Source organism: Candidatus Krumholzibacteriia bacterium (assembly GCA_035649275.1).
GTDB lineage: Bacteria > Krumholzibacteriota > Krumholzibacteriia.
In genome coordinates this window covers 1-57,671 of sequence record DASRJW010000101.1, presented here as the reverse complement: position 1 = coordinate 57,671, position 57,671 = coordinate 1, and the positions used below count along the sequence as shown (strand labels likewise).

The window sequence follows — 57,671 nt, the reverse complement described above, 5'->3', positions numbered from 1 at the left end:
CAGCCCACTGCGCGACGGCTACACCAAGCGCGGCGTGTACGCCGGCGGCTCCGCCCAGTACGAGCTGCGGCCTTTCCCGCGCCCCGACCTGGCCAAGGACGATCCCGCCCTGGTGCCCTTCATCGCCGACAAAGGCGACCCGGAGTGGCCCGCGGTGTCGTCCGCCAGGGACATCAAGAACTTCGGCAACTGGATCACGCAGGAGTCGTTCGTCAAGTCGGTGAACTTCGCCTTCCGCATGGATGGCCGCGCCGGGTTCAGTACCACCTTCCCGCTCTTCATCTTCTGGCACTTCTCCGATCCCTTGACCGGCGGCTGGATCGTGAATCGCCTCTATTTCATGGACGACGGCCTGCGCGACTTCGGCTGGACGCTCTTGTACACCCCGTCCGCCTCACGCTGGCTGGATGGCTATTTTTCCCTGGGCTACGAAAGTGACGAGAACGACCTCAACGAGAAGCGGCGATATGGGGCGCTGGAGACGGGCATCAAGTTCCGCGCCAACATCCGACACTCCAAGCTGTCCTTCCTCTCCAAGCTCACGGACTTCTGGGGAGTGCGAGCCGGTTTGCAGGCCTCGGGGCTGCTGCCGGTGGAGCGGTTCACCTACGTGATCGAGGTGGGTGGCGGAAGCTTCTGATCTTCAGGTCCGAGCGGAGAGCGCCCCCAGCACGAGAACGGCCTCCACTGAGGGAGGCCGTTGCATCGAAGGCGAGGATCGAACTTGGTTTCAGCGGCCCCGGGCGGCCCCGAAGCGGGCGCTGATCGCCGCCGGCGGCGCGGACATCCGCGGCATACTGCCGCCGCGAGGCATGGATTGGAAACGCGGCGCTGCGCCCGGGCTGGAGAAGGAGCCGCGTGACCTGGCCGAAAACCCTTGGAAGCTCCGGTTGGCGCTGCCGCCCGACGACCGCCACCGGGTTGGCGCCGCGACGCGTGCTTGCCCGGCCGGCGTCATGGTCCGGAACCCGTTCCCTTGTCGCCGCGCGATCTCCTGCCGCGCCGCGTTGCTGCGCCCGCGGTCGTAGCCGCCGCGCCGCGCACCCACAGGGGTGGCGGTTGGCGCGCCACGTTGCCGTTCCACGCTGCGCAACTCCCCCCGGCGCAGGGCAGTGCTCGCCTGCGTGCCGTTCCGGATGATGCGGGGAGTCGCCTCCCGGCTCCGCATGCCGCCTGAGGTGGGCACCGTCATCGTCCCGGCGCGCCGCGCGGTCAGGCCGCCGGCGACGCTGTAGGGCGCCCCTGGAACTCTCCGCCCAGCATGCCAGGCTTCCCGGCCCCAGGTGTTCGGATAGTAGTGAGCGTAGTACGTGCCACCGCACCAGCCGTAGTAACCGAAATGCGCGCTGTAGTGGAAGGGGTAGTAGTAGCTGCAATACAGACTCGGGAACGGATCGTAGTAGCCGCCCCAGGCCACGGGGTACCAGTACCAGGGAGCGTAGTAGCCGGCGCTGAAGACCACCTGGCTCCGCGTGTGCACTTCCATGTTTTCGTCGTTCGCCGTGCCGATGAGCGCGTCGAGAACGTCGTCGCTCACCCCGAGCGAGCGCAGCTCCACGATGTCGTCCGCGTTCAGCTCGAAGACGAAGCCCCAGGCCTTGATCTGCTCGAGAACGACCTCATTCGGTACTTGGGCCTGCGTGAGTCGCAGGACTTCGTCCAGCAATTCCGCCTGGAGCTTCTCGTCGTGACCCCAAGCAGCAGTGCTCGCGAGCAGGATGAGAGCGGCGAGAACAACCGTGAGGCGACGCATGAGAGAACCTCCCAACAGGGGCAGTGGGCTCTGGCGCCTCGAACCAGCCAACTCAAGGATACAGCGGCGCCGCCGGAAAGTCCCTACCCCCTTTGGGGTTTGCATCGCCGCTGGCCCACGCTCCGGCGGCTCAGGCCCGTCCTGTCCACTCCACCCTGGTGGCGGCGGCAGGCTACCGGGCCATGGGCGGAGGCCCCACGTTCTGCCAGCGATTGGCTGCGAGGTCGTAGTGCCAGCACTCGCCGCTCCGGGTGACCAGGAAACCCCAGCTCTCCATGAACTGGATGTCCTTCGCTGCCACCGGAAGGGGCAGGATGTGGGTTTCCTGGTCCTCCCCCCGGAAGGCCTCGTCGATGCTGAGCCATTTCTTGCGGTCCGGCATGTATTGCCAGAGCGTCCCGTCCTCGCCGATCACGCCCCCCACGCCGTAGACTCCGAGGATTCGGGGCGGAGCAGGCCCTTGGTCGCCGCGGCCGCTCTGGAAAGCGACCGAGAGCGCAGCGGCAGCGGCCGCCGCGCAACAGATCGTGGTCGGGAATCGCATCGTTTTCCTCCTGGGCGGGCGCTCGCTGCGGTTTGAACCCAATCGTCGCTGGCGGGACTGCGGTTCTCCAGTCTAGCATCGGCTCCGGGAGGGGGCGCTGCGCCGGCGGCAGCGGTTGGATGACGAAGGGCAAAGCATGGCGTCGTGGCTCCTGGCAGCCGTCTTCGTTTCGCTCGTTTCCATCGCCCTCGCCTTCGTCCCCCTGTTCAACCTGCTCGCCTTCGAGTTCTCCGTCGGCATGGGTGCCCTCCTCGCCTATGTCTCCGGCTGGCGCGCCTGCGCCGCCGCAGCCTCGGCGCGCCAGGTGTTCGTGCCGCGGCAGGCAAGGAGGCGCGGCTTCCCGGGTGCGGCCCTGCTCCAGGTCGGGGTGCAGAATCTCCTCCTCCTCTTCTTCCCCCTCGTCATCATCGGCGCCAACGCGGTCCGCGTTCCCAACTGCAACTGGAGCGAAGGCCTGCAGTTCTATGCCCTCTTCACCGTGCCCGGAGTTCTCTATGGGACGACCCTCGGTTTCGCGCTCGGGCTCGCCCACCGAACCGGATGGGCGCGCTTCCACCTCCTGCTCTGGAGCCTGGCCACCTACGTCTACGTGCTTTGGAACATCGTGCGCCAACCGCCCATCTTCGCCTACAACGCCTTCGTCGGCTTCTTTCCCGGTCCGTTGTACGACCAGGCGGTGCCACTCACGCCGCTCCTGCTCCTGGCGCGAACGATCGTGGTCGTCGAAGCGATCCTGTTCGCCCTCCTCGCCGTCATGCTCTGGGACGGTGTGCGCTTGCGCTGGCGTGCCCTCTCCGACCCCTGGACGGGAGCCCGCGCCGTCGCTGGTCCCCTGGCGCTCTGCGCCCTCCTCGTTTTCGCCGCCTTGCAGGTGAATGCGGGCCGGCTGGGGCTGCGCCCGGACGCCGGAGACATCCGTCGCGCCCTCGGCGGTCACCTCGCCACCGAACACTGCGATGTCTACTACGACGTCCAGGCCTATACGCGAGAGCGCGCCCAGGAGTTGGCCAGGGAGCACGAGTTCCACTACGCCGAGCTGCGCGAGTTCTTCGGTTTCGATGTTCCGGGACGGATCGGCAGCTATGTCTATGCCTCGGCGGAGAAGAAGAAACGTCTCATGGGCGCTGGGGGCACGAGCTTCGAGGACGCGCTCACCGATGAGATCCACCTCAACGCGGCGAGCTGGCCCCATCCGGTTCTGCGCCACGAGCTGGCTCACATCTTCGCCGCCCACCTGCAGCGCTGGTGGCCCATCTGCCCGCAGATCGGCATCCACGAGGGCATCGCCGTGGCAGCGGAATGGCGCGAGGAAAGCGGGCGCCTCGGCCTGACGCCAGACGAGGCCTGCGCCGCCATGGACAGCTTGGGTCTCTTGCCGGACCTGGGCTCTTTGCTCGGCGCCTTCGGGTTCTGGACCCAGCCGGGGGCGCGGGCGTACACGGCGGCGGGCTCCTTCGTGCACCACCTGGTGACGGCGTACGGGATGGAACCCTTCCGCGTGCTGTGGTCCACGCGCAAGTTCGAGCGCGCCTATGGCCGCAGCCTCGACGATCTGGTACGCGAGTGGAAACGAGTGAAGCTGGCGCCGGTGCGGCTCACACCGCTGCAGCTGCTCCGCGCCGAGCGGCAGTATCGCCCGCCGGCGATCTTCGCCCTCCCCTGTGCGCGCGAGCAGGCGCGTTTGCAAACGGAACTCGCCGGGGCCCGACAAAGCGAGCAGTTCGCCCGCGCCGAGAGCCTCTATGCCGGGATCCTTCGCCTCGAGCCCGACAGCCCGAGCCACCAGCTCGGACTGGCGCGTCTCTACCTCGAGGCTGGTAAAGCCGCCGAGTCGCGCCGTGCGCTCCTCGCACTGCTGGACACGCCGGCCCTGCCGCAGTCCTGGCGCGGGCGCGCCCTCGACGAGCTGGGTGACGCCCAGTGGACACTGGGGGAGTTCGAGGGGGCGGCGGCGAGCTACGCGGGGGCGGAATCGTTGGCGGTGTCACGCCCCGAGAGGCGCGCCTTCCAGGTCGCACGAGCGGCGCTGCGAGCTCCGGAGCTCCGCCAAGCCCTCTGCCCCTATCTCACCGAAGTGCTTCCCGAGGCGGCAGGCCTGGCTTCCCTCGCCTGGGTGCGGGCGCAGGTGCCGTCGGCGCCGCTGCCGCGGTATCTCCTCGGCCGCCGCCTCTACTACGCCGAGCGGTTCGCCGAGGCGCGAGAGGAGCTCGGCCCTCTGGCTGCCGCTACCGACACCGTGCTTTCCTCGGACGTCAAACTCGCCGTTCTCGAGTTGCGGGCCCTGGCGGAACTGCGGGGCGGGGCACCGCAAAGGGTCGATTCGACCTTGGCGGACCTGGGAGGCTACGGTCTGGAAGCGGCCGAGGCCCTGCACTTCGAGGACCTGCGCCGGCGGGCCGCCTGGGCCCTGCGCCTGGAAGCGCCTGGAACTCAAGCTCGTGGGCCCCATTGACCGGAAATTGACCGCTTCCCGGCCCGGACCAGGGGCCGTCCGCCGCTTTCCCGCACTGGGACGGCACTTTCTCGCCCCGACAAGCGTAGTATGAGGTGGAAGTTTGGACCCCGGGTTGCGGGCGTGGCGACTCGTTCGGCCACGATGCTGCGGCCCGGGCCAAACCCCCTCTCGTAAACGGACCAGGCGACACCTCCCCCCTAGCAGACCTGATCCGTGCGAACCCCCGTCTCGAACGGGGGTTCGCGGCTTTCGGGAGAACTTGAAGCAGGGTGCTGCGTACCGAGCGCGGCGCCCGGCTCGGACAGCGAGGGGAGGAAGCGTGACGGGATTCACTCCGTGGCGGAGAAAGTCTCCAAGGCGTTGCGTACGGCACCGGAGCTCACGATGCGAGCCCCAGCGCGCAGCATCTCTTCGACGGAGCGGGCCCCGTCACCGACGTGCTTGTTGAAGGGACGGCAGGCGTCGGCCACGATGTAGGCGCCGAAACCCGATTCGAGAGCGTCGAGCACCGTGTGCTTGACCCCGGTTTCCGTGGCCAAGCCGCAGATGAGCAGCGTTTCGATCCCGGCCTTGCGCAAGCGCTCGCCGAAATCGGTGCCGTCGAAGGCGGAGAGGGCGCTCTGCGTTCGGTTCGTGCCCTTGGAAAGGATCCACGTATCCGGCGGAATGACGAGATCGTCGGCGAACTCGGCGCCGTGGGTATCCTGGACACAATGCACCGGCAGTTGTCCTCCATGACCGCGGAAGCTCTTGTGATCCGCAGGCAGCCAGGCGCGGGTGCAAGCGACGAGCAAGCCAGCCGCATGAAAGCCTTCGGCCAAACGGCTGGCCGTTGCCACGACCTCGTTGCTACGAGGAACGGGAAGCGTGCCCTCGAGGAGGAAGTCGCGCTGCACGTCCACCACCACGAGCCCTGTTTGCTGCGTGAGTTCCATCCGACCTCCCAAAGTTCGCCGGCCCCTCTTTTCCTACATTAGTCCATGGGGCCCTCCGGAAGCCGCAAGAAAGGTTCCCTTTGTACCGTTCTTTCCGTCTTCCCCCGGTGGTCCCGGCCGGGTCTTCGGCCCGGCCGCCTCGAGCACCGCCATCTCGCGGCTAGTGTGCTATCCTGACGTGAGATACGCCCCTCGAACGGCCCCCGGCGGGCGGCCGGCCTCCAGCCCGCCTCGTCCCCCGCGGAGGCTTCGTGCCGAGCGCTTTGATCACCGGTGTCACCGGCCAGGACGGTTCCTACCTCGCCGAGTTCCTCCTGGAACGGGGGTACGAGGTGTATGGACTGGTGCGCCGGAGCAGCACCCTCAACTTCGAACGCATCCAGCACGTCCAGGACCGGTTGCACCTGCTCCCCGGCGACCTCCTGGACCCGAACTCGCTGCTCGAAGCCATCCGCGCCGCCCGGCCGCAGGAGATCTACAACCTGGCCGCCCAGTCTTTCGTGCAGACGTCGTGGAACCAGCCGGTGCTCACTGGGGAGTTCACTGCCCTCGGCGTCACCCGCATGCTCGAGGCCATGCGCCTGCTCGCCCCGGAGGCGCGCTTCTACCAGGCCTCCTCGAGCGAGATGTTCGGCAATGCCACGGAATCGCCGCAGAACGAGGCGACACCCTTCCGGCCGCGCAGCCCCTACGGCGTCGCCAAGGTCTACGGCCACGACATCGCGGTGAACTACCGCGACAGCTACGGGCTCTTCGTCGCCTCGGGCATCCTCTTCAATCACGAGTCGCCGCGGCGCGGTCTGGAGTTCGTCACCCGTAAGATCACCGACGGCGCTGCCCGCATCAAGGCGGGCCTGCAGGACAAGCTCGCCCTCGGCAACCTGGAGGCGCGGCGCGACTGGGGTTTCGCCGGGGATTACGTCCGTGCCATGTGGCAGATGTTGCAGCTCGAGCAGCCCGATGATTTCGTCATCGCCTCGGGGAAGACGCATTCGGTGCGCGAGTTTGCCCGGCTCGCCTTCGAGGCGGTGGGCCTCGATTGGGAGGAGCACGTGGTGGCGGACCCGCGCTTCGTGCGGCCCGCCGAGATCCACGAGCTGGTGGGCGACTGCCGCAAAGCGGAGCAAGCCTTCGACTGGCGTGCCCGGGTACAGCTCCCCGAGCTCGTCGAGATGATGGTGCAAGCCGACCTCGAACGCGTGGGGCGCTGACGTGGCGCGCATCCTGGTCACCGGAGCCCGCGGCTTCGTCGGCCCGCACCTGCTCCGGCACCTCGAGGCCCTGGGCCACGAAGTCTGGGGCACCGATCGCCCGGAGACGCCCGCCCCCGAGACACACCGGGCCTGCGACCTCACCCAGGCCGAGGCGGTGCGCGAGCTCGTCCACGACCTGCGCCCCGACGCCGTCGTGCACCTGGCCAGCGTTTCCTCCGTGGCGCGGTCGTTCGCAGCGCCGCAGCAAACCTTGGCGAACAATCTGCTGTCGGCCTGCAATCTCTTCGAGGCGCTGCGCCCGCGCCCGGCGACGCGGGTCTTGGTCATCGGCTCGGCGGAGCAGTACGGGCGGGTGCGGGCGGACGAGCTGCCCTTGCGCGAGGAGCAGCCCTTCCGCCCGTCGAGCCCTTACGCGGTGAGCAAGGTGGCGCAGGAATTCCTGGCGCTGCAGTACCACACGGCTCACGGGCTGGATGTCGTGGTCGTGCGCAGCTTCAACCATAGCGGCCCGGGACAAAGCGACGACTTCGTCCTCCCGGCGGTGGCGAAGCAGATCGCCGCCGCCGAGGCCGGCGCCCGTCCGCCGGTGGTGCGCGTCGGCAACCTCGAGGTCAGCCGGGACTTCCTCGACGTGCGCGACGTGGTGCGCGCCTATGCTCTGCTGCTCGAGCACGGCGAGGCCGGGCGTGCTTACAATGTTTGCCGCGGCCGGGCGGAGTCGCTGCAGAGCCTGGTCGCCGCGCTCTTGCAGCGCAGCCGTCTGCCCCTCCGTCTCGAAGCGGATCCCGCCCGCCTGCGGCCTTCCGATCTCCCCATCCTGGTGGGCGACAGCAGCCGGCTGCGCGAGCGCACGGGCTGGGAAGCAGAGATCCCCATGGAGAGGACACTGGCCGATGTGCTCGACGACTGGCGCCGGCGTCTGGCAGGAAGCGCAGCCCGATCGTGAGCGTCATCACCATGATCCCCGACCGCAACTCGGGGAACGTGTACAACCATCTCCTCTATCAGGCGCTCGAGCGCATCGACCTGCGCTACGTGCAAGTCCCCTTCTCGCTCCGCTACCTGCTGCGGCGCGGTCCGCTGGCGCGCTTCCACTACCTGCACTTCCACTGGCCGGAGATCTTCTTCGTCATTCGCCCGCGGCAACCGCACCGTCTCTTCGGTCTCAAGGGCTACCTGCACCTGCACGCCTTCTGGCTCCTGGCGAAATGGCGCGGCTACAAGCTCGTGTGGACGGTGCACGAGGTGGACGTGCACGACCTGCAGCGTGCCCGGCGCTGGCATGCCGCTTCCCGGCGACTGTTATGGCGTCTCGCCGATGTCGTCTACGTCCACACACCGGACGTGCGGACCGAAGCCGAGCGCCGCTGGGGCGCGCGCGGCCACGTGCACACCATCCCCATCGGCAGCTACGAGGGGGCTTACCCGGCGACACTGTCGCGCTCCGAGGCGCGCCAGCGCCTCGGCATCCCGCCCGCAGCCAAGGCCTTCGTCTTCTTCGGCAACATCCGGCCGTACAAAGGCGTCGACGTGCTCCTCGACGCCTTCCGGGCTCTGCATGCCGACCATCCGGAGGCGCACCTCATCGTCGCCGGCCAGCCGTCCTCGCCTGCTTTCGCGGCGGAGATCGTGGCCGCTTGCCGTGACCTGCCGCGCTTGCACCTGCGTCTCGAGCACGTGCCCGACGCGGAGATCCAGCTCTATCTGCGCGCCGCCGATTGCTTCGTGGCGCCGTACAAGTACATCGAGACCTGTTCCGCCATCTATCTGGCCCTCGCCTACGAGCTGCCGGTCATCATCAAAGCCGAAGGCAACGTCCATGATTTCGCCGCCCACGCCGTCGGCATCTTCACCCGTGAGGCCGCCGAAACCGAGGCCGCCATGCGGCGTTTCTTGGGCCTGGCGCCGGCCGAGCTCGCCCAGCTGCAGGCCAACACCCTGGAAGTCTCGCGGCAGTTCTCCTGGGACATCCTGAAGGAACGCTACCGCGAGGCCTTCGCCGCCTACGAAGCGGACCCGCACTGACCTTGCCCGGCGACGATGGCTTCGTTAGTGTCCCGGCTCTGGTGCCCGCGTCTCCGGCGCGTGCACGGTCATGCACGCTGGACTTGGAGGACGAGCGGTGCCTCGCGGCCGTTCCCCACTCGGGAGCGAAACTCTCGCCCAATTGCGCTTGCCGCGCGACCTTTGTATTTCTCCCGACGGCAGCCGCGTCGTCTTCGCTGCAGCGCGGGCGGATTTGCAGCGTGACCGCATCGGCCACGCCCTCCTCCTCGTGGAGGTGAAGAGCGGCCAGATGCGCCCGCTCACTGCGGGAGCAGAGGATGATCGCGAACCGTGCTTCGCCCCCGATGGGCAGAGCCTCGTCTTCGTCTCCGACCGCGACGGCACGCCCAACCTGTGGCGCCTGCGTTTCGACGCCAGCGCCCCCGAGCCGCTCACCCGTCTCGACGGGCGGGTGCACTCGCCGCGCTTCTCTCCCGGCGGACGCGCCATCGCCTTCCTCCACGCTCCGGGTACCCCGAGGCGCCGCGGCGCCAACGGCTCGAGGGCTCGGATCCGACTTTGGAAGAGCAGCGAGGCCGGACCGGAGGTCGACGGCCTCGTCGACGAAACCCGGTCGAAACTGTGCGTGTTGGAACTCGGTGCGCGGCGCTTGCGACGACTCGGGCGAACCGTCGGGCACGACGCCGAACCGGCTTGGTCGCCCGACGGCCGCTCCTTGGCCTTCGTTTCGTACCGGACCGCGAGCGGCGCGCCACGCGGGGACTCCGACCTTTGGGTCGTACCGTCGCGCGGCGGGTCCCCGCGCCTCCTCGGGCGCCAGGACGGTCCAAAACATTCTCCCGCCTGGTCCCCCGACGGCACCATGCTCGCCTACGTGGGCGAGAGCGCAAGCGAGACCGCGGCGGACCTGCATGTGTGGGTAGTGCCCGCTCGCGGCGGGCGAGCCAAGGATCTGCTCGCCACGAGCGAGCTCATGTGCGCCGACGTCTGCACTGCCGACCTCGGGGCCGACAGCGCCGTCCACGCGCCGGCGTGGTCCGCCGACGGCGAGAGCCTCTACTTCCTCGGCAGCCAGGACGGCGCCGTGAACGTCTTCGCGGTGCCCGCAGGAGGCGGCAGTCCGGTGCCGCATACGTCGGGGCGCCATGAGATCGGCGCCTTCGCCTGCAGCACGGACCGGCGCGTGTGGGCGCTGCTGCGCGCCACGCCCACCGAGCCCGGCGATGTTTATGCTGCCACCTTTTCGCGCTCACGCCGGGGTTCGACGCGCGGCCCCTTCCACGTCCACGGGGCGCGCGTGCGCCGGCTGACGCACCTCCACGCCACGGCTCTCCGCGGCAAGCGTCTGGTGCGCCCGGAAGAGTTCCGCCTCGCCGGGCCGCAAGGCCCGACGCTCCACGGCTTCTTGTTCCGTGGCCGCCGGCGGCGCGGACCGGCGGTGCTGGCACTCCATGCCGGCCCGGGAACGATGGCGGGAGCTTCCTACGTGCACGAATGGCAGCTCCTCGCCGCCGCCGGCTATCACGTGATCTGCCCGAACCTGCGTGGCAGCGCCGGCTACGGCGGCGAGTTCCGCCGCTCGTTGCTGGGGAAATGGGGTTTCGAAGATCTGAACGATCTCCACCGCGTGGCCGACTGGGCCGCGTCGCGATCCTTCGTGGACGCCAGCCGCCTGTCTCTGGTGGGGCGTGGACATGGCGCTTTCCTCGCCCACTGGGCCCTCGGGCACACGCGCCGCTTCCGCTGCGCCGTCACCACCGCAGGGGCGGCGCACTTCGCTTCCCTCTTCGGGAGCAGCGACTCGGGCCGGGCTCTGGAAGCCGAGTTCCTCGCCCCGCCATGGGAATCGCACGAGCGCTACTGGCGCACCTCGCCGCTCGCCTACGTCGAGCATCTGCGCGCCCCGCTCCTGCTCCTGCACGGCGAAGACGATCGCCGCTGTCCGGCGTCGCAGTCGCGCGAGCTGTTCGCGGCGCTGGCGCGGCTCGGCCGCCCGGTGGAATGGGTGTGCTTCGTCGGCGAAGGACACGACTTCGAGCGCCACGGCAGACCGCAGAGCCGGATCGAACGCCTTCGCCGCGTTCTCGACTGGTTGGAGCGCAAGCTGTAGGATGCTTCCCCGGCGCCAGGAGGCAGAAGGAGAGCGCATGTCCGAGTTGAGCCGCGGTCTCGAGGGCGTGGTCGTCGGTTCTTCGGCCATCTCCAAGGTGTACGGCGACGAAGGCAATCTCATCTATCGCGGCGTCAGCATCCACGAGTTGGCCCAGCAGTCGAGCTACGAGGAGGTCGTGTTCCTGCTCTGGAACGGGCGCTTGCCCCGCCGGCCGGAGCTGGAGGAGTTCTCCGCTCGCCTCGCCGCCGAGCGGCAGGTGCCGGAGGCCGTGCTCGAATGGATCCGCACCGCCCCGGAGGAAGACTCCATGGCGACGCTGCGCACCGCCGTGTCGGCTCTCTCCGCCTTCGACCCCGACGCCGAGGACACCAGCCTGCTGGCAGCGGAACGCAAGGCCTTCCGCCTGGTGGCCGGGATGGCGACGCTCGTGGCGGCGATCGGCCGATCCCGGGACGGCGCAGTCTTCGTGCCGCCGCACCCGAATCTGCCGCATGCGGCCAACTTCCTCTACATGCTGAGCGGCCAGGAGCCCGATCGGGCCGCGGCGCGCACCTTCGACCAGGCGCTGGTGCTGCATGCGGACCACGGCTTCAACGCCTCCACCTTCACCGCCCGCGTCACCACCTCGACGCTCTCGGACATGCATAGCGCCGTGGTGGCCGCCATCGGCACCCTCAAGGGGGCCTCCCACGGCGGCGCCAACACGCGGGTGATGCAGATGCTGCTGCAGATCGACGGCAGCTCGCAGACGCCGGAGGTGTGGGTGCGGGAACAGGTCGCGGCCGGGCAGCGCATCATGGGTTTCGGGCACCGGGTCTACAAAGTGGAGGATCCGCGGGCGACACACCTGCGCCAGTCCTCGGAGGCGCTCGCCAAGGCCCGGGGCGACGACAAGTGGTTCGTCATGTCCCGGCGGATCGAACAGTACATGGGGCAGGACAAGGGTCTCTTCCCGAATGTCGATTTCTACTCCGCCTCGACCTACTACATGCTGAACATTCCGGTGCACCTGTACACGCCCATCTTCGCCCTCTCCCGCGTCTCCGGGTGGACGGCCCATGTCCTGGAGCAGATGCAGGACAATCGCCTCATCCGGCCGCGCTCCAACTACACCGGGCCAACCGCCATTCCCTACGTGCCCCTGGCGCAGCGCTGATTCAGTTCTCAGCCGCCGCCCTGCGAGCGCGCTTGGGAGCAAACAGCGCAGGGGCAGAGCTCGCGCAGGAGCTCGTAGGAATAGATGCCGGTGGCGTGGCCATCGCTCCAGGTGATGTGGATGGCATAGTGGCCCACCAGCTCCACGGCGGTGGGACGGATGTCCGGGGGGATCTGCTCGCGCCGGAGATGGCGGACGCCGGTCACCTCGTTGACGCAGAGGGCGCAGGAACAGCCGAAGCGCAGGTCGGCGTTGCGATACTCGCTCTCGTGCCCGTCTTCCCAGGCGATGCGGACACCGTGGTTCCCCAGCCTTTCGATCTCGGTGGGAATGACGGACACGCACTCCTCCTCTCACCAGCCGGCGGAGCGAACCAGCCCGCCGGTTCGACGGCGCCATGCATCCTACGCCGCGCTCTGCCGAACCACCAGCCGGGCTCCATGCGAGCGGAGCGTCCGGAACTACGTTGTCATGGAATGGGGCAGCCACGCCACGGAACACCGCGCCCGCGCCGGGGCGCATGCGGAACCCCACGATGGCGCCCGGGATCGCTCCCGGCCTTGGAATCCGAGTTGCATGATTTCGCCGCCGCCGCCTCAAGCAGCGCGCGGAAGGAGCAGGAAGCCCGCATGCTCGATTCCCCGCCGCCTCGGCTCCGCGTCCTCGTTCTCGACGGACAGCATCGCCAAGCACTCGCCGTGGTACGCAGCCTCGGCCGGCGGCGCGCTGAGGTCACCGTGGCGGCGCCGCGGCCGCATGTTCCCGCTTTCGACTCGCGCTTCTGCCGCCGCCGTCTCCTCGCCCCCGATCCGTGCCGCGACCGCGACGCCTTCGCCTCCTGGCTGCTGCAAACGCTGCGACAGACTCCGCAAGATGCCCTTCTCTTCTTCGACGCTTCGACGGCGACGCTCCTCGTGTCGCAGCGCGAAAAACTCCGCCCTCTGACCGGTTGTCCCCTCCCCGAGCCCCGGGTCTTCGAGGCCTATGCGGCACGGGAGACGCTGACGCGACTGGCGGCGGCGCTGGGCGTCGAAACCGCGGCGCGCGCCGCCGCCGCGTCGCAGGCGGTGACGCCGAGGCGCGATTACGCCCTGCTGGCGCTGCTCCGGCGCGGCGATCCCGTCGCCACCTTCGTGCATCGATTACGCGACGAGAGCAGCGAGCAGATTCTGCCCTGGTTCGAGCGCCCCGCTGTGGAAAGCGCCCACCATCCCGAGGTCCGTCGGCTCGGTCTCGAGCTCCTCACGCGGCAGCAGTGGGATGGTCTCGCCACCGTAGGCTTCCGGCATGAGCTGCACGCCGATCGGCTGGTCCTCCTCGGCCTGCACCCGAGCTGGAACGAGGGGATCGAGCTCGCCATCGCCTCGGGCATCGATATGCCCTGGCTGTATGCGCAGCTCGCCGCCGGCCGTCCGATCACGGGCCCGACGCGCTACCGGGTCGGGCGCAAGCGACGGCGCGTGTTCTCCCCGCCGCGAGGCCACGGGCTTCCCGAGAGCGAGAGGCTTTCAACCCTGCGGCCGGACGTGGGGACGGAGCTGTTCTTCCAGGATCCGCTGCCGCACCTGCCCACCATCGGGCGTGCCGCCGGTTGGCTCCGCGCCCATCTACGAGTGCGTCGTCGCAGACTCCGACGCGGGGGATCGCGGCGTCCGCGGCGACTTCTCGTCGTCCACGGCGGTCGTCGCGATCGGGACTGCGACCCAGCCGCCTGAGCCGCGAACGGGTCCAGCACAGCCTACGAACTCGTCCCCGCGGCGCTCCTGGTGGCCCGACTCCGCCCAAGGCAACCGTCAGGGCAAAGAGGCGCGTTGGCGCATGGCCCGCTGCAGAGCTCCGTCCAACGACCCGGGCAAGACCAACATCTTCACCTCCACAGCCACATGCTGCCCGGGCAAGAGAGACGTCTGTGGATCCACGTGCTGGCAGGTGAGCTCGGGATTGCTCCACACGTTGCCCGGCTCGCGCGCGAAGCTCGCCACGACCCAGGCCCGATCGGTGGAGAGCGTGGCGATGAACGGCACATCGACCCGCCGCGCCTTGTTGTAGTAGGTGATGCCGTCTTCGCGCCTCTCGCTCCGCTGCATCGCTACAGGCCAGGTGAAGGAGGCCAGAACCCGGGCAGGGAGCCACTGTTCCAGTGGCGCCGTGAGCCGGCTCGGCACTTCCGAGGCCAGCAACTCGAAGCCCTCTGGGTGATGGACGTAGGTGCGCTCCAGACGCACATCATGAAGGATGCCAGTGAGGCGCGGATCGGTCACCGCAGTGATCATGTCGTAGCCGACGGTCGAGGTGTTGGTGAATTCGTAATGGAAGCGCACGCCATCTTCCTCGAGTGCGGCACGCGCGAGCATCGAGACTCCTCCGGGCAGATCCCGACCGTACTGGAGCGCCTGCCCCCGCCGCGACCACAGGGGTCGATCTCCCTGCCGACCCGTCCCATACAGATACAGATGATCGGCTGTGCTGCTGCCGTGCCTCACTGCAGTGACGTGTTCGGGGAAAAGCACCTCGATCGATCGATCGGACGCCGCCTGCCCTGGAAGGATGATGCGCAGCGTGGGTTGTGTGATCTCCGCCGCGACGAGCAGCCGTAGGCCATTCGCATTCTGGAGAGTGTCCGCATCGCCGATCGATGCCGGGAAGGACTCCGCCAGAGGCGGCAACTCCACCGTGGAAGATGGATGCCCACACCCGAGCGAGAAACCGGTGAGGCACACGACGACCGCGACGGTCCATGGGCTCATCCGCTGGGAACTCATGCTCCGACCGCCAACAGGTTCGCGTCGGGCACGACGACCCAGGAACCGAGGCGGGCGCGAATCGCTTCTTCGTCCTGATTCATACGGTTTCTCCCTCAGGGTGCCAGCTTCCGGGCCAGGGCGGCACTGTTTTCGTGGGAAGGCGCATCGCCCGGTTCCGCGCCCAGGCGCGCAAACGTCCACCAGCGCAAACGCTGTGCGTCGATCTCCAGGCGATCGGCAAACCGACGGATCGTGTCCTCTGCATCGGCTTCCAAGCGGGCACGACAGTTGAGTAGATGCTGCGTGGCGTCGTAGGTGGCGTCCCCGACGAAAGGTTTGGGATCGATGGCGAGCCAAGCTTCCCGGCGGGCTCGCAAGACGTTCCCTGCGTGGAGATCGGTCACCAAGAGGACATCGGTCGGCGTGGGACGGGACAACTCCTCGAACAACTGCAGCGCCTCGCGGGTCCATACCGGATCGGGCCAGGCTTCCTGGCGGGCGATGATCTCCTCCCTCCAGCGTCGCAGCATCTCGGACAGCGAACGGAATGGGTGCGATGAGGGAGCGGGCCGCCAGAGTCGCCGCAAGAGGCTCGCGATCACCACGTCCTGTTCCGGCTCGGGGAGCGTCCGCAGGGTCGTGCCTGGTTCGCAACGTTCGAGCAGCAGGGCCCCGAGGCTCTCTTCCGCTTCGAGAAGCCGGACCATTCCATCGCCGCCCCAGAAGCGCAAGCCTTCGATCTCGTGTTCGCCTTCGAAATGCCGCAGGGCGACTTTGAGTATCGCCGCAGTGCCGTCGGTTCGCGTCGCCGGCGCCACCCAAGAGCAACCCACGTCGCTATGCTCGAACGGCGCCCCCAGCGTCAGCGACCAGCGCTGGGCCAACGCGGCGACCGCATCCGGCAGCTGCTCCAGCCACAAGCGGCCAGCCGGGGAACTTTCACAGTGTGCTATCAATCTGGGTGATATCTTCAGAATCATCGCACGCCCCTGCTTTGGAACCATTCAGCGCGCTCCACACTCTTTGCGCCACGAGGAGTTCAATTGGGACGGGGAAACTCCCAGCACGTGGGCTGCGGCGTTCGCGACCGCACTGGGATCCCTGCCCGCGGCAAGGAGGGCACGCAGGCCAGGTAGACCGCTGTGGCTGAAGGTCATTTTGCACAATACCGCGAGGCCGCTGTAGCCCACATCCAAACTCCCCATTCGAAGAGGTGGATTCTGCAGCAGACTTTCCAGCGTCAATTCCGGGTGAGCGGAGAGATACTGCGCCAGTGCCGGCAGCAGCGCGGCGTAGTCGAGGCCCACGGAGCCACCGGTCCAGGTCATGAGGCCTTCGGCGACCAAGCCAGCCGTGCGGCTGGACACCTCGGGAGCGAGGACGATGTGGGCCAGCTCGTGGCGGTAGTCCTCGCCATGGTCCGGCGACCCGACGTAGGCATGCCGCTGGGCCGCATTCGAGCGACCGCCGACAGCGTCGCCCCCTGTCGGGAAGAACTCCAGCCCGAGGGCTCGCAGGGTTTCACTGAGGTCATCGGTGAAGAAGTAGGTGATGGGCTTGGGTTCCGGAAGCCCAAAGGCGCGGGCCAGAGAGTCGACGAAGGTGGCGGTTGCCTCGGCACGCCGGTGAGCGAAGGCATGCGTCGGGGGATAGACGAACGTGACCTTGCCGAGGGTGGTCCGTCGCCAGTCGCGGGTGGTGCGCGGGAGCGCGTTGCCCAGAACCCACCGGCCGTCCTCCATCGTCGCGTAGACACGGTAAAGAGCGAGCGGCCGAACATCTTGGGTCGAGTCTTCCACGGCGGTGACCAGCGTGCGGATGACGTAGGTCTGCGGCAAGCCCACGGCGGGACTCAGGTCAACGACGGTGAAGTGTTTGAATCCCTGATACACGTATGGGCGGACAAGGTCGAATTGCGCACCGGTCGCGCGCTCGTGAGCCGACCACAAGGTCGCACGGAGCGAGTCCGACGACTCCGTGAGGTAGTGCTTCCAGAGGTCCAAGATCTCGTGCTGCGGCGAGGCGGTCGTGTCCACGCCGAAGCCGACAGCGAGGTGCAAAGAGTCGACCGGTAGCTGTGCTGGTGCGGATTGGAGAAGACCTGCGCCCAAGGTGAGAACGATCCCAGCGATGACGTGCCGCATCGTGACATTCCTCGCCGGCGCCGGCTGCGGCGCGTTGTCAGGCGTCGCGGATCTCGGCAAACAGTCGTCCAATGCTCCTCCGTACCGGCCGGTCAGGCACGCACCACAGAGCAGTTGTAGCAACCAGGGCCCGCATTGTGGATGTGCAGAGTGCTCGCGGTGCCGTTCGCGAAGAGCTGTTGGATCGCCGCTTCGAGTTCGGCTCCGGGAAGGACCTGCGCGCCGACAAGCATGGCTGCTCTGTCATAAGCGCGGATGGAAAGGAGGCGGTGCCTGAACATGACCGGAACCTCGTCGACGGAAGGCTGCGCCGTCCTTGCCTCCCGGCGCACGAAGATCGGTCCCGAGGCGCGATAGGGAGTCGGTACATCGTGATGCGTGAACGGAAGAAGCAGAACGGTCTCGCCCGCCTCCGCGTCCACCAGGCTCACGCGACAGGGAAACCCCGGCTTCTCATCGACGAGCAGACGGCGAGCGCCCGCTGCCTGTAACTCCGCATCGCTTTGATCAAAAAGGGGGGCGAACTGTTCGGCGGGCAAAGCGACGAATCGAAAAGAGTTCTTCATGCGTGTCACCTCAACGGTTTCCTAGAACCACCAGCGGCTTCGACCCGGTGCAGCCCGACATGACACCGGTTCATGGCGATTTGGATCAGCCCAACGAGCCTCGTATGGATCACCCGATGCCTTCGTAAGGCCTGGTCATGACCTCGAGGAGATGGCCGTCGGGATCCACGAAGTATAATCCCCGTCCACCGTTGTGCTGGTAGATCTCCCCAGCCCGTTCTCGGCCCGGGTCGGCCCAATACGCGATGGCGCGATCACCGAGGCGGGCGACGACGCGGTCGAAGTCGTCCTCCCCCACGAGGAAAGCATAGTGCTGGGAGGAAATCTCGCCGTCGTTCTCATAGAAATCCAGCGAAACACTGTTGCCGAGCTTGACGACGAGCATGGGTCCAAAGGGGATAGGGCCCGGCAGGCCCAAGATGCCGATGAGGAACGCGGAAGATTTCTGCTTGTCCCGGCACCAGACGATGGTGTGGTTCAGTTGTACGCTCACGGTACGATCTCCGGTTTCGACTTCAGGCGCCCGGTGGGGTGCTGCGCCGGCGCTTGTCGACATGGTACACGAGAGACTGATTTCACTCCGACGCCCCCACCACGTGCGCAGGATCGGGTTCAACCCGATTCGGAGCCGCGAGGAGTGGATCCCGACCAGCATCTGACTCATCGGCATGAGTCTTTCATACTCATGGGCATGAGTCCTTCATACTCATGGGCATGAGTCTTTCATACTCATGGGCGTGAGTCCTTCATACTCATGGGCATGAGTAAGTGGCTTCACGTCCTATTCAGCGAGACAGAGGTCCGCGAATCTCCAGCACCTCGCCCGCAGCCGCGGTTTCACCGTGACCGCATGGGTCCGCCAGGCGCTCCGGGTGGCGGCGAGAGAAGTCGGAGGCACTAAGGCCGCGGTGGCGCGTCGAGGCGCAGCAGGGCCAGCAGGGCGAGGAGATAAGCGGCTGCGGGCAGCGCCGTCGCCAGGCGGAAGCCCCACTGGAGCACGCAGGCGACGATGAGCGCCGAGCCGAGGATGGAGGCGACGCCATTCAAACCCCAGAACCAGGGGATCCAAGGACGTAAACGGTCGGGTAAGGCGCGAAGCGCGAGCGGGAAGGGCATGCCCATGAGGAAGGCGCAAGGAGCCACGACGCCCGCCACACCGAGGCAGCGTGACAGGGTGGGCCAACCCGCAGCCTGCGCATGCAGGAGGTCCAAACTACGGACGAGGAGGCAGAGAGCGGGAACGAGGGCGAGCAACCACCAGCGCAGTCGCTGTCGCGCAGCGAAGCGTGCGCTCGCCGCGCTTCCCGCGCCGGCGCCGAGCAGGAAGGTGCAGAGAACGAGGGACAAATTGAGAGTTGGCGTGCCGATGACGAGAAGGCTCTTCTGCAGCACCAACACCTCGACCATGAGGAAACCGAGACCGAGGAGGACGAAGCAGGAGGCAGGCAACCATGCCGCCGCCTGGCGCACCGACCGCGCCGCCGCGCCGAGCGCCGCCCAGGCGATGGCGAGGAGCAGCGCCGAGGTGCCGAGCAGGAGGCCGAGCGCCGGCGGCAAGCCGCCGCCCAGGTCGAAGACGAAGGGACGGTCGTCCGTCGCCGGCTGCAGCTCGGGCTCCTGCGGCCGCTGCAGGCTCGCGGCCCCTGCGAGCGGCGTCCCCGGTGGCAGGTGCAGCACTTCGTAGCCGCGCTCCCCGACCTCGGCGGCGAGACGGGCGAGCGTTTCGCCCTCGAACGGCCGTTCGCGGACCAGGAGGAGTCGATCGTAGGGGGATTCGCGCCGGCTCGTCACCGCCACGAGGCAAGCGCCCGGGTCCCGGCCGCGCGCCGCGAGCGCATCCCAGGCGGTGGTGAACAAACGGCGCAGCAGCCTGTCATCGTTCACCAGTAGCGCCAGGCCGCCGCCCGGCCGCAGCGCGGCGAGGTAGGCCGCGAAGGCTTCGCTCGTATAAAGGTAGTTCTCCGAGAGAGCGTACTCGCGCAGGTTGCCCGCCAGCGACTGAGCCAGCACCAAGATGACGAGATCGTAGCTCGCCGGCGCCGACGCCTCGGCGAACTGCCGGCCCTCCGCCTGGTGCAGGCGGACCCCCGGCTGCCGGTAGACATCGCCGGTGAAGTCGCGGGCCCGCTCGACCACCTGCAACACCGCGCCGTTCAACTCGACGGCGTCGATCAGGGTGGCCCCGAAGGCGCGGGCCACGACGACGTCGTAACCGCCGCCGGAACCGATGGCGAGGACGCGCTCCGGGTGCAGCAGGCGATGCGGCAGCGCCGGGAGCGAGGCGCGCACGTCGAGGTCTGCCGCCGCGCCCGGAGCGGGAGAGCCCGGTGCCAGCATCGCTGTCGGCGTCTCGCCGTCGATGAAGACGAGGCGCTCCACGTTGCGTGGCGAGCGCAGCTCGAGCACGTCGACGCGGCTCGTGGCGTCCCAGCGCTGCAGCTCCGGGAGCAGGCGCGGCGAGCCGAGCGGTGTCCGCTGCAGCATCTGCGCCACCAGCTTGCGCGGCGCGAGCTCGTAGCGCACGTCGAGGAAACCGGTGCGCCCCTGCAACAGCACGGCGGCGAGCGCGACGCCGGCGAGAAGAAGAGCTGCGAGGCGGAACCGCCCGCGTGCCGATGCCGCGCTCATACACCACCAGAGCGCGAGGAGGGCGGCGAAGAGAGCGAGGAGGAGCGCCAGGTGCACCGGGCCGCCGAGGAGGTCGATGCCGGGCCGTGCCAGCGCGGCGCCCGTGGCGCCGCCGAGCAGATCGGCGGCGTAGAGAGCCCCGGCGCGGTGGGCGAAGGCGCGCAACAACAGGGCTTGCAGAGCTCCCACGGCGATGAAGGGCGGCAGCATCAAGAAGAGCAAGGAGGTCCAGTGCGCCGCGAAGGGCAAGCGGAGAAGCGCCACCAGTGTGAGCAGGATCCCGGGGGAAACGAGGAGCAAGGCGACCGTGAGCGTGGCGGCCCCACGCGTCGCTTGGCGACGCGTCACCAGATAGGCCAGGAAACCGCCGAGACCCAGACCGAGGACGGCGAGGGAGACGACGGCGAAGCTCACGTGGTACTGCAGCACGGCGCTGCACACACGAGTGAGTGCTACCTCGAAGGCGAGAGCAAAGCCGCTCCCGAGGCAGAGGAGGAGGAGAGCGTGGCGGAAGCGCACCGCGGCTGCCGGCGCCGCTGCCGCGGCCACCTGCACCTGGGTCTCGTCGGGAGGTCGCACGATCGGCCATGATACGGAGGGAAACGGACCCGGGTCGACCCTGGAAGTAGGAATGCGCTGCATCGGGGTAGGAATGCGCTGCTTCGTCGTCGTCAATCCCGCCGCCTGCCGCGGCGGCCGCGCCGGCACGCCCGCGGCGCTGGAGGCAGCCCTGCGCCGCCACGCTCTGCCCTTCGAGATGGTGCGGACGACGCGGGCCGGGGAGGCTGCCTCCCTGGTGGCGGAACACGGCAGCGCCTTCGACGCCGTCGTCGTCTGCGGCGGTGATGGCACCATCCACGAGGTCCTGCAGTCCCTCGACCTGGAAAGGCACATCCTCGGCGTCGTCCCCGCCGGGACGGGGAACGACTTCGCCTGGATGAACGGCTGGCCTTCCCAAGTGGAAGCTTGCGTCGAGCGCGTCGCCGCGGCGCGGGAGCGGCGCGTCGATCTCGGCGCCTGGAACGGGCGGCGCTTCCACAACAGCATCGGCCTCGGCTTCGAGGGCCGGGTCAACTACGAGAGCCACCGCATCCGGCGCTTGCGCGGCCCGGCGGTCTACCTCGCCGCCGTGGCCCGCACGCTGGCGCAGCGGACCCCCGCACCGCTCCGCTTCGAGTGGGACGGCGGCAGCTGGGAAGGCGAGGTGTTCATGGCCTCCGTCTGTATCGGCCGGCGCGTCGGCGGCGCTTTCCGCCTGGCACCGCAGGCACGCAACGACGACGGCTTGTTCGACCTCTGCTTCGTCCGCGACCTCGATCTCTGGCGCATCCTGGCGCTCCTGCCCCGCACCTTCAGCGGCGCACACCTGCGCTCGCCCCATGTGCGCGCGCTGCAGACCCCCCAGCTCCGCATCGAGGCCCCGCAGGGAATCCCGGTGCACGTGGACGGCGAGTTCGTCGCCCTCGACGTGCGCTTGCTGGAGCTGCGCTGCTTGCCCGGCGCGCTCCGTACTTTCTGATCCTGCCGGCGCGCCTCGCACCCCGGCGCGCTCCGTCGCTGCGGACCTTCTCGCCCTGCCCGCCTTGTCGCTCTGGACGCGCCCGCCTCACCGGTTTATCTTCGACGACGCCGCGGCCTCTGGCCGGCGGCAGAACTCACCACGCCACACCGTTTAGCAGAGCTCGGTCGGAGGCTTGACCGCAGGGGTTGGTTCGGGCGGACGCGCCGCCGGGAGAAAATGAAGATGGATCTCAATCGGCTGACACAGAAGTCGCAGGAGGCGGTGCTCGAAGCGCAGAACACCGCGGTCCGCTACGGGCATCAGGAAGTCGACGCGGAGCACCTGGCGCTGGCGCTGCTACGGCAGGGGGACGGCCTGCTGCCGCGGCTCCTCGAGCGCCTGCAGGTGCCAGTGCAGCCCCTGGCGGCGGCGCTCGAAAGCGAGCTCGACAAACGCCCCCGCATTTCCGGTCCCGGTGCCGAGCCGGGCCGCATCCTGGTGACGCAGCGCTTCCAGCGCCTCTTCGTCAAGGCCGAGGACGAGGCCAAGCGCCTGCGGGACGACTATGTCTCGGTGGAGCACCTGGCGCTGGCGCTCCTCGACGAAGATCCTTCCACGCCTCTCGGCCGCCTGTGGAAGCAGTTCCATGTCGGCCGCGACGCTTTCCTCAAGGCGCTCTCGGCGGTGCGCGGCAACCAGCGGGTCACCAGCGCCACCCCCGAAGGCACCTACGAGGTGCTGAGCAAGTACGGCATCGACCTCGTCGAGCAGGCTCGGCAAGGCAAGCTCGACCCGGTCATCGGGCGGGACGAGGAGATCCGCCGCGTCGTTCGCATCCTGTCGCGGAAGACGAAGAACAACCCGGTGCTCATCGGCGAACCCGGGGTGGGCAAGACCGCCATCGTCGAAGGCCTGGCGCAGCGCATCGTCCGCGGCGACGTGCCGGAGTGGCTGCAAGACCGCAGCCTCTTCGCCCTCGACATGGGGTCACTGCTCGCCGGCGCCAAGTTCCGCGGCGAGTTCGAGGAACGCATCAAGGCCGTGCTCCAGGAGGTGCGCCAGAGCCAGGGCCGCATCCTCATGTTCATCGACGAGCTGCACAACATCGTCGGTGCCGGGCGCACCGAGGGTTCGCCCGACGCGGGCAACCTGCTCAAGCCCATGCTGGCCCGCGGCGAGCTGCACTGCATCGGCGCCACCACCCTCGACGAGTACCGTAAGCACGTGGAGAAGGATGCGGCGCTGGAGCGGCGCTTCCAGCCCATCATGGTGGAGCCGCCGAACGTGGAGGACACGATCTCGATTCTCCGCGGCCTGCGCGAGCGCTTCGAGGTGCACCACGGCGTCCGCATCCAGGACGCCGCCCTCGTCGCCGCCGCGGTGCTCTCCAACCGCTACATCTCTGACCGCTTCCTCCCCGACAAGGCCATCGATCTGATGGACGAGGCCTGCGCCACCATCCGCACCGAGATCGACTCCATGCCGGCGGAGCTGGACGCGGTGACCCGACGGGTGATGCAGCTCGAGATCGAGGAAGCCGCCCTCAAGAAGGAGAAGGACGCCCAGAGCCGGGAGCGCTTGCAGGCGTTGCGGGCGGAGCTCGCGGATCTGCAGACGCAAGCCGCCAGCATGCGTGCCCAGTGGCAGAAGGAGAAGGAAGCCATCGCCGCGGTGCGGGCGTTGCGCGAGCAGATCGAGCAGGTGCGGCGGGAGATGGCGGAGGCGGAGCGCAAGTACGACCTCAACCGCGCCGCCGAGCTCAAGCACGGCCGCTTGCCGGAGCTGGAACGGCAGCTGAAAGCCGGCGAGGCCGCCCTCTCCGACCCTTCCGGTAAGCGGCTGCTGCAGGAAGAGGTCACCGAGGGCGAGATCGCCGAGATCGTCTCACGCTGGACCGGCATCCCGGTCACCCGCCTCGTGGAGGGCGAGCGGGACAAGCTCCTGCGGCTCGACCAGATCCTGCATGAACGCGTCGTCGGCCAGGACGAAGCGGTGCAGCTGGTGGCGGACGCCGTACTCCGGGCACGCTCGGGGATCAAGGATCCACGCCGCCCCATCGGTTCGTTCATCTTCCTCGGCCCCACTGGGGTGGGGAAGACCGAGCTGGCCAAGGCGCTGGCGCAGGCCCTCTTCGACAGCGAGGACAACTTGGTGCGCATCGACATGAGCGAGTACATGGAGAAGCACACCGTCTCCCGGCTCCTCGGCGCCCCGCCGGGCTACGTCGGCTACGAGGAGGGCGGCCAGCTCACCGAGGCGGTGCGGCGCAAGCCCTACACCATCGTGCTCTTCGACGAGATCGAGAAGGCACACCATGATGTGTTTAACGTGCTGCTGCAAATTCTCGACGACGGGCGCGCCACCGATGCCCAGGGGCGCACCGTGGACTTCAAGAACACCGTCATCATCATGACCTCGAACGTCGGCTCGCCGCTCCTCCTCGAGGGCCTGACCGCCACGGGCGAGATCCGCCCGGCGGCCCGCGAAGCGGTGCTGCGCGAGCTGCGCGCCCACTTTCGGCCGGAGTTCTTGAACCGCGTCGACGAGGTGGTGTTGTTCAAACCGCTCACCTTCGAGGAGATCCAGTCCATCGTCGAGCTCTTGCTGCGCGATTTGCGCCGCCGGCTGCTGGAGCGAAGGATCGACCTGCAGCTCTCCGACGCGGCGCGGGAGCACGTGGCGCGCGCCGGCTACGACCCGGTCTACGGCGCCCGGCCGCTCAAGCGCACCCTGCAGCGCCAGATCGAGACGCGTCTCGGCCGCGCCCTCGTCGCCGGCCAGGTGCCCGACGGCGCCACCGTGCGCATCGACCTCGAAAACGGCGACCTCGCTTTCCACATCGAACCGCTGGCCGCCAGCGCCAGGGCGTCATGAGCGGCGGTCTGTTCGGCCGCCTCGGCCTCGACCGGCCCGAGCTGCGCGCCTGGGCGCTCTACGATTGGGCCAACTCCGCCTTCTCCGCCACCATCGTGACCGCGATCTTCCCGGTCTACTACCTCGAGGTCGCCTGCCGCGGTCTGCCGCCCGCGGTGGCGACGCAACGGCACGCGCTGGCGACCACGCTGGCGCTCATCGTCGTCGCCCTCCTCGCCCCGGGCCTCGGTGCCCTCGCGGACACGCGGCCGCTGAAGAAACGCTTCCTCGGCACCTTCATGAGCCTCGGCATCCTCGCCTGCGCCGGCATGGCCGTGGTCGGCGACGGCGACTGGCTGCTCGGCGCGGCGCTCTTCGCCCTCGCCAACATCGGTGCTTCGGGCAGCTTCGTCTTCTACGACTCGCTCTTGCCCCACGTGGCGCGACCCGACGAGGCGGACCGGGTCTCCACCGCGGGCTACGCCCTCGGCTATCTGGGCGGCGGCCTGCTGCTCGCCCTCAACCTGGCGTGGATCCGCTTCCCCGGCGCCTTCGGCCTGCCCCAAAGCGGGGCCGGCGCGACGCTGCCGGTGCGCCTCGCCTTCGTCTCCGTGGCGGTGTGGTGGCTGCTCTTCGCGCTGCCGCTCTTCCGCCGCGTCCGCGAACCGCCCTCGGGCCGGGCGCCGGCGGCGGAGGGGGCGCTCCGCGGCACGGTGCGGCAGCTGCGCGACACCGTGCTGGCGTTGCGGCACTACCGGCAGGCGGGGCTGCTCTTGCTCGCTTTCCTCGTCTACAACGATGGCGTGCTCACCATCGTCCGCATGGCCACGATCTACGGCAAGGAGATCGGCCTGCCGCGGGACCAGCTCCTCCTCGCCATCCTGCTGGTGAACTTCGTCGGCGTCCCCTGCGCCTTCTTCTTCGGCACCCTCGCCGGCTGGATCGGGCCGAAGAAGTCGATCCAGGGCGCCCTGGTGCTCTTCGTCGGCATCGGCTATCTGGGCTTCCGCCTGTCCACGGCATGGGAGTTCTACCTCCTCGCCCTGCTGGTCTCCATGGTGCTCGGCGGCACGCAGGCGCTGTCGCGCTCGCTCTTCGCCAGCATGATCCCGAAGTCGAAGTCCTCGGAGTTCTTCGCCTTCTTCGCCGTGGCGGAGAAGTTCGCCGGCATCCTGGGCCCGGCGGTCTTCGCCCTGCTCATCGCCCTCACCGGCTCGAGCCGCGCCGCGGTGCTCTCCATCGTCGTCTTCTTCGTCATCGGCGGCTTCCTCCTCTCCCGGGTCGACGTGGAGGAGGGGCGGCGCGCCGCCCAGGAGGCCGACTCCCAGGGCGCCGCGGCCGCGTGAGCGCCGCTCCGGTGGTGCCCCCCCTGGCGATGCCTGCCGGCGCAAGCTATCCTGCCTTGACTCGCTGCAGATCTTTCCAGACAGGGATCCCATGCGATCGGAGCGGAGGAACATGAGCCCGAAGGAAGAAGCAACGCCCCAGGTCGCAGTGGCGACGGTGCTCTCGGCCGGAACACGAGCCGTGGGTGAGTTGCACTCGTCGGATGATCTGGTGCTGGTAGGTAGCTTCGAGGGCCGGCTCCGAGTGGATCGGGCGCTGCGCATCATGCCCGAAGGGAGACTCCAGGGCGAAGTGCAAGCGGAGCGCATCCTCGTTCTCGGCCAAACGCAGGGCAGCCTGCATGCGCAGCAGCGCATCGAGATCAAGCCCGGCGCCGTCGTCTCCGGCGAGGTGGTGGCGCCGCAGATCCGCATTCACGAGGGTGTGATCCTGAACGCCAAGGTGCACATGTCCGGTCCGGTGGGCCCGCCGCGCCACTATCTGTTACCGGCGCTGCTCAAGTCCTACGCCGAGGGGCCGCGGGAGGACCTGGAGGAGACCGAACAGGCGGCGGAGAACTTCCTGCGCGGTATGGGGTTCGACCTGGAGACGCGGGCCGAGCGCGCCGACCGCTCGGGGGCGTTGCGTCCCATCTTCCGTTGCCGCGAGCCCCTGCCGTACCCGAAGTTGCGGGAGCGCTTGCAACGAGTGGAGCAGGCGCTACGGGCCGCGAGCGCGCCCGCAGCGGCCGGGGCCACCCCGGAGGCACCGCTGCAAGTGACGGGAACCGGCGGCGCCCGCGAGGTCGCCCAGGCTCTGGCGCGCCTGCGCCGTGCCGCGCTGGTGGTCGGACCCGTGGCGCTGGTGCGCCTCGACGAGAACCCCGGCGATCTGCACCTGTCGGTGCGGGTGCGCCGCACCTTGCCAGAGAGCGCCGGTGTGGACGGCCCCGATCCTGCCACGTTGCTCCTGTCGCTGCAGAAACTGCAACACGAACTGCTCGACGAACTCGGCTGAGCGGCGCTTCCCGGCACGCTCCCACGGAGGTCGCCGCATGAGCCTGGGAATCGTCAACGGCACCGTCGTCACCGCCACCGACCGCTACGCCGCCGACCTGCGCATCGAGAACGGGCGCATCGCGGCCATCGGCCACGGTGTGGCCGACAGCAGCGAAGAAAAAGTCGACGCCCGCGGCTTGCTGCTCCTTCCCGGCGGTGTCGACGCGCACACCCATTTCGCCCTCCCCTTCGGCGGCACCGTTTCCTCCGACGACTTCGAAAGCGGCACCCGCGCCGCCGCTTTCGGCGGCACCACCACCTGCATCGACTTCGCGGTGCAGTACAAGGGCGAGTCGCTGCGCCAGGGCCTCGACCATTGGCATGCGCGCGCTGAAGGCCGGGCCACCAGCGACTATGCCTTCCACATGATCATGGGCGAGGTGAACCCGAGCACGCTGGACGAGATGCGCGGCCTGGCCGACGAGGGCATCACCAGCTTCAAGCTCTTCATGGCCTACCCCGGCGTCTTCCTCTCCACGGATGGCGAGATCTTCCAGGCCCTGCAGCGGGCCGCCGGGATCGGCGCCCTCATCCAGATGCACGCCGAGAACGGCAGCGTCATCGACGTGCTGGTGCAACAGGCCCTGGCGGCCGGCAAGACCGCGCCCCTCTATCATGCCCTCACCCGGCCCAGCCTCGCCGAAGGCGAGGCCACCCATCGCGCCATCGCCCTGGCCGAGATCGCCGGCGCGCCGATCTACATCGTGCACATGACGGCGGCGGAAGCGGCGGACGCCGTGGCCGCCGCTCGTGCCCGAGGTCTGCCGGTGTTCGGGGAAACCTGCCCGCAGTATCTCTTCCTCGACCAGGAGCGCTACAAGGAGCCCGACTTCGACGGCGCCAAGTACGTCATGTCGCCGCCACTGCGTCCCCGCGAGCACGGCGAGCGCCTGTGGCGCGCCCTGCAGACCGACCAGCTTTCGGTGGTGGCCACGGACCACTGCCCGTTCTGCATGAAGGAGCAGAAGGAGCTGGGGCGGGGCAACTTCGCCAAGATCCCCAACGGCGCCCCGGGGGTGGAGAACCGCATGCAGCTCCTCTATCACGGCGGCGTCCTTGGCAAGCGCTTCGACCTGCACCGTTTCGTCTCCATCACCGCCACCGCACCGGCCAAGATCTTCGGCCTCTTCCCGCGCAAGGGCACCATCGCCCCGCAGGCGGACGCCGACATCGTGCTCTTCGATCCCGCCGGTGAGCACCGCATCAGTGTCGAGACGCACCACATGAACTGCGACTACAATCCCTACGAGGGCATGAAGGTGCGCGGCAAGATCGTCAAGGTCTTCTCCCGCGGCGAGCTGATCGTGGACGGCGAGCATTGGAAGGGCCGTCCCGGGCGCGGGCAGTTCCAGAAGTGCGGACTCTTCGCCAACCAGTGAGAACGCGCGTCGCCACCACCCATCGCCAGCGGCGGACGGCGCTCGCGGCGGTCGCCACCGCCGCCCTCACAGCGCTCGCCCCGGCCCGGGCGGCGGCGCCGAGCGGCGAGGTTCTCGGCACCAGAGCCCAGTTGCGCGACGCCTGGTTGTCGGTGGACGCCGTGGTGCTCGGGATCTATGCGGGCGTCGATTCCAGCCTGGGCGCGGCCTACCACGCCGCCACGGTGCGCGAGGTGTGGCTGGGCACGCCGGCGCCGGGGCGCCTGCTCTTCAAGGCTCCCCGCGGCATCAACGCCAAGCCTGGAGACGAAACCCTGCTCATGCTCTGGGACCGGCTGAACGGCGCCACCGACGCCTATCTCGACACGGCGCGGGAGCGTTACGGCGATGCCACGGGTGCCCGCATCGGTCCGGATTCCCTGAGCGGCTATCTCCTGCCCTTTCCGCAGTACGCCTGGCCGCTGCAGCAAGGCAAGCTGCGCCTGAAGGGCAGTAGCGCCTTTCCCGAGGAGATCAAGCGCAGCGAGCTCAAGAAGGAGTTCCAGGAGCTCGAGTACACCTTGTTGCCCGCGGAGCTCTACGGTCGGAGCGATGTCGTGGTGCACGCCCGCGTGGCGGCCGTGGACAAGCGCCACCGGGTCATCGAGGGCATCTCCGTGGAGGTCCGGGTGTACGTGGAGTTCGAGCCCATCGAGATGATCAAAGGCTCCCAGCCCGACAGCTTGAAGCTCGACTATGGCGCCTTCCCCCGCTCGCCGCGCTTCGTCCGCGACGAGCAGGTGATCCTCTTCCTGAAGAAGAGCGGCAACGAGCTGATCCTGGAAGCAGGGAAACGCGCCGTCTTCCACGTGCAGCAGGGCAGCATCGCCGAGACCGGACAACCGCTCCGGGAGTTCTTCAAGGCGCTGCGCGCCGGCGAGGGCTGAAAGCATGGGCAGGCAGAGCCCGGAAGAAGCGTTGCGCCTGCTCCTGGAGCACGCCGCACCGCTCACGCCGGTCCGCGCGGACCTCGAGTCCGCTCTCGGCCGCGTTCTCGCCGAGGACGTGGTGGCCGCAGCGAACGTGCCCCCCTTCGTCAACTCTGCCATGGACGGTTATGCCGTCCGCGCCGCCGACGTGGAGGGCGCGGCGCCGGAGGCGGTGCGGCGTCTGCGCGTCGTCGACGACGTCCCGGCGGGGCGCACTGCCTCGGTCGCCGTCCACCCGGGAACGGCCATCCGAGTGATGACCGGTGCACCGGTGCCCGACGGCGCCGATACGGTGGTGCCCGTCGAACTCACCCGCCTGAGCGAACCCTGGGTCGAAGTGCTGCGGGCGCCGCCTCAAGGCGCCCATGTGCGTCAGGCCGGTGAGGATGTCCGGCAAGGCGAGCGCGTGTTGGTGGCGGGGACACCGCTCCGTCCGGCGGAGATCGGCCTGCTCGCCGCGCTGGGTCGTGCCCAAGTGCGCGTCCACCCTTCGCCTCGCGTGGCCCTCGTCACCACCGGCGACGAGCTCGTGGCGGTGTCCGAGCAGCCGGGACCGGGACAGATCCGGGACGCCAACATCCATTCCATGGCCGCCCAAGTGCGCACCTTCGGCGGCACGGCGCTCCTCTTCCCGCGCGTCCCCGATCGGGAGCAGGCGGTCCGCGACACCCTCGCCGCGGCACTCGCGAGCGCCGACGTCTTGATCACCAACGGCGGCGTTTCCGTCGGCACACACGATCACATCAAGGCCATGGTCCAGGAGCTCGGCGCGCACTTGGTGTTCTGGGGAGTGGAACAGAAGCCCGGCAGCCCCCTCGCCTTCTGGACGCGGCAGGACAAGCTCATCGTCGGTTCGCCGGGGAACCCCGTTTCGGTCATGGTGTGCCTCGAAGAGTACGTGCGGCCCCTGTTGCGGCAGTTGTCGGGCTTCCGGCACCTGCATCGTCCCGTGCGCCGGGCGCGGCTCGCGAACGGCTACGACAAGGGCCGCGCCGACGGTCGCTTGCACTTCGTGCGCGTGCAGGCGGAGGAACGGGACGGCGCGCTCTGGGCCAGCAGCACCGGGCCGCAAGGCTCGGGCATCCTCTCCTCGATGGCGCGCGCCAATGCTCTGGCCTTGGTGCCGGCGGACGTCGCCGCCGTGCCTGCCGGTGGCCCGGTGCTCCTGCACATGACCGACCTGCCGGAGGACCATTGAGGCTGCATGCGCCACCGCCGGAGCGGAAGCACCTCCGCTCCTGGCGTGTCCCCCCCTTCGCTTGACCGACTGTTCCCCAAGTCTTAAGGTATGGAGAGCTTTCGGAGGCGTCGTGCGCCGACCGTTTGGACTCGACGAGCGGCGACGGCGCGACCTTTGCGAGCGGCGCTTCTGGGACTCTCCTACCGGCAACGCTGCGAGCGAGCGCGCCGGCCCGCAGGCGCCGCCGCGCCCCGAGTGCCCCTTCCGGATCGAGTCTCGAGGAGAGCATGACCACGAAGCAAATCACCCCGAAGCCGGCGTCGGGACCCCGTGTCGAGCGCCTGAGCCGGGTGGTGGTGCGCTTCGCCGGCGATTCCGGCGACGGCATGCAGATCACCGGTGACCGCTTCACCGCCACCGCCGCAGCCATCGGCAACGATCTGAGCACGCTCCCCGATTTCCCGGCGGAAATCCGTGCGCCCGCAGGCACTCTGCCCGGGGTCAGCGCTTTCCAGATCCACTTCAGCAGCGAAGACATCAGCACGCCCGGGGACGAGCCGGACGTGCTCGTGGCCATGAACCCCGCGGCGCTCAAGGTCAACATCCGCGACCTCAAGCCCAACGGCTGGCTCATCGTCAACGCCGATGCCTTCGGCCCCAAGGATCTGGAGAAGGCCGGCTACGAGACCAACCCGCTGGAAGACCACAGCCTCGACGCCTACCGCATCCTCCCGGTCGAGATCGAAAAGCTGACCAAGGAAGCGCTCAAGGAGACCAAGCTGACCGCGAAGGAGAAGGAGCGCTGCAAGAACTTCTTCGCCCTCGGTCTCATGTATTACCTGTACAACCGGCCGCTGGACAACACCGTCACCTGGTTGGGGCGCAAGTTCAAGGACAAGCCGGAGTTCATCGAGGCCAACACGCTGGCGCTCAAGGCGGGCTACACCTTCGGCGAGGCGACCGAGATCTTCCAGGTCACCTACGAGGTGCCGCCGGCGAAGCTGCCCCCGGGCAAGTACCGCAACATCAACGGCAACAGCGCCCTCTCCCTGGGCTTCGTGGCCGCGGCGCAGCAGGCGGGCCTGCCGCTCTTCCTCGGCAGCTACCCGATCACGCCGGCGAGCGACGTCCTCCACGAGCTCTCGGGTTACAAGAATTTCAACGTCTTCACCTTCCAGGCCGAAGACGAGATCGCCGCCGCCGGCGCCGCCCTCGGCGCCTCCTTCGCCGGCTCCCTCGGCATCTGCACCACCAGTGGTCCGGGCCTGGCCTTGAAGAGCGAGACCATCGGGCTCGCGGTCATGGCCGAGCTGCCCCTCGTGGTGGTGGATATCCAGCGCGCCGGGCCGTCCACCGGCATGCCGACGAAAACCGAGCAAGCCGACTTGCTGCAGGCGCTCTTCGGCCGCCACGGCGAATCTCCCGTGGTCGTCCTCGCCGCCTGCACGCCGGCCGACTGCTTCTGGATGGCCTTCGAAGCCGCGCGCCTCGCCATCACGCACATGGTGCCGGTGATCTTGCTCTCCGACGGCTACCTGGCCAACGGCAGCGACCCCTGGCTGCTGCCGAAGGTGTCCGACCTGCCGCGGATCGTCCCGGGCTTCCGCACCGATCCGCAGGGCTTCGAGCCCTACATGCGCGATCCCGCCACCTTGGCCCGGCCTTGGGTGCGGCCGGGAACGCCGGGCATGCAGCATCGCATCGGCGGTCTGGAGAAGTGGGACGGCTCGGGCAACGTGAGCTACGACCCGGAAAACCACGAGCACATGGTGCACGTCCGCGCCGAGAAGGTGGCGCGCATCGCCCACGACATCGCCCCCCTGCAGGTGCAAGGCCCGCAGTCGGGAGACTTGCTCGTCCTCGGCTGGGGCAGCACCTATGGCGCCATCACCAGTGCCGTCGCCGACCTGGCTGCCGAGGGCATCGTGGTGAGCCAGACGCACCTGCGGCACATGAACCCGTTGCCGAAGAACCTGGGCGAGGTGCTGCACCGCTTCCGGCGCGTGCTCGTGCCCGAGCTCAATTCGGGGCAGCTGGCGCTGTTGCTCCGCGGCCGCTTCCTCGTGGACGCGATCTCCTACAGCAAGGTGCAAGGCCAACCCTTCAAGCGCCGCGAGATCATGGAACGCATCCGCAAGGTGCTGGAGAGCTGACGATGAACCACGACGACGACGGCAAGGACAACGGCAAGGAGCGGGGAACGCCGAACGGCGGCACCGCCGTACAGCTGACGCGCAAGGACTTCGAAAGCGACCAGGAAGTGCGCTGGTGCCCGGGCTGCGGGGACTACGCCATCCTGCGTGCCTTCCACGTGATGTTCGCCAAGCTGGGGATCCCGCGCGAGCAGATCGTTGTCGTTTCCGGCATCGGCTGCTCCAGCCGCCTGCCCTACTACGTGGACACCTACGGCTTCCACACCATCCACGGCCGCGCCCCGGCAGTGGCCACGGGCATCAAGGTGGCCAATCCGGGGTTGTCGGTGTGGATCGCCACCGGCGACGGGGACGGCCTCTCCATCGGCGGCAATCATCTCATCCACGTCCTGCGCCGCAACGTGGACGTCAAGATCGTGCTGTTCAACAACCGCATCTACGGCCTCACCAAGGGGCAGTACTCGCCGACGTCGGAGCAGGGCAAGAAGACCAAGTCCACTCCCTTTGGGTCGGCGGAAAACCCGTTCAACCCGCTGTCGGTGGCGCTGGGTGCGGAGGCGACCTTCGTGGCGCGCACGGTGGACGTGTTCACCCAGCACCTGCTGGCCGTCCTCGAGGCGGCGGCGGCGCACCGCGGTGCTGCCTTCGTCGAGGTCTACCAGAACTGCAACATCTTCAACGACGGCGCCTTCGATTTCATGCGCGGCAAGGAAGTGCGGGACGAGAACACCCTCGACCTGCAGCACGGCAAGCCGATCCTGTTCGGCAAGCAGCTGGAGAAGGGCCTGCGCCTGCGCGGCACCGGCGTCGAGGTGGTCAACGTGCAGGAGACCGGCCTCGACGACGTCCTCGTGCACGACGCCCACGCCGAGGATCCGACCCTCGCCTTCCTGCTCTCCCGCCTCGGGCCGCCGGAGCTCCCGACGCCCATCGGTATTCTGCGCAGCGTCGAACGTCCGGTGCTCGATCAGAGCATGCACGAACAGGTGAACGAGGTCGTCGCCCGCAAGGGCCCGGGCAACCTCGAAGCGCTGCTGCACAGCGGCGACACCTGGACCGTCTGAGCGCGACCCAGCTCCACCGCCCTCGCTCTGGCAATCCCGCCCACCGAGTCGATCCGCTCAGTGGTTCGGGCCCACGGTGCACTGGCTTCCCAGGGTCGAGGCGAAGAAAGTCAGGTCACTGGCGTCAATCGTCGGTGGGCCGCTCTCGTTGTAATCGAAACAAATGCTGTACGACTCCGGCCGCCCGAGCCGCTCGGCGAGCGCCGCGAGGTCCGACGCATCCACGTGGCACGGGGAGCCGGTCGCGGTGTCGGGGCTGTTGATCCGAATCGGGATCTGCGTGACGCCGATCCCGTCCGCGAACAAGCTCAGATGCGTCGCGCATCCGCCGCCACGAATCGTACCGCTGAAGCTCGTCCAACCGTTCTCGTCCGTGGGTGCATCGGCGGGCTTCCAACCGCTGCACATGCACAGCTGCGCGCTGTACAGGATGATGCTTTCCGCCGGTAGCCCGACGAGGAAAAGGCCGCTCACTTCGCAGCGCAGGCGCACGCGCAACGAGATGTCCATCTCCTCGAAGGTCTCGCCGGTACCTGCGGGGTCGATGGTCAAGACGTCGTACGGCTCGCCTGGGCGGTAAGCACCCTCGAAAACGCGACCGAAGTGGAGGTCGACATCCGCCACGATCCCTTCGCAGACGTCCATTTCGTTGCAATTGCAGTGCGCGACCTGTGCCGAGGCCGTGGTGGCGGCGAGCGCGAGCAGAGCGAACCAGAGCGCGGCGAGCTTCATGATGGTACCTCCCGCGAAGCGGTTCTAGCACCAGCTGCAAAGCGATTCTAGCACCAGCTGCAAAGCGATTCTAGCACCAGCCCAGCCGATGGTGTGGCCGACCTCCAGTCGCAGCTGGCGATCGACGCCGAGTTGCGTGCCACGACCGCGCGCGCCAGGCAGCTCGTGGACGCTGTCATCGAGGCTCGCTCCGGCATGGCGCCTCGCTCAGCGCAGCCAGCCGTGCCCGACGACGTAGTCGATAAAGAGATGCGAGGCAAGTGCCGAGGTAAAGCCCGCAGCCCACGAGAGCCGGCCAATGCAGCGGTCTACCTGCTTCGCGAGCGAGGTTCTCGGCGGTGAGAGGGAGGCCGCGGAAAACCAGGACCGGCAGATGATCGAGGTCGAGAAGTACCCCAGCCAGCCCGAACACGCCGCAGCGAGCCAGTGCTCGAGCACCGGCTCGAGCCAGAGCCACACACGCACCTCCGCGTTTCTGCACCGAGCGTCGGACGCGGTCCCTCCGCGCCCGCCGGAGGCGGCGCCCGCCGGAGGCGGCGCCCGCCGGGGCCGTCCGGGAAGCGAGGGTAGCGCAGTCAGCCTCACTGCTCCTATGCTGTCTCGTATCGTCACCACCTCTCGGGCTCGACCCGAACGCAAGGAGTCGTCATGCGTGTGCGGCGCCGCTGGTGGATTTGGCTGGGCCGGCTGGCCCTCTTGGGCGCGGTGATCGCAGCGCTGGGCGGTCAGATCCGGATCGCGTGCCTGCTGCTCGTGGTGGGCATCACCTGCATGCTCTTGCGCTCCCTGCGCCGGGTGTGAGGCGCGGACGAGGCAGCGCTCGCGGGCGGCGCCTCACCGCCGCCGGCTTCCCCTGCCCTGGCTCAGGACGAGTGGCGGAGAGCGAGGCAACGCTCGACGACGGTGTCGAGCATGAGGTCGCTGCGGTCGGCGCTCTGCAGGCGAGCCGGGAACGCCGCCGCCACCGGCGCATCTACCTCGGGCGTGAGGAGATTCGCCAGGGCCACGGGGCCCGAGCCCCCGGCGAGACGGCGCAGGGCGGCGCTGGCGCTGGCGCCGAGCGGACGGCGCTCGGCGAGAACGGCGAGCGTGGGTGCGGTGTAGTCGGCGAGAAGCTCGGGGGCAGCGCACTGCGTGGGGATGCCCAGGCCTTCGAAACGCTGCGACAAGGCCAGCAGCACCTCCTCGTTCCAGCCGGCGAGGCGCAAGGTCTGGCCTTCCCCCGCCTGCCAGAATCTTTTCCACGCTGAAGGCGCCTCGAGGCGCAGCGCCTGGCCGCAGAGCGCTTTGTACCAGCGCGCGTCCTCCGCCGGAGGGGGAAGCTCAGGCGCGGGAGGTCGTGCCATCGCCGCCAGACGTTCGACCCGTGCCGCCGCCTCTTCGAGACGGGCGGCGCTCAAGCGCCCCGCAGCGAGCGCCGCCGCCAGACCGTCGCGCGCCTCCTCGACACGGGAGAGAGCGAAGCAGTAGAGCAAGAGGTCGCAGCCCGCCGCGAGGGCGCGCCACGCCGCCTCGCCGACACCGAACACCCCGGCCACCCCTTCCATCTCCATGGCATCGGTCACCGCGACGCCGGAAAAACCGAGCTCGCGGCGCAGCAGCTCCGTGCTCACCCGCGGTGACAGCGTCGCCGGGAGCTCGCCGTCACCGAGCTCGGGGCAAGCCAGGTGCGCCACCATGACTGCTGGTGCGCCGGCGAGCAGGGCGCGGAAAGGGACGAGCTCGACCCGGTCGAGGCGCTCCCGTCCGTGGGCGAGCACGGGGAGCGTCAGGTGCGAGTCGAGATCGGTGTCGCCATGCCCGGGGAAGTGCTTGAGGCAAGAGTGGAGCCCCGCATCGTGCAGTCCGGCTTGCGCCGCCGCCGCATGCTCGCGTACCTGCTCGGGAGCCGTGCCGAAGGCGCGGACTCCAATCACCGGATTGCGCGGGTTGTCGTTCACGTCGCAGACGGGGGCGAAGCTCCAGCCGAGGCCGAGAGCACGAAGCCGCGCGGCGTAACGTGCCGTGACCCGGCGCACCTCGGCGGGCGGGGCCGCCCAGGCCAGGGCGCGAGCGCTCGGCGGCACCGGGAACAGGTGGCGCACCTGGGAAACAAAGCCGCCCTCTTCGTCGGCAGCGACGAGCAGCTTCCGCCCTTGCGCCGCCGCCCAGGCGTGGAGACGCGCGATGGCGGCGCGCGCCGCCTCGAGCCTGTCGGGGAGGTGCCGGCGGAAGAGGATCACACCCGCCGGGCGGAAGGCGTCGAACCATTCCGAGCCCTGCTGCAACCAGTCGTCGGGCGGCGCCACCATGAGCACGCGGCCGAGGCTGGCATCGCGATCCGCCGCCGTGCTCATGGACTCTTGGGCGCCGTGGCGCCGACCGGCGTCACGGCGGTGAGGGTGCGGACGAGTGCCGCGTCGTCGGGCAGGAGTCCCGACCGAGGCAACCTCTCCACCAGCGTGCGCCAGTTCGCATCCATGCCGTAGACGCGGGCCAGGATCGGCTTGGCAGCCTCGACCTTGCCGGCGCCGGCGAGGGTGACGGCGTGCCAGAAGAGCATCTCGGCATTGCCCGGCGCCAGCGCTTCGGCGGCGCCGTACTCTCGCACCGCGCCTTCCACGTCGTTCTTCTCCATCGCCAGGTCGCCCGCATTCATGTGGGCGTAGGCGCGCTGCAGCTGCAGCAGGCGCTTCATCTCCGCCACCGGATCGGGATGATCGTCGATGCGCAGATCGACCAGCCGGTCCTCCCAGAGGCGGCCGGTGGAATGAGCCCGTACCACCACGAGCGCCGCCGACTGCTTGCCACGGATGTCGCCGCCCTCGGCCTGGGCCGCCTCCAATGCCGCCAGCAGCCGCGCCGCCAGGTCGCCCTTCGTGGTGGTGTAGGCCTTCGCCATGGCACCCCACACCGTGTCGCGCAGCATCAGGTTCGCCTGCGCCGAGAATCCCGCTCCGGTCACGTGCCCGGCCTGGGCGATGCACCGCTTGCCGGTGTGCGCTGCCACGTGTCCCTCGGCGTCGACGATCGCCACCTGGCGCAGCTCGCGCCCTTCGTCGGCGGCGAGCAGACCTTGCAGCGCTTCCTCCGCCGACTTGCCGGCCCGCAGCATTTCCAGGCCGAGCGGACCATAGGACACGTCCACGAGCGATTGTGTCGCCACCACCCCGACCCCCGCTTCGGCCCACGGCACCACGGGACCGACGGAGAACCAGTGGGACTGCACGGCGACACCGAGATCACCGGTGACGGAGTCGCGGGCGACGATGGAATAGGTGTGCACCGGCCGATTGCCGCTGCGCGCCTGCCCGGGTAAGAGCAATGCCGCGGCGGCCGCGAAGGCGAGCGCAGCACGAGACATGTTCAAGTTCCGTTCTTGCCGACGGCGCGGGTCGCCGCCGCCTCGCCGTTCTCCGCCGCGCGCGGCGTCTCGCCGCGGGCGGAGCTGCTTTCGCCTTCGGCGGCGGCACGGGGCGCGCCGGAGCGGCCGTTCGACGCCGCCTGGGAAGCCGCGGCCACCGGGCGGAGGGTGGCGAGGGCGTTCTGGAACTCGTCGTCCTGCATCTCCCGCAGGTAGGTGTAGCCGCGCAGCCCCTGGTCGTAACGGCTGATGAGGAGCGCCGAATCCTCCAACGAGATCCGCCCCTCGCGCAGCGCCTGCTCGGTGGCCTGGCGCATCTTCTCCACCAGCTCGTGGCGGCGGAACTCGACGTAGCCGAGCACGTCGGTCACCGTGTCCCCTTCCACCACGTGATCCACCCGGTAACCGCTGTCGTCGAGCGCCACGTGCACGGTGTTGGTGTCGCCGAAGAGGTTGTGCAGGTCCCCCAGGATCTCCTGATAGGCGCCGATGAGGAAGGTCCCCAGGTAGTAGCGCTCGCCGTTGCTCGGGTGCAGCTCCAGGCAGTTCTTCACGTCCCGGAGATCGATGAACTGGTCCATCTTGCCGTCGGAATCGCAGGTGAGGTCGGCGATGACGCCGCGCCGCGACGGCCGCTCGTGCAACCGGTGGATGGGGATGGTGGGGAACAGCTGCTTCACCGCCCAGTGGTCCGGAGCCGACTGGAAAATCGAGAAGTTGCCATAATAGGTGTCGGCGAGGCCCTTCTCCAAGCCCTCGAGGTCGTCGGGCACGTAGTCCAGCTCGCGGATGATCTTGAGAATGGACTCGCAGGTGCCCCAGAAGAGCTGTTCCACCCGGGCGCGCTCGCGCAGATCCAGGAGTCCCATGTTGAACAGACCGGTGGCCTCCTCTTTGAGCTGCAGCGCGTCGTGGTACGCCTCCTGGAAGTTCTTGCGCGACACGGACCGCCAGGTTTCCGCCAAGCTCTGGATGACGCTGTGCTCTTGCCGCGTTTCCGCTTCCCGCGGCGCCCCCTGCCCGGGGAGCAGACAATCCACATCCAGGATGTCGAAGACGAGGACCGAGTGGTGTGCCACCAGCGCCCGCCCCGACTCGCTCACGATGTCCGGGTGCGCCACCTGGTATTCGTCGCAGGCCTGCTGGATGGCGGCGACGACGTCGTTGGCGTACTCCTGCATGGTGTAGTTGACCGACGAGGTCCAGCTGGTGGAGGAACCGTCGTAGTCCACGCCGAGCCCGCCCCCCACGTCGAGATAGCGCATGCCGGCGCCGGCCCGCACGAGCTCCACGAAGATGCGGCAAGCTTCCTTCATCGCGTCCTTGATGGCCCGCACCGCGGAGATCTGCGAGCCGATGTGGAAGTGCAGGAGCTCCAGGCAGTCGAGCATGCCGCCGTCGCGCAGGCGGTCGACCAGCATGACCATCTCCGTCGCCGTGAGGCCGAACTTGGAGCGGTCGCCGGTGGACTCCATCCACTTGCCCGCACCGCGGGTGGTGAGCTTGGCGCGCACGCCGATCTTGGGCCGCACGCCCAGGCGGGCGGCGATGGCCAGCAGGCGGTCGAGCTCCCGGTAGCGATCGATGACGATGACGGGATGACGCCCGAGCTTCTGCGCCAGGAGCGCCGTCTCCATGTACTCCACGTCCTTGTAACCGTTGAGGACGAGGAGCGACTCGGGGCCGTCGAGGAGTGGCAGCGCCGCCAAGAGCTCCGGTTTGGATCCCACTTCCAGCCCCAGGTGGTAGGGCTTGCCGAAGCGCACCAGTTCTTCCACCACCTGGCGCTGCTGGTTCACCTTGATGGGATAGACGCCGCGGTACCGGCCCTGGTAGCCGTAGTCGCGGATGGCGTTGTCGAAGCAGCCGACCAGCGTGCGCACGCGGCTGTGCAAGATGTCGGAGAAGCGGATGAGGAGGGGCATTCCGAGGCCGCGCCGCTGCAGGTCACCGACGAGGTCGAAGAGGTCCAGATGCCGGCCGCCGGGGCCGTCCGGGGTCACCTCGATGTGCCCGGTCTCGCCGATGCGGAAGAAGCCTCCGCCCCAACCCTCGATGTTGTAGAGCTCCGCCGAGTCTCGGAGCGTCCAGGAACGCATCTCCCCGCGCGTGCTCGTCTCCTTCAACTGCTTGCCTCCGACATGCATCGAGCCGTGGATTCGAGGGCGATGAACATCGCCGACAGCTTAACAGATCCCGCCGCCAGCGCCAGCATCGGAGCTGGGAATCGTCACCCAGGCGAAGATCGCCGTCGCGACTGCGGTCACGGCACGAGCTCCACGCGCCCCCAGAGCAGCGGGTTCTCCAAGGGCTGGGTGGAGCTGCCGCCTGCCCACGACCACTCGTGCGCTTCTGGTGCCGCCGGTTGCAGCAGGATGACGTTGAGCGCCAGGTCGGTGCCGGCGCCGAGCGCGAGCGGCACGAGCGCCTCGAGGACGAGGGTGCTCTCCGAGCGCTGCACGACGGAGCCCGGCAGCGCGGCCCCCGGCTCCGGCAGCAGCGGGCGCAGCTCGATGTCGTCATCCACCCGACGTGCCTCCCAGACCTGCTGGCCGCTTTGCAGCTTGGGTGTCGCCGCCTCGGGCGGCCCGCACATGAGGTAGAGGAGCGTCTCGCCCGCCTCGCCGGCGTGAACGGTCCCCTGTGGCAGTGACCAGCGGGCGCGAAGCAGCAAGCCGCGCTCGCACCACCCGAGGCGAATCTGCGGCGCCGCACCGCTCGCCTCTCCTGCCGGGAACTCCGAGTGCAGCGGCAGCGCCGTTTGCGCCGCCCAGTCGGTGCCGCTACCCGGTCCCGGCTCGGCGTGGCGCAGTCGCAGCCGCGGCGGCGCCGGCAGATAGGTGTCCGCCTGCAGTACTTGCTCGAGGCCGAGGCAGTACATCTCGCGCTGCTCGTTGGCGAACAGGACTTCGTCGTCGAAGAAACAGAGGCCCTCGCACTGCCTGCCTTCGATGACGACCCGATGCTCGAGAGCGCCGAGGAAGTTCTCTGTCCCCGGGGCACGGTCGAAGACATGGATGTACTGGTACGAGAGCACCAACAGCCGGCGGCCATCGGGGAATAAGGCCGCCGCGGTCACCTGGCTGCCGATCTCGGCGGTTCCCAGCGCCTGAGCCAACGGCGGCTCCCCCGCGGCCGGCAGGCGATAGAGAACCGTGCGGGTATCACTGCGATGCTTGGTCAGCACGTAGAGACGGCCGTGGTCCCAGAACAAGGCTTCGCAATCGAAGTCGAGGTGCTCCGGATCGGGGAAAGCCTTCTGCTCCGGGAAGGAGAACGGGATCTGCTGCAGCGCGGGCACGCTCTGGATCTCGGGGCCGGGAGCGCGCGGGTCGGGCTCCCGGATCACGTAGACGACGAGGTCGCGCCTCTCGTTCTTGTTGTTGCCGAAGTCGCCGATGTACAAGCGCCCGGCATCGTCGATGGTCAGGTCTTCCCAGTCGACGTTGCGCGCGCCCAGCACGTGCACCTCGCGCAGGATGCGCCCAGAGCGCTCCAAGGCGAAGAGCCTCGGCAGATCGCCCGAGTCGTTGTGGGCCCACAGCACGCCCGGGAACTGGCGACTGGCGACGATGCCGGAGCACTCCTTCAGCTCCTTGCCGAGATGGGCGCAAGGGCGCCATTCCTGCTCCGACCGACTGGCGAGGAGGGCGAGGCCCATCGCCAAGGCCAAACCGAGGGCAAGCCACCGCGCCAACGCTGTCCTCCCGCGGACGAGGCTCCGAGCCGAGGCGACTCACGCCGAGCCCTGCTCCCGGCGCGCCCCCGCCGGCTGCGCCGTGCATCCTACCCCAGGCGCTGCGGGCGCCGTAGATTCGAGGACGCTGGGATGCCGCGCGCCGCGTTAGCGGGCGTGCTCCCCGGACCCCAGGAGGTCCGCCATGAAGGCCGTCCGCGTTGGTCAGATCGAGCGTCTCCTGGACCGCCAGGCCCGACTCTGGCAGAGCGAGCAGCCGCACCCGCCCGTTCCAGAGAGCACGCCCCGCGCCAACCTCGCGCTCGCGCAGCCCCCGGGCTCTGGAGCCGGCGAGCTCGCCGAGCGCATCGCTGCCACGATCGGCTGGCAAGTCTTCGACCGCCAGATCCGCGCGGCGCTGCACGAGAACGACGAGCTGGGCAAGAGCGTTCTCGAGTCCCTCGACGAGCGCCTGCTCGGCTACCGGGAAGACTGGATCTACCATCTCCTCGTGCCCGATCACATGTCGAGCGCCGGCTACGTACAGCGCCTGTCGCGTCTGCTCTTCTCCCTCGCCATGGAGGGGCGCGGCATCTTCGTCGGCCGCGGCGCCAGCTTCGTCATTCCCCAGCAACACCGTCTGGCCGTCCTGGTGGTGCGCGATTTCGAGTCCAGACTGCAGCGCTGGCGCGAAGAGCTGCCGCCGGCGAGCGCCGTCGCTTCCCGCCGCGGCCTCCGCCGTCTGGATCGATGGAGGAGTGAGTTCGTCTGGCGCAGCTTCCACCGTCAGGTGGACGACCCTCTCGGCTACGACCTCTGCGTCCACCTGGACCGCATGGGGGTCGAGGTGGCGGCGCGTACCATCGTCGTCGCCCTGCAGCAACGGTTCCCGCACGCCTTCGCTGCTGCGGCCGCGCCACGCCACGCGCACTGAAGCGCTGGCGCTGGGACGCGCTTGCATTGCCTCTGGACGAATGCCCGCCTTGGCCCCATTCTAGGGGCCCGCCACCGAGCCGCTCGCAGGCGCGGGAGCGCCAGCGGCTTGTCGACTCTCCCCGGAGGCAACGTGGAGTCTGGCCAAGGCCCGGAGCGAGCGAAGCCGTCGCGACTGTCCCGCCGCCAGATCCTCGCCCTCGGCGCCGCTTTGCCGGCAGGAGCGCTGCTCGCCCGCGTCGCCCACGGGCAGTTCACCGAAGCGCCTCTGGCACCCAAAGAGGCCCGCGGCAACCTGGCGCATCGCTTCTGGAAGGACCTCCTGGAAGATTTCCCGCTCGAGCCGGGCGAACGCTATTTCGACCATGCCGACCACGGCATCACGCCGCTGCAGACGCTGGAGCAGATGCAGCGCACCGCCACCGACCTCGCCGCCCATGCGGTCACGCGGAGCGTGGATCCGGTCGAGACGGCGCGCACCACGGTGGCCCGTTTCTTCGGCGCCGACGCGGCGGAGATCGCTCTCATGCACGACGCCACCGAGGCGATGCTGACGCTGGCGGAGAGCCTGTCGCTCCCTCCCGGTGCCGTCGTGGCTCTGTCGGCGCACGAACCCCCGAGCACGTTCGTCCCTTGGGTGGCGCTGGCACGGGCCGGACGGGTGAAGCTCCGACCCTTCGCCCCGCGCCCGCAGGCACCGGTGTGGCGCGCCGCGCTCTCTGGCGCCGCCGTCCTCGTCGTCTCCCAGGTTTCACCGACGACGGGCGAGCTGCTGCCGCTGCAAGAGGTGTGCGCCGCGGCTCGCCAGCAAGGAGTGCTGGTGGTGGTGAACGGCTCGCTCGCTGCCGGGATGGTGCCGGTGGATCTGCACGCCCTCGGCGTGGACGGGTATGTCGCTTCCGGGAGCGGCTTCCTCCTCGGCCCCGAGGGAACGGCGCTCCTCTATGTACGCCAGCAGCTCCTGCCGCGGCTGGTGCCGCGCTGTCGACGCGTCGACGACACGACGACCTCCGACGAGCCGCAGACGGCCGGCGTTACCGCAGCGCGGGACTTGGAGCTCGAGGCCCGTGCGCCGGCCCTCGCCACCGGCCTGGCGACCTCGATGGAGTGGCTCGCGGGACTCAGCATCGAGGTGGTGCGGGAGCACGCCACGCTCCTGGCACAGCACCTGGTGGAAGGCCTCGCCGGCATTGGCGGGATCGAGCTGCTCACCACGCCCGAAAGGGCGGCGCTCTTCCCCCTCGTCGGCATCCGAGTGACGCGGCGGCCGTACACGCAGGTGGCCGACTGGTTGCGAACGGAGCTCGCGGTGCGCGTGCATCCCGTCGCCACGCCGGGGCTCAACTGCGTGCGCGCCTCGACGCACTTGGTGAACCGCAAGGCCGACGTGGAGCAGCTCGTCGAAGGCATTCGCCGTCTCGCCCTCGCCTAGCGCTTCGGCGTTTCACATCAGAACTTGATCGTCGGCGGGCGGCGCGGGCGCGCCGAGAGGCTGGCGAGCTGCGCCGCCACCGCGCCCGCCACGGCGAGGAAGGCCTGGGCGGCCTCGCCTTCCGGTTCCGCCGCCACGATGGGCAGGCCCCGGTCGCCGGCGCTACGGATCGAGGGTAGGATGGGAATCTCGCCGAGGAAAGGCACCCCGAAGCGTTCGGCGGCGCGCCGGCCCCCGCCGCGGGCGAAGATGTCCTCGCGGTGGCCGCATTGCGGGCAGACGAAGGAGCTCATGTTCTCCACGATGCCGAGGATCGGCACCTTGACCTCTTCGAACATGCGCATGGCGCGCACCACGTCCTCGAGCGCCACGTCCTGCGGCGTGGTCACCACCACCGCGCCCGAGAGCGGCGCCGTCTGCGTCAGGGTGAGCTGCGCGTCCCCCGTGCCCGGCGGCAGGTCCACCACCAGATAGTCCAGCTCGCCCCAGGCCACGTTGCGCAGGAACTCGGTCACGATCTTGTGCACCATCGGTCCGCGCCAGATGACCGGCGCATCCGCCGGCGCCACGAAACCGATGGACATCATCTTGAGTCCGTGCGCCTGCACCGGCAGGAGCTGGTGGCCTTGCTGGCCCGGCGGGCGCTCCCTCGTTCCCATCATGATCGGGATGCTGGGGCCGTAGATGTCCGCATCCAGGAGCCCTGTCGCCGCCCCTTGCCGCTGCAGCGCCAACGCCAGGTTCACCGCCACAGTGGACTTGCCCACGCCGCCCTTGCCGCTCGCCACCGCGAGCATGTTCTTGATGCCCTGCAAGGTGTCCTCGCGCGGGCCCGGAACGACGCCGATGCGGAGCGTCGTCTTCACCCGCACCTGCTTCACCCCGGGGAGGCGTTCGAGGAGAGCGCGCGCTTCGGCTTCCATGCGCTCCTTCCATGCTGCCGCGGGGGTGGGGAGCTCGAAGGTCACCGCGACCTCGGCGCCGCTCGCCTCGACCTCCTTGACGAAGCCGAGGGTGACGACATCCCGGCCCAAGTCGGGATGCTGGAGGGCGCGGAGGGCGGCGAGGACCTGTTCCTTCGGCGCTGGATCGCTCATGCGGGAATCCTCTCGTCGGGCACCGCCGCGGGAAGTGCAGCGGCGAATCAGGAGGGAGCTCACCTGGCGCCGGGAGGTGCTCGAGCCCCCGAGCCGGGAGGCGAACCTAACGCCCGGCTGGGCCACGGTCAAGGCGGCCCCGGCGCAGGCTCGGTGCCGCAGCGGCGCCCGTCGCGACGAGGGGACGTGGCGACGGGAGCGGCGACCTCGCGCTGCGCCAGCGCTTGCGCTAGATTCCCGCACGTCCCTGCCGCTTTCCTGCGTGCGCCGCTCCCCGGGCGGCGGCACGCGCGTTCGGCTGGCGCCGCCTGGCGCGGTCCACGAAGGAGCGCCGCATGCTCGCGTCTTCCCCTCGCCGTCGATTTCCCTCGCGCTGGTTCTGCGCCGCCGCCTTGCTCGGACTGGCGCTTCCCTCGAGCGCGCAGCAGGTGGGCCCGTCCCACTTGCGCTTCGCCTCGGAACGCTGGGATGCGACCTTCTTCTTTCCCGGCGGCAGCTACGATCCGCAGGTGCCGACGCCGGAAGCCGTGCTCGGCTTCCCGGTGGGCAGCCGCCCGGCGCGCTACGACGAGATCCGCCGCTATTTCTCCCGCCTCGACGAAACCTCACCCAGGGCCCGGTTGTTCATTCACGGGCAGACGCACGAAGGGCGCGAGCTCTTCCACCTGATCCTCGGTGACGAGCGCCGGCTCGAAGGGGCAGCTCTCGCCTCGATCCAGGAGCGCCTGGCGCACTTCGCGGAGCCCCGGGAGAGCGCGCCTGAATCCCCCGCCCCGGACCTACCTGCCGTGGCTTGGTTCGGTTACTCGATCCATGGCGACGAGCTCTCGGGGTGCGATGCGGCGCTGCAGCTCGCCTATCAGCTCGCCGCCGGCACGGACGCGACGACCCAAGCGCTGCGCGACTCCCTCCTCGTCATCCTCGATCCGACCGAGAATCCCGACGGCCGCGAACGGTACCTGGCGCAGATGGGGGCGCTGAACGGACAGATTCCCAGTCCGGACGACCAGAGCTTGCAGCATCGCGGCTTCTGGCCCTGGGGACGGGGCAACCATTACCTCTTCGATCTCAACCGCGACTGGTTCACGCTGGTACACCCGGAAACGCGGGAGCGGGTGCAGACGATCCTCGCCTGGCATCCGCAGCTGGTGGTGGACGCGCACGAGATGGGCGGCAACGATACCTATCTCTTCTCGCCGCCACGCGCCCCCTTCAACCCGCACTTGCCGCCCACGGCCCAAACCTGGTGGAGGATCTTCGCCGGCGATCAGGCGGCGGCCTTCGACCGCCGCGGCTGGAGTCATTACACACGGGAGTGGAACGAGGAATTCTTCCCCGGCTATGGCAGCTCCTGGGCCATGTACGGCGGCGCCATCGGCATGCTCTACGAGCAGGCCTCCACCGACGGCACCGTGCTGCGGCAGAGCGATGGCAGCTACCTCTCGTACCGCGAGGCGGTGCAGCATCAGTTCCAGAGCTCGCTCACCAATCTGCAGACCCTCATGCAGCATCGCCGCGCCCTCCTGCGCGACTACCGCGGCGCCCGCCAGCACGCCGTGACCGCAGGCAAAAACGGGCCGCTGCGCGCTTTCGTCTTCCTCCCGGGCACGAGCCCCGACCGGGCCCGGCACCTGGCGCACACCTTGGAGCTCCAGGGCATCGAGGTCAGCCAAGCCTCGGCGCCCTTCGTGCTCTCCGGCGCCCACGACTACTGGGGCGGCACGTGGGGGAGAAAAGAGGTGCCTGCCGGCAGCTACGTGGTGGGGCTCGAGCAACCCCTCGGCGCGCTGGTGCGCACGCTCTTCGACTTCCATCTCGCCATGCCCGACAGCTTCCTCAGGGAGGAACGGGATTACCTGGAGAAGGACAAAGGCACCCGTCTCTACGACGTGACCACCTGGTCCCTGCCGCTCGCTTACGGCGTCGAGTGTTACTGGACGGCGGAGGCGCCCCGCGGACCACTGCAGAAAGTCCAAGCGGAAGCGATGGTGCCGGGAGAAAGCCGGCGGCCGTCTTATGCCTATGTCTTCGATGGCGCCAGCGACGCGAGCCTGCGCGCCGTGGCGGCGCTCCTCGAGCGGGGCGCGAGCGTGCGCCTCGCCTTGGAGGACTTCGCTGTCGCCGGCCAGCGCTTCGCCCGCGGTAGCGCCCTGCTGCGCGTGAACGCCAACCCGGAATCGCTCCCTGCCATGGTGGCGGCGGTGCAGCGCCTGACCGGAGTCCCCATCCATCCCACCGACAGCGGCCGTGCCGACGCCGGCCCGGATCTGGGGGGCAACCGCTTTCCGGCGCTGGAGCCGGCGCGCGTCGCCCTGCTCGCCGGAAATCCGGTTTCCTTCACCTCCTACGGTTCACTCTGGCACCTCTTCGACCAGGAGCTGCAGATGCGCGTCTCCTGTTTGGATGTGACCGCGGTGGAAGACATGGATCTCTCCAAGTACAACGTCGTGGTCATGCCCGATGCCTTCGGCAGCGGCGCTGCCTATGCCCGCGCCCTGGGACCTGCCGGCATCGACAACCTGCGCACCTGGGTGAAGGCCGGCGGCACCCTCGTCGCCATCGGCGCCGGGGCGGCCTGCGCCAGCGACAGTGCCCAGGGCCTGTCGGCGGTGCGGCAGCGCCGCGACGTGCTGGCGCAGTACGCGCCCGCCTTGGCGCAGCTCCCGCTGCCGGAGAGTCCGCGGCTCGAGGCGGTGGGGGACGCGGCACGGGCGCCGGCGGCGGCGGACATGCCGCTCCTCGGTCCCGGGGCGCGGCGCTTCGTGCAACAGGTGCGACCGCCGGGGGTGCGCTATGCCCTGGCGCCGGAGAAGAAGGCGGCGAAAGCGAAGGAGGAAGCGAAGAAGCCGGAAGTGAAGCGCGAGGATCTCGCTCGCGCCGATGCGCGCCTGCGCCGCTTCCGCGCCCGCGGTGCCCTGGTGCGCGCCGACGTGGACACCGACGATTGGCTCACCAGCGGTGTGGCGGCGAAGCTGCCCGTGCTGCTCGCCAGCGATCTCGCCCTCATCGCGCGCGAGCCCATCCGCGTCGCGGCCCGCTACGCCGAAATCGACAGCCTGCACCTTTCGGGACTGCTCTGGCCCGAAACGGCGAGCCGCGTCGCCCGCACCGCCGTCGTCACCCGCGAGTCCCAGGGCAAGGGGCAGGTCATCCTCTTCGCCATCGACCCGACCGTCCGGCGCGCCACCCGCGGCACGGAGAGGCTGCTGCTCAACGCCGTCCTCCTCGGCCCGGGCCTCGGGGTCTCGCACCCATCACCTTGGTGAGAGGCGCGGGCGCGGCGCACGCTCAAGAGGGCTTCTCTCCGCTTAAAAAAAACCCGGCCCCGGTGCAAACCGGGGCCGGGCAAGCGAGCGCAGCGAGAGCGGCTCAGAAGCCGTAGCTCGCCGTCACCATGCCGAACAGGTCGTTGGAGTTACCCAACAGGTCCGTTCCACTGGTGATCACGGACGGATCGATGTAGCCGTCCAGCTTGAAGTTCCCGAGCGTGAAGCCCACGCCGGTGTGCCACTCGAACGACAGGCCCGAGGTATCCGTCGTCTCGTTCGGGGCACCGGTGTTCTCCTGCTTGGTGTTGGAGATCACGTAGCGGGACACGAGGCCACCACGCCACTGCAGCCACGACGCGAGTTCGACCTCTCCGGCGACGTTCCAGCCCGGGATGACGTAGTCGGTCGAGGTGAGCTCGCTGGTCGTACCACCCGCGGTGGTCTTGTCCGTCGTGCGCTGGTAGGCGAAGGTGCCATACGTGGCGACGGAGGTCCGCTCGGTCGGCGTGTACACCGGGCCGAGGCCGACCAAGAACGCCATCGACGTGAGGTCGTTCTCGGAGGTGGTGGTGCCGGTGACGTCGGAGCCGCCGGTCACGTAGCTGAAGTTCCCCAGCCAGCCGAACTGCAGATCTTCGCTCTCCTCCGTGGCGGTCTTGCGCGCGCCGATGGCGAAGCCCACCGGCGAAGTCTCGGTCTTGGCACCAGGCGTGCCAGCGACCTCGTCGGTGCCCGACGCGAAGCTGACCTCACCGGACAGCTCGATGGCGTTCTTCATGGTGAGACCGAACACGACGTCCACGCTGGTGACGCCGCTCTTGTCCTCCGGCGCCGGCGGGGCGTTGGTGTCATCCTGGGCCCGGCCGACCGACAGGCGAATCCCCATGGGGGTGTTGCTGCCGAAGCCGAAGAGGAGATCGAGCCACTGGAACGGGCCGCCCGCCGGTCCGGCACCGATGGTGCCGAAGAGGTCGTTCTGCCCGTCGTTGTTGATGCTGGCGAAATCGCCAATCGTGAAGAAAGCGTTGGGGATCGCGCCCAAGAAGTCACTGCGGTGCGAAAACGCACCGAAGACCATGCGTTCGCTTCCCCAGATCATCCCGCCCGAGCCGAGGCCCGAGCTGCTGCCGTAGTCGAACGTCAACAACCGGTTGTAGTCGACGACTCGCTGCGGCAGGAAGAAGATGTCGTCCGTGTCCTTGATCAGAAGGTTGCCGCCCAGCGACGAGCGCCGAGCCGCAAAGCCTGGGCTCGCCAGGGACAGCAGGATCAGGGACAGTACCAGAAGTCGCGTAAAGCGGCTGAGCATCTCGTCCTCCGTATTTGAGCCTCTCGGGCCGGTTCCTCGAGCCCGTCGGGCCCGTGGCGGCGCGAATCATCAACGGGAAGGCCGGTGCTGTCAACTGGTGCCCGTCTGCGGAGAAGCCACGGAGCTACGAAATCTCTTGAACCCGCGCACGGATGCGACTGGAATCACGTGAGTTGCGCCATGCGCCCCGGAAAGCCGCTCCAGACTTGGACGCGCGGGCGACGGCAGTTTCGGACTGTACGGAAGGTGTGCGGAGGGCGGACACTCCGGTCTGGACTCCGCGAACCCGGCAGGGCTGGAAGCGGCCCGGGGAGCCGGAAATCAGGAGGTGCATCCTTGGCGGAAGAAGCTTCGCTGCGCGTCACCATGATGCCGCGAGACACGAACGTGCATGGCACCATCTTCGGCGGCATCATCCTGAGCTACATCGACCAGGCCGGCGCCGTGCACGCGCGGCGCGTCGGCTGCGCCAACGTGGTCACCGTGGCCCTGGACGGCGTGATCTTCCATCAGCCCGTCTACGTGGGGGACGTGGTCAGCTTCCGCACCACCACGATGCATCTCGGCCGCACCTCGCTCCGGGTCCGGGTACTGGTGGAAGCCTGGCGCTACCAGGACAACACGCAGGTGCCGGTCACCGAGGCCGAAGTGGTCTATGTCAACGTGGACGAGGCCCGGCGCCCCACCCCGATCCAGCGCTAGGCCGCCGCCATCCTGTATACTGTCGCCGCCTGCAACGCTCCGGAGTCCTGGACGATGCACCACCCCGCGCCGACGAGCTACGGGACCACCGCGATCTTCGCTGCGGCCTGCCATGCCGCGCTGAGTCTCGCCGCCCTCACGCTGCCTCTCCTCGCCTTCCCGGCTGCCGCGGCACCTGCAGGTGCTGCCCGCCAGGGCTGGACGCTGCACGCCAGCGCGGAGCCGGGTGCGCCCGTCGTCCCGGGCCGGCTCGTGGTCAAGTTCCGCGCCCCCATGGACGGGCATACCAAGACCTCGCCGCACCTGCGCGCCCTCCTCGGCGACGCCCTGGACAGCGCCCGGCCCCTGTTGCGGCGTCGGGTCACGGCACCACTTCCCGGCGGCGTGGAGCGGCTGTTCACGGTCGAAGTCAGCGCCGACGCGGACCTGCGGCGGCTGGCGCGGAAGCTCGCCGCGCTCCCCGAGGTCGAGTACGCCGAGCCCGTGGTGGTGCAGCAGCTGGTGGGCGAGGACGACCACCTGGCGGCGGTGCCCAACGATCCGCAGTACGTCACGCAGCAGGCTTATCTGCAGGTGATGCAGGTCGAGCAGGCATGGAACATCGCCAAGGGTGCGGACACGAGCCCCATCGTCTGCGTCATCGACGGCGGCACCGACTGGCTGCACGAGGATCTGCAGGCGAACATGTGGACCAATGCCGGAGAGGTTCCGGGCAACTTCCTCGACGACGACAGCAACGGCTTCGTGGACGACGTGCACGGCTGGGATTTCCGCGAGGACAACGGCGATCCCCGGGGCAACTGGGCCGCCACACCGAGCAACTCCAACCACGGCACCCACACCGGCGGCTTGCTCGCCGCGGTGACGAACAATGGGGTCGGAATCGCTTGTGCCAGCTGGAATCCGCGCCTGATGGCGGTGAACGCCTCGGGAACGCAGGACGGTGGCATCGCCTTCGGCTTCGAAGGCATCCTCTACGCCGCGGACAACGGGGCCCGCATCGTCAGCCTCTCCTGGGGGAGCACCGACGCCTCGCAGGCGGAGCAGGACGTCATCGACTACGCCACTTCCCAGGGCGTGCTCGTCATCGCCGCCGCCGGCAACAACAACTCACGCACACCGTTCTTCCCGGCGGCCTACCGCAACGTCATCGCCGTGGCCAACGTCTGGGGCCAAGGGCCGAGCACGGACCAGCGCTACGGCACCGGCAGCGCCTCCAACTATGGCGGCTGGGTGGACGTGGCGGCGGCGGGGGTCTCCGTCTACAGCACCTTCGACTTCAACCTCACGAACCAGTACGGCTCTAGCACCGGGACCTCCATGTCGGCTCCCGTGGCGGCGGCGGTGGCAGCGCTCATCCAGTCCCTGCACCCCACCTGGACCCCCCTCGAGGTCGGCGAACAGCTGCGCATCAGCTGCAACAACATCAATGCGCTCAACCCGGGTTTCGAGGACCTCCTAGGCAAGGGGCGCGTCAACGCCTTCCGCGCCGTCAGCTTGTCATCGCCTTCGGTACGCCTGACGAACTGGACGCTGCACGACGCCGACGGCAATGGCGAGCTGAACCAGGGCGAGAACGTCACGGTCTCCGTGGAAGCGCACAACTACCTGGCCGACGCCACCGCTCTCGTTCTCACCCTCACCTCGCCGTCTCCCCACGTCACCATCACCGACGGCAACCAGAGCCTCGGTTCCCTGGCCCGGGGCGCCACCACCAACGTGGCCAACGCTTTCGCTTTCACGGTGAGCCCGAGTGCGCCGCCGGGCGCGAAGTTCGATCTGCGCTTGGACATCGCCGGAACGTCGTACACCGATTTCCAGTGGATCCCCATCGTCCTCGAACCGGTGGTGAAGACGCACGACGTCAACAACCTGGTGCTGTCGCTCACCAGCACGGGCAATCTGGGTTGGATCGGCTTCCCCGGCGGCCTGCAAGGCGAGGAGGGCCAAGGTTTCCGGTTCCAGGGCGGCCCGAACTTGCTGTTCGAAGGCGCGCTGCTCCTGGGCACGGGTCCGGCCGCGCTCTCCGACGCCGCCCGATCGACGGTGGAACGCAGTGATTTCCTCCCGGCGAACAACCAGCCGCCGCGTCGCCTCACGCCGGGCCCCGTGGCCGATCAGGAGATCCTGGCGCCCTTCGTCGATACCGCCAACCAGACCACGCCGCTCGGCGTGCGCGTGGATCTGCACAGCGAGGCCTACGCGGCGCCGCCGAACGACGATTTCGTCTTCGTGGGCTTCAAGGTGACCAACACCACCGCCGGAGCCTTCACCGGTCTGCGGGTCGGACTGTTTCTCGACTGGGATATCGACGAAGCGGGCTACGATCAGAACAGCGCCGCCTGGGATGCGGAGCGTCGGCTCGGCTACGCCTGGAACGGCAGCGTTTCGGGCCTGCCGTACGTCGGTGTCATGACCTTCGGCGGCCCGGTCCCCAGCTACAGCGCCGTGCGCAACGACGGCACTGGGCAACCGGTCAACGTCTACAACGGTCTGACGAAGGGCGAGAAGTGGACGCTGCTGAGCGGCACGGGCATCCAGTCGGTGGGCCCGACGGACATCAGCAATGTGCTCAGCACCGGGCCCTTCACGCTGCAACCGGGGGATAGCCTGCGGGTCTGGTTCGCCCTGCTCGCCGGCGACAATCTGGCGGACCTGCAGCTGAACGCGGATCGCGCTCTCGCCGTCTACGGCGATACGATCCAGACAGCGATCGGCGAGATGCCGCCACAGACCACGGAGAGCCCGGCGCTCCGGTTCCATCTCGGGCCCGCGATGCCCAATCCCTTCAATCCGGGTACGCGGCTCACGCTGCAGGTAGACCGGCCGCGGCAGATCCAGCTGGCGATCTACGACATCCGCGGGCGCCTGGTACGGCTGCTCGCCGATCGGGTGCAACCCGCCGGTCTGGTCCAGGTCGGCTGGGATGGACGCGATCAAGAGGGTGCCGCCGTCGGCTCCGGCGTCTACATGCTGACGCTGCGCTCCGAGCGCGTCATCCAGGTGCAACGCCTCGTCCTCACCCGTTGATTCGCGACCCGCTGATTCGCGACAGCCTCGACTCGCTGTCACGCCGTCTTGCTGCGGCCGGCGCCTGCCGTCGCCGCTGCCGCAGGCCCGCGGCGGTGTGGCGGTGTCAGCCGCATGCGGCGGCCACGCCGCGGCGCCGGGCTCCCCACTGGCCGCCTCCCCCGGCTCGCTTGACTGGAAGCTGGCGGGTCGCGCAAATTCGTCCGGTCCCGTCCACGTCCCGCGTCGCGCGCGGCGCGCCACCGCCAGAGAGAAGCGCCCCGCAGAAAGCCGGCGTGCCCCCGGGCCGAGGGAGTTGAGAACCGCCATGACGCCCGAGTTCAAGAACGAGCCGCTCACCGACTTCACGCGTCCGGAGAATGCCCGCGCCTTCGCCGCCGCCCTCGAGGAAGTGCGCAGCAGCTTCGGTCGCACCTACCCGCTCTGGATCGGCGGGCGCGAGGTTGAGGCCGGCAAGACTTTCGATTCCACCGATCCGGCGCGGCCCGACGTCGTCCTCGGGCGCTTCCAGATGGGCACTGCGGCGGAGGTCGATCAGGCGGTCGAGGCGGCCAGGCGCGCTTTCGAGACCTGGCAGCACGAGACCCCGGAGAAGCGCGCCGCGGTCCTCTTCACCGCCGCCGACAGCATGCGCCGCCGCAAGCACTGGTTCTCCGCCTGGTTGGTCTTCGAAGTGGGGAAGAGCTGGGCGGAGGCCGACGCGGATACGGCTGAGGCCATCGACTTCATGGAGTTCTACGGCCGGGAGATGCTGCGCTATGCGGCGAAGCAGCCCTTGACCCCAGTTCCCGGCGAGGACAACGAACTCGTCTATCTGCCGCTCGGGGTGGGTGCGGTGATCCCGCCCTGGAACTTCCCCAACGCCATCCTCACGGGCATGACCACCGCGGCCTTGGTGGCGGGGAACACGGTGGTGCTCAAGCCTTCCAGCGATGCTCCGGTCATCGCCTGGCAGGTGGTGCAGCTGCTGGCGGAATCGGGCCTCCCCGCGGGAGCGCTCAACTTCGTCTCCGGTCCGGGCGGCAGCGTGGGCAACCGCATGGTGGAGCATCCGAAGATGCGCTTCATCGCCTTCACCGGCTCGAAGGACGTGGGGCTCGACATCAACCAGAAAGCGGCGAGCCCCCGACCCGGACAGATCTGGATCAAGCGTGTCGTCGCCGAGATGGGCGGCAAGGACTCCATCATCGTCGCCGCCGACGCGGATCTCGACCAGGCCGCCGACGGCGTCGTCGCTTCGGCCTTCGGTTACCAGGGGCAGAAGTGCTCGGCCTGCTCGCGTGCCATCGTGGAAAAATCCATCTACGACGACTTCCTCCGCCGCCTGCGCGAACGTGCCGCCAAGATCAAGGTGGGCCCGCCGGAGCAACAAGACAACTGGATGGGGCCGGTGATCAACGCCGGGGCGCAGGCGAAGATCCTCGAGTACGTGGAGACCGGGCGCCGCGAAGGCCGGGTGATTCTGGGCGGCGAGGCCCTGCCCGGGCCCGGCCACTTCGTCACCCCGACCATCGTGGCCGACGTCGCCCCCGGCGCCACGCTCTCCCAGGAGGAGATCTTCGGCCCCGTGCTGGCGGTGATCCAGGCGCGCGACTGGGACGACGCCATCGCCATCGCCAACAACACGGAGTACGGCCTCACCGGTGCGGTGTACACCCGGGACGAGGGGCGGATCCAGGACGCCAAGCGGCGCTTCCACGTGGGGAACCTGTACTTCAACCGCAAGTGCACCGGCGCCCTCGTCGGCGCCCACCCCTTCGGCGGCTTCAACATGAGCGGCACCGACTCGAAGGCGGGCGGGCGGGACTACCTGCTGCTGTTCATGCAGGCGAAGGCCATGTCGCGCCGCCGATGAACCGGCCGCGGAGGTCGAACGAGGATGCGTGTGGAGACTCCGCGCCTCCCCGGCGCGGACGTGCTGGCCGACGTCCGTCGGCTCCCTCTGGGGACGGCGCGCGGCTTCCTCGCCTTCCTGCGTGACGAACACTCGCACTTCTTCCTGCTCTCCGCCGTCGTCGGCCTCTTTGCCGGCGGCGTGGCGCTCGGCGTGCGCTGGCTGTCCGAGAGCATCACCCGCGTCGTGTTCGGCGGCAGTGGCGACCTCTATGAGGCGGTGAGCAACGCCTCGCCCTGGCTGCGCCTCTTCGTTCCCGCCGCGGGGGGAGTTCTCGCCGGTCTCCTGGTGCAGTTCACCCTGCGCGGCGGCGCCAGCGGCGGGATGTCCGGCATCATGGAGGCGGTGACGCTGCGCCGCGGCATCGTCAGCGTCTCCCGCGCCTTGATCACCGCATTGGCCTCGGTGCTGGCCATGGCGACCGGCGGCTCCGTCGGTCGCGAAGGCCCCATCGTGCAGCTGTCTTCGGCGCTGGGTTCGCGTCTCGGCCGCTTCTTCCAGCTCACCGAGCTGCGCCTGCGCGTGCTGGTGGCTGCCGGCGCCGGCGCCGGCATCGCGGCCGCCTACAACACCCCCATCGCGGGCACCCTCTTCGTCCTCGAGGTGGTCGCTGGCAGCTTCTCCACCGACCTCATCGGTCCCACCGTGGTGGCAGCGGTGGTGGCCACCGTGCTGGTGCGCGTCGTGGTCTGGGAGGGGCCGATCTATGCGGTGCCGGAGTTCATCTTGCGCACGCCGCAGGAGCTCCTCGCCTACGCGCTTCTGGGTCTCGCCACCGGCCTGGCGGCGGCATTCTTCCTCGGCGCCTTGCGTTTGGGAGAGCGCGGTTTCAGCCAGTTGGCGCTGCCACGCTGGGCCCGGGCCGGGGTCGGCGGCCTCCTCGTCGGCGTCCTCGCCCTCTGGCTGCCGCAGGTCACCGGGAACGGCTACGAGACGCTGGTGGGCATCCTCAACGAGCGGGTCGCCCTCGGCACCCTGGCACTGTTGCTCGTCGCCAAGATCCTGGCGACGACGTTTTCCGTCACCTCCGGCAGCCCGGGCGGCGTCTTCACCCCGACGCTTTTCATCGGTGCCGCGGTGGGCGGTTCCTTGGGCGGCGGCATCCATCATCTTTTCCCGGACACCACGGCCTCGGTGGCCTCCTACGCCCTGGTCGGCATGGGCGCCCTCATCGCCGCCACCACGCACGCGCCGATGACGGCGACGGTGCTGGTGGCCGAGCTCACCGGGGACTACGTCGTCGTGCTGCCCTTGCTGCTCGCCTGCGGCATCGCCGCCACGGTGACCCACCGCCTGGACTCGGTGTACACCCACGAACTGCGCCGCCGCGGTATTTCCTGGGAGGGCTCGCTGGAGCAGCGCATCGTGCACGCCACCAAGGCGCGGGATCTGATGCGCACCGATGTGCCCCTGCTCCGGGCCACGACACCCTTCGAGGAGGTCGTGCGTCTGTTCACCAACTCGCGGGTGCCCACGCTCTACGTCGGCGACGAGCAAGGGAACCTGACCGGAGCCATCGAACTGCACGCGGTGAAGAACATTCTTTCCGTGCAGGAGCTCTCCAGTCTGCTCATCGCCGAGGACCTCGCCGAGACGGCACGTTCGGTGCCTGCCGACGCTTCTCTCGCTGCGGTGAACGAGAAGCTCTGGTTCATCGACACCGGCGAGGTGGCGGTGGTCGAGAACGGCCCAGGCTCGCGTTTCCTGGGCGTCGTCACCCGGCGCGATCTGCTGGGCTTCCTCGACCGGGAGATCCTGCGGCGCAACTTACTGCTCGGCGAGGTGCGCTGGCGCGACGGGATGGAATCCGGCTCCAACCCGTTGGAGCTGCCCGAGGGCTACCGCCTGCAATCGGTCCGGGTGCCGCCGCCCCTGGTGGGGAAGAACTTGGCTCAAGCCGAGATCCGCTCGCGCCACGGGCTCAACGTCATCGTCGTCGAACGCATGGGCACGAGCGGCAGGAAGGACTATCACGCGCCGCAGCCGGACTTCATCCTGGCCCAGGGCGACAGCCTGCTCGTGGTCGGCGCCAGTGATGATGTCGCCACCTTCGCCAAGCTCCGCTGAGGAACCAACGCATGCACGAAACCCGTCGCCACGCGCGCTGCCCTTCGCTTGCGGCGCGCCGTCGGGCCGCCGCGTCAGGTCGTGCCAGAGTTGCCGCTCTCGCGGGGCTCGTCATGTTGCTGTTCCTTCTCGGCGCCACCTGCGCCGCCGGCGAAACACCCGCCGGCGACAACGTGAGCGCCGCCGTTCTCGGGGAAGGCATGCCGCTCTGGAGCATCCTCCCCTTCGCCGGCATCCTCCTCTCCATCGCGCTCTTCCCGCTCTTCCTACCCCGCTTCTGGCATCATCATTATTCCAAAGTGGCTGTGGCCTGGGGCCTGATCTTCGCCGTTCCCTTCCTGCTCGCTCGCAGGGGTGACGCGGTCCACGCCATCCTGGTGACCACACTGCACGAATACATGCCGTTCATCGTCTTGCTCTGGGCGCTGTTCACCGTGGCCGGTGGC

The 57,671-nt window shown here is 68.9% G+C and carries 44 protein-coding genes (1 of these 44 running past the window's edge); 26 read left to right on the top strand and 18 right to left on the bottom strand.

Translation table 11 applies throughout. The annotated features are described in order from the left end of the window. Positions 1-640, top strand: partial view of a hypothetical protein gene (locus tag VFE28_10195; GenBank protein ID HZM16364.1) — the 3' end only. Its footprint begins 845 nt before the window's first position; 640 of the gene's 1,485 nt are visible here — the last part of the coding sequence; its start codon lies beyond the left edge, outside the window; the stop codon is at positions 638-640. A gap of 90 nt (positions 641-730) precedes the next feature. Here VFE28_10195 and VFE28_10190 read toward each other — a convergent pair whose 3' ends face one another. Beyond that, the gene (locus VFE28_10190; GenBank protein HZM16363.1) at positions 731-1,753 is read right to left on the bottom strand and encodes a hypothetical protein; all 1,023 of its coding nucleotides are present in this window, start codon (positions 1,751-1,753) and stop codon (positions 731-733) included. Between the two features lie 172 nt (positions 1,754-1,925). Then, positions 1,926-2,297, bottom strand: a complete 372-nt coding sequence (locus VFE28_10185; GenBank protein HZM16362.1) for a kelch repeat-containing protein — start codon at positions 2,295-2,297, stop codon at positions 1,926-1,928. 136 nt (positions 2,298-2,433) lie between these two features. Here VFE28_10185 and VFE28_10180 point away from each other — a divergent pair, with 136 nt between their 5' ends. Continuing rightward, positions 2,434-4,749, top strand: a complete 2,316-nt coding sequence (locus VFE28_10180) for a tetratricopeptide repeat protein (protein HZM16361.1) — start codon at positions 2,434-2,436, stop codon at positions 4,747-4,749. Positions 4,750-5,081: 332 nt separating this feature from the next. On the opposite strand, the gene VFE28_10175 is transcribed toward VFE28_10180, so the two are convergent. Beyond that, the gene (locus VFE28_10175; GenBank protein HZM16360.1) at positions 5,082-5,687 is read right to left on the bottom strand and encodes an isochorismatase family protein; all 606 of its coding nucleotides are present in this window, start codon (positions 5,685-5,687) and stop codon (positions 5,082-5,084) included. 251 nt (positions 5,688-5,938) lie between these two features. Here VFE28_10175 and gmd point away from each other — a divergent pair, with 251 nt between their 5' ends. The 5 genes from gmd to VFE28_10150 all read left to right on the top strand — a co-directional run bounded on the left by gmd (position 5,939) and on the right by VFE28_10150 (position 12,177). Then, positions 5,939-6,898 (top strand): GDP-mannose 4,6-dehydratase, encoded by a 960-nt coding sequence (gmd, locus tag VFE28_10170; GenBank protein ID HZM16359.1) that lies wholly within the window; start codon positions 5,939-5,941, stop codon positions 6,896-6,898. A 1-nt stretch (position 6,899) separates the two neighbouring features. Continuing rightward, positions 6,900-7,847: a GDP-mannose 4,6-dehydratase gene (locus VFE28_10165; GenBank protein HZM16358.1), complete on the top strand. Its 948-nt coding sequence runs from the start codon at positions 6,900-6,902 to the stop codon at positions 7,845-7,847. Next, a complete protein-coding gene (locus VFE28_10160) occupies positions 7,844-8,926 on the top strand; it encodes a glycosyltransferase family 4 protein (GenBank protein HZM16357.1) in 1,083 nt (360 codons plus the stop codon). The genes VFE28_10165 and VFE28_10160 overlap by 4 nt, the downstream gene beginning before the upstream one ends. Positions 8,927-9,023: 97 nt before the next feature. Beyond that, the gene (locus VFE28_10155; GenBank protein ID HZM16356.1) at positions 9,024-11,018 is read left to right on the top strand and encodes a S9 family peptidase; all 1,995 of its coding nucleotides are present in this window, start codon (positions 9,024-9,026) and stop codon (positions 11,016-11,018) included. 37 nt (positions 11,019-11,055) lie between these two features. After that, positions 11,056-12,177 carry a citrate/2-methylcitrate synthase gene (locus VFE28_10150; protein HZM16355.1) on the top strand — a complete coding sequence of 374 codons (1,122 nt, stop codon included), beginning with the start codon at positions 11,056-11,058 and terminating at the stop codon, positions 12,175-12,177. A gap of 8 nt (positions 12,178-12,185) precedes the next feature. On the opposite strand, the gene VFE28_10145 is transcribed toward VFE28_10150, so the two are convergent. Then, positions 12,186-12,518 carry a DUF971 domain-containing protein gene (locus VFE28_10145; GenBank protein HZM16354.1) on the bottom strand — a complete coding sequence of 111 codons (333 nt, stop codon included), beginning with the start codon at positions 12,516-12,518 and terminating at the stop codon, positions 12,186-12,188. Between the two features lie 288 nt (positions 12,519-12,806). Between VFE28_10145 and VFE28_10140 the strand changes: the two genes are divergently transcribed. Beyond that, positions 12,807-13,892: a hypothetical protein gene (locus VFE28_10140; GenBank protein ID HZM16353.1), complete on the top strand. Its 1,086-nt coding sequence runs from the start codon at positions 12,807-12,809 to the stop codon at positions 13,890-13,892. Positions 13,893-13,970: 78 nt separating this feature from the next. Here the strand turns inward: VFE28_10140 and VFE28_10135 are convergent, their stop codons facing one another. The 6 genes from VFE28_10135 to VFE28_10110 form a co-directional block, all read right to left on the bottom strand. Then, the gene (locus VFE28_10135; protein ID HZM16352.1) at positions 13,971-14,939 is read right to left on the bottom strand and encodes a hypothetical protein; all 969 of its coding nucleotides are present in this window, start codon (positions 14,937-14,939) and stop codon (positions 13,971-13,973) included. A gap of 95 nt (positions 14,940-15,034) precedes the next feature. Beyond that, on the bottom strand, positions 15,035-15,841 hold the full coding sequence (locus tag VFE28_10130) for an aminoglycoside phosphotransferase family protein (GenBank protein ID HZM16351.1): 807 nt from the start codon (positions 15,839-15,841) through the stop codon (positions 15,035-15,037). A gap of 84 nt (positions 15,842-15,925) precedes the next feature. Next, a complete protein-coding gene (locus VFE28_10125) occupies positions 15,926-17,065 on the bottom strand; it encodes a hypothetical protein (protein HZM16350.1) in 1,140 nt (379 codons plus the stop codon). A 92-nt stretch (positions 17,066-17,157) separates the two neighbouring features. Then, a complete protein-coding gene (locus VFE28_10120) occupies positions 17,158-17,631 on the bottom strand; it encodes a DUF1203 domain-containing protein (GenBank protein ID HZM16349.1) in 474 nt (157 codons plus the stop codon). Between the two features lie 109 nt (positions 17,632-17,740). Then, positions 17,741-18,124: a VOC family protein gene (locus VFE28_10115; protein HZM16348.1), complete on the bottom strand. Its 384-nt coding sequence runs from the start codon at positions 18,122-18,124 to the stop codon at positions 17,741-17,743. Between the two features lie 404 nt (positions 18,125-18,528). After that, positions 18,529-20,838 carry a hypothetical protein gene (locus tag VFE28_10110; protein ID HZM16347.1) on the bottom strand — a complete coding sequence of 770 codons (2,310 nt, stop codon included), beginning with the start codon at positions 20,836-20,838 and terminating at the stop codon, positions 18,529-18,531. A gap of 52 nt (positions 20,839-20,890) precedes the next feature. Between VFE28_10110 and VFE28_10105 the strand changes: the two genes are divergently transcribed. The 9 genes from VFE28_10105 (at position 20,891) to VFE28_10065 (ending at position 33,741) form a co-directional block, all read left to right on the top strand. Beyond that, on the top strand, positions 20,891-21,778 hold the full coding sequence (locus tag VFE28_10105; protein ID HZM16346.1) for a diacylglycerol kinase family protein: 888 nt from the start codon (positions 20,891-20,893) through the stop codon (positions 21,776-21,778). A 225-nt stretch (positions 21,779-22,003) separates the two neighbouring features. Further along, positions 22,004-24,634: an ATP-dependent chaperone ClpB gene (gene clpB, locus VFE28_10100; GenBank protein ID HZM16345.1), complete on the top strand. Its 2,631-nt coding sequence runs from the start codon at positions 22,004-22,006 to the stop codon at positions 24,632-24,634. Then, positions 24,631-25,959, top strand: a complete 1,329-nt coding sequence (locus VFE28_10095) for an MFS transporter (GenBank protein ID HZM16344.1) — start codon at positions 24,631-24,633, stop codon at positions 25,957-25,959. Before clpB ends, VFE28_10095 begins: the two co-directional genes overlap by 4 nt. Before the next feature lie 112 nt (positions 25,960-26,071). Next, complete coding sequence (locus VFE28_10090; GenBank protein HZM16343.1) at positions 26,072-26,956, top strand: polymer-forming cytoskeletal protein; 885 nt, start codon at positions 26,072-26,074, stop codon at positions 26,954-26,956. 37 nt (positions 26,957-26,993) lie between these two features. After that, a complete protein-coding gene (gene hydA / locus VFE28_10085) occupies positions 26,994-28,376 on the top strand; it encodes a dihydropyrimidinase (GenBank protein ID HZM16342.1) in 1,383 nt (460 codons plus the stop codon). Beyond that, positions 28,373-29,302 carry a hypothetical protein gene (locus VFE28_10080; GenBank protein HZM16341.1) on the top strand — a complete coding sequence of 310 codons (930 nt, stop codon included), beginning with the start codon at positions 28,373-28,375 and terminating at the stop codon, positions 29,300-29,302. The genes hydA and VFE28_10080 overlap by 4 nt, the downstream gene beginning before the upstream one ends. Before the next feature lie 4 nt (positions 29,303-29,306). After that, a complete protein-coding gene (glp, locus tag VFE28_10075; GenBank protein HZM16340.1) occupies positions 29,307-30,542 on the top strand; it encodes a gephyrin-like molybdotransferase Glp in 1,236 nt (411 codons plus the stop codon). Positions 30,543-30,811: 269 nt separating this feature from the next. Continuing rightward, the gene (locus VFE28_10070; protein HZM16339.1) at positions 30,812-32,677 is read left to right on the top strand and encodes a 2-oxoacid:acceptor oxidoreductase subunit alpha; all 1,866 of its coding nucleotides are present in this window, start codon (positions 30,812-30,814) and stop codon (positions 32,675-32,677) included. A 2-nt stretch (positions 32,678-32,679) separates the two neighbouring features. Continuing rightward, positions 32,680-33,741, top strand: coding sequence for a 2-oxoacid:ferredoxin oxidoreductase subunit beta (locus tag VFE28_10065; GenBank protein HZM16338.1), 1,062 nt, complete (start codon positions 32,680-32,682; stop codon positions 33,739-33,741). Positions 33,742-33,798: 57 nt separating this feature from the next. On the opposite strand, the gene VFE28_10060 is transcribed toward VFE28_10065, so the two are convergent. Both VFE28_10060 and VFE28_10055 read right to left on the bottom strand, forming a co-directional pair. Continuing rightward, positions 33,799-34,473, bottom strand: coding sequence for a hypothetical protein (locus VFE28_10060; protein ID HZM16337.1), 675 nt, complete (start codon positions 34,471-34,473; stop codon positions 33,799-33,801). Positions 34,474-34,680: 207 nt separating this feature from the next. Next, the gene (locus VFE28_10055) at positions 34,681-34,932 is read right to left on the bottom strand and encodes a hypothetical protein (protein ID HZM16336.1); all 252 of its coding nucleotides are present in this window, start codon (positions 34,930-34,932) and stop codon (positions 34,681-34,683) included. Positions 34,933-35,121: 189 nt separating this feature from the next. Between VFE28_10055 and VFE28_10050 the strand changes: the two genes are divergently transcribed. Further along, positions 35,122-35,274, top strand: coding sequence for a hypothetical protein (locus tag VFE28_10050; protein ID HZM16335.1), 153 nt, complete (start codon positions 35,122-35,124; stop codon positions 35,272-35,274). Between the two features lie 62 nt (positions 35,275-35,336). Here VFE28_10050 and VFE28_10045 read toward each other — a convergent pair whose 3' ends face one another. The 4 genes from VFE28_10045 to VFE28_10030 form a co-directional block, all read right to left on the bottom strand. Next, positions 35,337-36,809, bottom strand: coding sequence for a glycoside hydrolase family 3 N-terminal domain-containing protein (locus tag VFE28_10045; GenBank protein HZM16334.1), 1,473 nt, complete (start codon positions 36,807-36,809; stop codon positions 35,337-35,339). Further along, positions 36,806-37,816: a DUF1028 domain-containing protein gene (locus VFE28_10040; protein HZM16333.1), complete on the bottom strand. Its 1,011-nt coding sequence runs from the start codon at positions 37,814-37,816 to the stop codon at positions 36,806-36,808. Before VFE28_10040 ends, VFE28_10045 begins: the two co-directional genes overlap by 4 nt. 2 nt (positions 37,817-37,818) lie before the next feature. After that, complete coding sequence (speA, locus tag VFE28_10035; protein ID HZM16332.1) at positions 37,819-39,942, bottom strand: biosynthetic arginine decarboxylase; 2,124 nt, start codon at positions 39,940-39,942, stop codon at positions 37,819-37,821. 137 nt (positions 39,943-40,079) lie between these two features. Beyond that, on the bottom strand, positions 40,080-41,513 hold the full coding sequence (locus VFE28_10030; GenBank protein HZM16331.1) for a hypothetical protein: 1,434 nt from the start codon (positions 41,511-41,513) through the stop codon (positions 40,080-40,082). 184 nt (positions 41,514-41,697) lie between these two features. Here VFE28_10030 and VFE28_10025 point away from each other — a divergent pair, with 184 nt between their 5' ends. Together VFE28_10025 and VFE28_10020 are read left to right on the top strand one after the other, a co-directional pair. Then, on the top strand, positions 41,698-42,426 hold the full coding sequence (locus VFE28_10025) for a cytidylate kinase family protein (GenBank protein HZM16330.1): 729 nt from the start codon (positions 41,698-41,700) through the stop codon (positions 42,424-42,426). A gap of 132 nt (positions 42,427-42,558) precedes the next feature. Then, complete coding sequence (locus VFE28_10020) at positions 42,559-43,857, top strand: aminotransferase class V-fold PLP-dependent enzyme (protein HZM16329.1); 1,299 nt, start codon at positions 42,559-42,561, stop codon at positions 43,855-43,857. Positions 43,858-43,874: 17 nt separating this feature from the next. Here the strand turns inward: VFE28_10020 and apbC are convergent, their stop codons facing one another. Beyond that, positions 43,875-44,954 carry an iron-sulfur cluster carrier protein ApbC gene (gene apbC / locus VFE28_10015; protein HZM16328.1) on the bottom strand — a complete coding sequence of 360 codons (1,080 nt, stop codon included), beginning with the start codon at positions 44,952-44,954 and terminating at the stop codon, positions 43,875-43,877. A gap of 335 nt (positions 44,955-45,289) precedes the next feature. Between apbC and VFE28_10010 the strand changes: the two genes are divergently transcribed. Further along, on the top strand, positions 45,290-48,220 hold the full coding sequence (locus tag VFE28_10010; protein HZM16327.1) for a M14 family metallopeptidase: 2,931 nt from the start codon (positions 45,290-45,292) through the stop codon (positions 48,218-48,220). Between the two features lie 103 nt (positions 48,221-48,323). Here the strand turns inward: VFE28_10010 and VFE28_10005 are convergent, their stop codons facing one another. Then, positions 48,324-49,532: a hypothetical protein gene (locus VFE28_10005; protein ID HZM16326.1), complete on the bottom strand. Its 1,209-nt coding sequence runs from the start codon at positions 49,530-49,532 to the stop codon at positions 48,324-48,326. A 336-nt stretch (positions 49,533-49,868) separates the two neighbouring features. Here VFE28_10005 and VFE28_10000 point away from each other — a divergent pair, with 336 nt between their 5' ends. From VFE28_10000 to VFE28_09980, 5 genes are all read left to right on the top strand, one after another. Further along, positions 49,869-50,234 (top strand): hotdog domain-containing protein, encoded by a 366-nt coding sequence (locus VFE28_10000; GenBank protein HZM16325.1) that lies wholly within the window; start codon positions 49,869-49,871, stop codon positions 50,232-50,234. Positions 50,235-50,288: 54 nt separating this feature from the next. Further along, a complete protein-coding gene (locus VFE28_09995; GenBank protein HZM16324.1) occupies positions 50,289-53,264 on the top strand; it encodes a S8 family serine peptidase in 2,976 nt (991 codons plus the stop codon). Positions 53,265-53,571: 307 nt separating this feature from the next. Continuing rightward, positions 53,572-55,119 (top strand): L-glutamate gamma-semialdehyde dehydrogenase, encoded by a 1,548-nt coding sequence (gene pruA, locus VFE28_09990; GenBank protein HZM16323.1) that lies wholly within the window; start codon positions 53,572-53,574, stop codon positions 55,117-55,119. Between the two features lie 24 nt (positions 55,120-55,143). Then, positions 55,144-57,225: a chloride channel protein gene (locus tag VFE28_09985; protein ID HZM16322.1), complete on the top strand. Its 2,082-nt coding sequence runs from the start codon at positions 55,144-55,146 to the stop codon at positions 57,223-57,225. A 113-nt stretch (positions 57,226-57,338) separates the two neighbouring features. Further along, positions 57,339-57,671: sodium:proton antiporter (locus VFE28_09980; protein ID HZM16321.1), on the top strand; the 333-nt coding region annotated here is incomplete at its 3' end.

Excerpts from the sequence above, each read along its gene's own strand:
- VFE28_10190 (HZM16363.1), bottom strand. The coding sequence starts at position 1,753 with ATGCGTCGCCTCACGGTTGTTCTCGCCGCTCTCATCCTGCTCGCGAGC.
- VFE28_10185 (HZM16362.1), bottom strand. The coding sequence starts at position 2,297 with ATGCGATTCCCGACCACGATCTGTTGCGCGGCGGCCGCTGCCGCTGCG.
- VFE28_10180 (HZM16361.1), top strand. The coding sequence starts at position 2,434 with ATGGCGTCGTGGCTCCTGGCAGCCGTCTTCGTTTCGCTCGTTTCCATC.
- VFE28_10175 (HZM16360.1), bottom strand. The coding sequence starts at position 5,687 with ATGGAACTCACGCAGCAAACAGGGCTCGTGGTGGTGGACGTGCAGCGC.
- VFE28_10150 (HZM16355.1), top strand. The coding sequence starts at position 11,056 with ATGTCCGAGTTGAGCCGCGGTCTCGAGGGCGTGGTCGTCGGTTCTTCG.
- VFE28_10140 (HZM16353.1), top strand. The coding sequence starts at position 12,807 with ATGCTCGATTCCCCGCCGCCTCGGCTCCGCGTCCTCGTTCTCGACGGA.
- VFE28_10135 (HZM16352.1), bottom strand. The coding sequence starts at position 14,939 with ATGAGTTCCCAGCGGATGAGCCCATGGACCGTCGCGGTCGTCGTGTGC.
- VFE28_10125 (HZM16350.1), bottom strand. The coding sequence starts at position 17,065 with ATGCGGCACGTCATCGCTGGGATCGTTCTCACCTTGGGCGCAGGTCTT.
- VFE28_10120 (HZM16349.1), bottom strand. The coding sequence starts at position 17,631 with ATGAAGAACTCTTTTCGATTCGTCGCTTTGCCCGCCGAACAGTTCGCC.
- VFE28_10105 (HZM16346.1), top strand. The coding sequence starts at position 20,891 with ATGCGCTGCATCGGGGTAGGAATGCGCTGCTTCGTCGTCGTCAATCCC.
- clpB (HZM16345.1), top strand. The coding sequence starts at position 22,004 with ATGGATCTCAATCGGCTGACACAGAAGTCGCAGGAGGCGGTGCTCGAA.
- VFE28_10095 (HZM16344.1), top strand. The coding sequence starts at position 24,631 with ATGAGCGGCGGTCTGTTCGGCCGCCTCGGCCTCGACCGGCCCGAGCTG.
- VFE28_10090 (HZM16343.1), top strand. The coding sequence starts at position 26,072 with ATGAGCCCGAAGGAAGAAGCAACGCCCCAGGTCGCAGTGGCGACGGTG.
- hydA (HZM16342.1), top strand. The coding sequence starts at position 26,994 with ATGAGCCTGGGAATCGTCAACGGCACCGTCGTCACCGCCACCGACCGC.
- glp (HZM16340.1), top strand. The coding sequence starts at position 29,307 with ATGGGCAGGCAGAGCCCGGAAGAAGCGTTGCGCCTGCTCCTGGAGCAC.
- VFE28_10070 (HZM16339.1), top strand. The coding sequence starts at position 30,812 with ATGACCACGAAGCAAATCACCCCGAAGCCGGCGTCGGGACCCCGTGTC.
- VFE28_10065 (HZM16338.1), top strand. The coding sequence starts at position 32,680 with ATGAACCACGACGACGACGGCAAGGACAACGGCAAGGAGCGGGGAACG.
- VFE28_10060 (HZM16337.1), bottom strand. The coding sequence starts at position 34,473 with ATGAAGCTCGCCGCGCTCTGGTTCGCTCTGCTCGCGCTCGCCGCCACC.
- VFE28_10050 (HZM16335.1), top strand. The coding sequence starts at position 35,122 with ATGCGTGTGCGGCGCCGCTGGTGGATTTGGCTGGGCCGGCTGGCCCTC.
- VFE28_10045 (HZM16334.1), bottom strand. The coding sequence starts at position 36,809 with ATGAGCACGGCGGCGGATCGCGATGCCAGCCTCGGCCGCGTGCTCATG.
- VFE28_10040 (HZM16333.1), bottom strand. The coding sequence starts at position 37,816 with ATGTCTCGTGCTGCGCTCGCCTTCGCGGCCGCCGCGGCATTGCTCTTA.
- VFE28_10025 (HZM16330.1), top strand. The coding sequence starts at position 41,698 with ATGAAGGCCGTCCGCGTTGGTCAGATCGAGCGTCTCCTGGACCGCCAG.
- apbC (HZM16328.1), bottom strand. The coding sequence starts at position 44,954 with ATGAGCGATCCAGCGCCGAAGGAACAGGTCCTCGCCGCCCTCCGCGCC.
- VFE28_10010 (HZM16327.1), top strand. The coding sequence starts at position 45,290 with ATGCTCGCGTCTTCCCCTCGCCGTCGATTTCCCTCGCGCTGGTTCTGC.
- VFE28_10005 (HZM16326.1), bottom strand. The coding sequence starts at position 49,532 with ATGCTCAGCCGCTTTACGCGACTTCTGGTACTGTCCCTGATCCTGCTG.
- VFE28_09995 (HZM16324.1), top strand. The coding sequence starts at position 50,289 with ATGCACCACCCCGCGCCGACGAGCTACGGGACCACCGCGATCTTCGCT.
- pruA (HZM16323.1), top strand. The coding sequence starts at position 53,572 with ATGACGCCCGAGTTCAAGAACGAGCCGCTCACCGACTTCACGCGTCCG.
- VFE28_09985 (HZM16322.1), top strand. The coding sequence starts at position 55,144 with ATGCGTGTGGAGACTCCGCGCCTCCCCGGCGCGGACGTGCTGGCCGAC.